Below are 54,414 nucleotides of genomic sequence, written 5' to 3'. Positions count from 1 at the left end.
AGCGCGCGCCAAGTCAAGATAGGCGATGCGCGGCTCGAGGCGCGGCCCGACGTTCTCCGCCTCGCCCGCAACCCACTTCCGCATCTCTCCCGCATCGAGCCATTTGGCGTCCGCGAAGCGGACCGAGTTGGTCATCGCGTAGAACGCGCGCGCCGCCCCGTCGTCCATCCCCATTTCGCGGTAATAGGCGAGATAGGGCGCATGGATCGGCGCGTCGGCGGCGAAGTCGCCCGCCTCGCGCCCGTCCTCGTCGATCCACGCATGGACCGCGAACTCGGCCCCGTCGTCGATCCGGCGGCTGGCGCCTGCGAGGAACAGTTCGACCGCCCCCGAACGGACCGAGCCGCCCGCGGGGACGTGCGTCGCGACCCCCGCCGCGCGAATCATCCGCCCGACCGCGAGATTTGCGCGATCGTCCTCGGTGCCCGGGCATTCCACCATCTCCAGCGTCGCGAGCGCCGGATAGTCGCGCAGCATCGCGGCGAAATGCGCCGGGCTCGCCGTATCGGTCACGTCGACCAGCGCGGCGCGCTGCCCGTCGAGCACGCGGAACGGGCCGTAGCTGGCGATCGCCTGCCGCTCGGCCGCCCCCTGCGCCGCGACGAAGCGGGACGAACCTGCCTCGACCCATTCCTCCACCGTCACCGTCACCGTCACCATCTCGCGCGCGTGCAGCGGTGCCGATACCGTGGCGGCCAGTGCGGCGAGAGCGAGAAGGAACCTGCGCATCGCCGCATTGTGGCCCCGCGCCCGTTGCCCGAATGCGAAGCACTATGCTTGCGATCGGGTTACCGGCCTTCCTGTCCGGCCTCGACAGGAGCATGCATTGCCGCCACAAACGCGCGGGGGAACAGGGGGAAATCGGTTTGGTCGCACTGGTGAGGACGGTCGCCTACCTCGGGCTGGAAGCGCGCGCGGTGGAGGTCCAGTGCTCGGTCGCGCCGGGGCTGCCCAAGTTCAACATCGTCGGGCTGGCGGACAAGGCGGTGGGCGAGAGCAAGGAACGGGTGCGCGCCGCGCTCTCCTCCATGGGCCTCGCGCTGCCGCCCAAGCGCATCACGATCAATCTCTCGCCGGCCGACCTGCCCAAGGAAGGCTCGCACTACGATCTGCCGATCGCGCTCGCGCTGCTCGCGGTGATGGGCGTGACCGACGCCGAACAGCTCGCCGATTTCGTGGCGGTGGGCGAACTCGCGCTCGACGGACGCGTGGTGCCGTCGCCCGGCGTGCTGCTCGCCGCGCTCCACGCCAGCGAGCAGGAGGCGGGGCTGGTGTGCCCGGCCGCGCAAGGATCGGAAGCGCGCTGGGCGAGCGAGGTGCCGGTGGTCGCCGCGCCCGATCTCGTCAGCCTGCTCAACCACCTGAAAGGCACGCAGCAGCTCGCCGCACCGTCGCCCGGCGAGGTCGAGGCGGCGGCGCACGGCCCGGATCTGAAGCAGGTGAAGGGACAGGAAACCGCCAAGCGCGCGCTGGAGATCGCCGCGGCCGGCGCGCACAACCTGCTGATGGTCGGCCCGCCGGGCGCGGGCAAGAGCCTGCTCGCTTCGTGCCTGCCCGGCATCCTGCCTGCGCTGAGCAGCGGCGAAGCGCTCGAGGTTTCAATGGTTCAGTCGGTCGCGGGCACGCTGGAGGGCGGACGGATCAGCCGCGCGCGACCCTTTCGCGCGCCGCACCATTCGGCGAGCATGGCGGCGCTGACAGGCGGCGGATTGAAGGTCAAACCTGGCGAGGTCAGCCTCGCGCATATGGGCGTGCTGTTCCTCGACGAACTGCCCGAATTCCAGCGCGCGGTGCTCGATTCGCTGCGCCAGCCCTTGGAGACCGGCAAGGTCGACGTCGCGCGGGCCAATGCCCACGTCAGCTATCCCGCGCGGGTGCAACTCGTCGCGGCGATGAACCCGTGCCGCTGCGGACATCTGGGCGATCCGGCGCTCGCATGCAGCCGCGCGCCGCGCTGCGCCGCCGATTACCAGAGCAAAGTTTCGGGCCCGATGCTCGACCGTATCGACCTGCATGTCGAGGTCGATCCGGTCAGCGCCGCCGACCTCGCGCTGCCGCCCCCCGCCGAAGGTTCGGCCGAAGTCGCCGCACGCGTCGCCCGCGCCCGCGCGATCCAGACCGCGCGTGCTGCGGAAACCGGCGCACGCACCAATGCCGAACTGGACGGCGACGCGCTGGAACGCTTCGCCGGGCCCGACGAACCGGGCCGCAAGCTGCTGATGCAGGCGGCCGAAGCGATGCGCCTCTCCGCGCGCGGCTACACCCGCATGCTGCGCGTCGCGCGCACGATCGCGGACCTGGCGGGCGCGGATACGGTGGGCCGCATACACGTCGCCGAGGCGCTCAGCTACCGCCGGCAGCCGCCGAGAGCGTAACCGGCAGCCCCGAACGTCAATACATGTGCTGTCCGCCGTTGATGCTCATCGTCGAGCCGGTGACGAACCCCCCCTCCTCGCTGGTGAGGAAGGCCACGCCGCGCGCGATCTCGTCCGCCTGGCCCAGCCTGCCGACCGGAATCTTGGCGACGATCTTCTCCAGCACCGGCTCGGGCACGGCTGCGACCATGTCGGTGTCGATATAACCGGGCGCGATCGCGTTGACCGTCACCCCGGTACGCGCGCCTTCCTGCGCCAGCGCCTTGGTGAAGCCGTGGATGCCGCTCTTCGCCGCCGCGTAGTTGACCTGGCCGTATTGGCCCGCCTGCCCGTTGATCGAACCGATGTTGACGATCCGGCCCCAGCCGCGTTCGCGCATGCCGGGAAAGCACGCCTTGGCCATGTTGAAGCAGCCGCCGAGATTGATTCGCATCACCTCGTTCCAGTCGTCGAAACTCATCTTGTGCAGCGTACCGTCGCGCGTGATGCCCGCGTTGTTGACCACGATGTCGACCGGACCGACCTCCTCAGTCACCTGCGCGCAGCCGTCGAGGCAGGCCTGGTGGTCGCCCACGTCCCACTTGTAGACTGCAATTTCGTGCTTGTCGGCGAACCGCTTCGCCTTCTCGTCGTTACCGCCGTAGTTCGCGACGACGGTGCGGCCCTGCGCCTTCAATGCGAGGCTGATCGCCTCGCCGATGCCGCGGGTTCCGCCGGTGACGATTGCAACACGTGCCATAGAATCTCTCCCGATTGCCTGCTTATCGTTATGCAACGGCAGCTTATGCCGAACGTGCCGCGATACAACGAAAAACCCCGCCGATGGCGGGGTTCTGCAGACGAATTCAGGAGAGACGCGAGCGTTTAGAAGCGGAACTGGGTGCCGACGTAGACCGCCTGGCTGTCCTCTTCCATGTCGGTGAGCGGAGCGATGCGGTCGCGTTCCTGCGACAGGCGCACACCGGCGGTAACGTCGAGATTGCGGGTGACGCGATAGGCACCGCCGAGATCGACCGATTGCTCTCCGAGCCCTTCGAGCGTGCGCGGCGAGCTGCCGGGCGCGCGATCGTGTTCCAGTGCGATGCGCGGCTGGAAGCGGCTGGGCTTTTCGCGGACGCCCTCGGCCGGCTTGTAGCTGGCGAGATCGGGCACGTTCAGATCGCGCACGCCCTCCGGCAGCGTCGGCGCGGACTTGGCGAAACTCTGGAAGCCGCGTGCGACCCCGAGGTTGTAGCGGGTCGCGGCGATCGCACCGGCGCCCTGGCCCGGCTCGCCACCCGTCGCGGCGAGTGCGGAGCGGAACGAAATGGCGCGCGCGGTATCGCCGTCGACACGAACCGCGACGGTCACCGTGCGGTCGAGTTCCTTGGCCGAACCGGCGGGCGTGAAACGCAGCGCCTGCCCGCGTGCCGCGATCCGTTCGGCAACGCGCTGCGCGAGCGCGGGATCGACCGATGCGGGCGTGAACGGCGCGAACTGGGCGAGGGATGCGGCCGGAAGCTCGCCATCGAGCCCGGCGAGCGCGAGACTGGCGGAAGGAACGGCGAGGGCAAGGCACGCAGCCGAAAACAGCACGGGCGCAAACCCGCCCTTGCCGACCTTGGCAGAGCCAGACCTTCCACGGCCAGACCTGTCGTGCGAACGCGCCATTGAGCCCTTTTTCCGCTCCTGCTTCCCCGCTCAAACCAGAACTGGCCTAAACTGTTCCTGACCGCGACGACTCGCCGATCGAACAGGTAAAAAGCTAGAATCAAATCAGGCCCCTGGCCAGCTTTTCCACAAGCCGGATTCCGAGATTCGGAGGCGAGTGTTGCACCATGCACACAGCCGGTCGCCCGATTAAGGCCCCATTCAAGCGCTCCCGCGCCAATCCGGCGCCCGGCGCGGGCAATTCCACGCTGTGCTTGCCGCCCGCGCCGCGCGGGCTATAGAGGCGGGCGAGCTTATAGACAGGACACGATCGGACCACATGAACGCCAACCGCCTTGCATCGACCGTTTCCCGCGGACTTCTCGTGACGCTGGCGCTGGCCGGCCTCGCGGCCTGTGGCGGGCGCGAGCGCCCGACGGCGGATCTCGCCGCGAGCCAGGTCACCACGATCGGCGTCAATTCCTACCTCTGGCGCGCCGCGCTGGAGACGGTGAGCTTCGCGCCGCTGCTTCAGGCCGACAGCGCGGGCGGCGTGATCGTGACCGACTGGTACGCCAACCCGCAAAACCCGGGCGAGCGCGTCAAGCTGACCGTCTCGATCCTCGACCAGGATCTGCGCGCCGACGCCGTGCGCGTCGCCGCCAGCCGTCAGGTGAACCAGGGCGGCGGCTGGGTCGATGCGCCGGTACAGGCCGCGACGGTCCAGCAGCTCGAAGGCATCATTCTGACCAAGGCGCGCGATTTGCGCCGCCAGGCCGTCTCCTGACGACGCCGGTTTCCTAACCCCATCGCTTTGCCTATCGGGGGCGAATGACTGATTCCCGTTTCGATGCTCGGTTCGACCCCGGGCAGGCCGATGGCCGCTGGCAGCGTGCATGGGACGAAGCCCGCTGCTTCGAGGCCGACAGCGCGTCGGCCAAGCCCAAGAGCTACGTGCTCGAGATGTTCCCCTATCCCAGCGGGCGCATCCACATCGGCCACGTGCGCAACTACACGATGGGCGACGTGCTCGCGCGCTACAAGCGGATGACCGGGCACGAGGTGCTGCACCCGATGGGGTGGGACGCGTTCGGCATGCCGGCCGAGAACGCGGCGATGGAAAAGGGCGTCCACCCGGGCGGCTGGACCCGCGAAAACATCGCCAACATGAAGGCGCAGCTGAAGCGCATCGGCTTCGCGCTCGACTGGAGCCGCGAGCTGGCGACCTGCGAGCCCGACTATTACGGACACGAACAGGCGCTGTTCCTCGACCTTTACGAAGCGGGGCTCGTCTATCGCCGGCAGGCGGAGGTCAACTGGGACCCGGTCGACATGACCGTCCTCGCCAACGAACAGGTGATCGACGGCAAGGGCTGGCGCTCGGGCGCGGAAGTCGAGAAGCGCAAGCTCAACCAGTGGTTTCTCAAGATCACGCAGTTTGCCGAAGACCTGCTGGCGGGTCTGGGCGAGCTCGACGGCTGGCCCGACAAGGTGCGGCTGATGCAGGAAAACTGGATCGGCAAGTCGCAGGGGCTGGAGTTTTCGTTCGGGCTGTCGAACGGCGACACGCTGCCCGTCTACACCACGCGGCCCGACACGATTTTCGGGGCGAGTTTCGTGGCGGTCGCGCCCGATCATCCGGTGGCGCAGGCCGTCGCGGCGCAAAACTGCGATGCGGCGAAGTTCATCGAGCGGTGCAAGCGCGGCGGCACCACCGCGGCCGAGCTGGAAACGGCGGAAAAGCTCGGCTTCGACACCGGGATCGGGGCGCAGCATCCGTTCACCGGGGAGCACCTGCCGGTCTACATCGCGAACTTTGTGCTGATGGACTACGGCACCGGCGCGATCATGGCGGTGCCAGGCCACGACCAGCGTGATTTCGAATTCGCGACCAAATATGCGCTGCCGATCCCTCGCGTCGTGGCGTCGAGCGCGGAAGAGGCTGGCAAGCCGTTCAATGGCGAGGCCGAGGCGGGCGAGGGCGTGCTGGTCAATTCGGAGTTTCTCGACGGAATGGAAGTCGAGGCCGCCAAGCGCGAGGTCATCGCGCGCGCCGAGAGCGGCGGCTGGGGCAAGGGTCAGACCGTCTGGCGCCTGCGCGACTGGGGCGTTTCGCGCCAGCGCTACTGGGGTACGCCAATCCCGTTCATCCACTGCGAGACATGTGGCGTGGTTCCGGTGCCAAAGAACCAGCTTCCGGTGGTGCTGCCCGAGGATGTCGATTTCCAGACGCCGGGCAACCCGCTGGTGCGCCATCCGACCTGGAAGCACGTCGATTGCCCGACCTGCGGCGGCAAGGCGGAGCGCGAGACCGACACGCTCGATACGTTCGTCGATTCCAGCTGGTACTTCCTGCGCTTCGCCAGCCAGCCTGCCGACAGGCCGTTCGACCGCGAGGAAGTGGCGAAGTGGCTGCCGGTCGAGCAGTACATCGGCGGGATCGAGCACGCGATCCTGCACCTTCTCTACGCCCGCTTCTGGACCCGCGCCTTGCAGCACATCGGCCAGCTCGATTTCGCCGAGCCGTTCGCGAGCCTGTTCACGCAGGGGATGGTGACGCACGAGACCTACAGCCGCTCGCAAGGCGGCAAGACGGTCTATTACGCGCCCGACGAGATCAGCCGCGAGGCCAGCCGCGCTCTGCTTTCCGCCGATGGCGGCGAGGTCGAGATCGGCCGCGTCATCAAGATGTCGAAGTCGAAGAAGAACACCGTCGACCCCGACACGATCGTCGCTAAGTACGGCGCGGACGCGGTGCGCTGGTTCATGCTGTCCGACAGCCCGCCCGAGCGCGACCTGCCGTGGTCCGAAGCCGGGATCGAGGGCTGCTGGCGCTTCGTCCAGCGGCTGTGGCGGCTGTTCGGGCAATACGATGCGGCTGCAAGCGGCGAGGACAAGGCGCTGCTGCGCAAGACGCATCAGACGATCGCCGCGGTCGCCGAGGACATCGAGGCGCTGGGCTTCAACAAGGCGGTCGCGCGGCTCTACGAGCTGACCGGCGCGGTCGAGAAGGCGCAAGCATCGGCCACCCGCAACGAAGCGATCCGCACGATTCTGCTGCTCGCCAGCCCGATGATGCCGCATCTCGCCGAAGAAGGCTGGGCGGCGATGGGTGGAGAGGGCCTGATCGCCAACGCGCCGTGGCCCGAAGTCGACCCGGCGCTGCTGGTCGAGGACGAGGTGACGATCGCCGTGCAGCACATGGGCAAGCTGCGCGACACGCTGACCGCGCTCAAGGGCGCGTCGAAGGACGATCTCGAGGCGCTTGCCCTCGCGAGCGAGAAGGTCCAGCGGTCGATCGACGGGGCAGAAATCCGCAAGGTCATTGTCGTGCCCGACAGATTGGTGAATATCGTCACGTGATGCGCGCGCTCCTCGCCTCCGCCATGCTGCTCATGCTCGCCGCCTGCGGCCTCCAGCCGATGTACGCCGGCGGCGGCAGCGGCGAAGTCGCGCGCGGGCTCGCCGCGATCGAGGTCCCGGCGATCGAAGGGCGCGCCGGGTGGCTGGTGCGCAATGCACTCACCGATCGGCTCGGCGCGGCGGGCGAGGCGAACCCGCGCTACCGGCTCGACGTGCGGCTCGACGACCGGCTCGAAGGGCTCGGCGTGCTGAGCGACGACACCATCGGCCGCGAGCGCCGCATGCTGCGCGCGCGCTATCAGCTGGTCGACACCGCAAGCGACGAGATCCTGCTCGACGCCACTGCGGGCGCGGACGCGGGCATCGACGTCGTGTCCAGCGAATACGCGGTGATCGCCGCCGAGCAGACCGCGCTCGAAAACCTCTCGGAAGAAGTCGCCGACCGGATCGTCACGCAGCTCGCGCTCACGCTGCGCCAGCAGCGGTGAAGGCGACCCAGCGCGATTTCGCCGGTGCCGCGAAGCGCGCGGCGGCGCAGTGCCGCGTGTTCTTCTTCTGCGGGCCGGACGAGGCGGGAGCGGCCGCGGCGGCCAGCCGAATCGTCGAACTGCTCGACGATCCCGGCGAACGCGTGGAAATGTCGGGCGCGATGCTGCGGCGCGATCCGGTGCTGCTGGGGGACGAGGCGCGTTCGGGTTCGCTGTTCGGCGATGCGCGCCACATCTACGTGCGCGCGAACGGCGACGAGGTGCTCGACGCGGTCGGCAACCTGCTCGTGGGCAGCGGCGACGCCTGCCCGGTGCTGATCGTCGCGACCTCCGCCACCGACAAGTCGCGCACCGCCAAGCTGCTGGAAAAGCGCGACGACGCGCTGGTGGCGATGTTCTGGCCGCCCGATCTCGCCTCGGTCACCGCCAGCGTGCGCACGATGGCCGACGCGGCGGGCCTGCGCCTCAACGGCGATATCGCCGAGCGGATCGCGCGCGCCGCCGGGCTCGACGTGCGGCTCGCGCAATCCGAAGTCGACAAGCTCGCGCTCTACCTCGACGCTTCGCCCGCCGCGCCGCGCAATGCCGGGGCCGAAGCGCTCGAGGCGATCGGCGCCGCGACCGAGGAAGACGGGTTCATGCCGCTGGTCAACGCGGTGCTCGCCGGGGACACGCGCCGCATTCCCGCCGAGCTGCACCGGCTGCGCGAGTTGTCGCTCAACCCCGTCGGCGTGCTGCTGGCGATGGAGCGGCGCGCCGCGCAACTGGCGCAGCTTTCGGCGAGGCTCGGCGCGCGGCGGCTTGGCGACCTCGACCGCGGCGCCAAGGCGCGGCTCGGCATATTCTGGAAGGACGAGCGCGACATCGCCGCGCAGATGCGCCACTGGCGCGGGCGCGAGCTGGATCGGCTGGTAGCGAAGCTCGTCGCGCTGCACCGCGCGCTGCTCGCCAACAGCCAGGCGGCCGAATTGCTGCTGTCGCAGGGCCTCGCCGAAATCGCCCGCCGCGCCGCGCGGCGGTAAGGCCAGCCTCAGTCCTCCGGGACCTGAAAGGTGCCCGAGACGCGGCCGCTCGAACTGCCGGTCGTCTCGCCCGTTACCGAGGAAGAGCCCGCGGCGCTGCCGTCGACGCTGGAGATTCCGGTCCGCAAATCGATCACCAGCCGCCCGCCGTTTAGCGTATCGCTGCCACGGCGCAGGCGCACATTGCCCGCCATGGTGATGACCCGGCGGCCGAAATCGTAGACCGCCACATCGCCGGTCGCCGATTCGTTGGCGCGCGTCACCTGCACCCCGCCGGTCGCCGTGATCCGCTGGATCGAAAGCGATCCCGCGTCGGAATAGTTCACCAGCGTTCGCGCCGCGCGCACGCGCAGGTCGGCCTGGGTAATGTCGACGTTGCCCGACAGCACCACGCGGTTCTGCCGGTCCTGCAGTTCGATCCGGTCGGCGGCGTAGTTCACCGGCGCGTTGGAATTGTGCCCGGCGATCGCCTGCGCGTTGAGCTGCATCCCGGCGAACACCGCCATCGTGCCGACGAAGCCGGCGAGCGCCCAGCGCGGTGCGGTGGCAATATGCTTCGTCATCAGGGCATCCTCAACTTGCCGGGAACCATGCGCATGCGGGCGTTGCCGTCAAGCGTGACCGTGCGGGCTTCGAGATCGGCCATCAGCCGGTCGGCGGAAAAGGTGCCGGCGGGGATCTCGCCTTCGACACCGCCGCGGCCGATCATCTGCTTGGCCGCAAGATCGATCGAGACGCCGCGCGCGACCATGCGATAACCGTCCGCCGCGGTCAGCCGGACAGGCCCGCCTACCGAAACGACCTCCTCGTCGATGTCGTAGGCGCCTGCCTGCGCGATAAGCCGCGCGGGGCCTTCGGGCATCGCCAGACGGGCGACGAGATCGTCCAGCCGCACGATGCCTTCCGCACTCGATCGCTGCACCGCCTCGCCCGCGGTGAGCGAGAACGGGCGGCCCTTGTTGTCCTGCCCGCGGTACATCGCATTGTCGACGCGCAGCCGCTCGTTGATCACCGCGACCTTGTTGCGATCGAGCAGGAAGCTGATCTCGCCGCGCGGGCTGAGCGGCGTGATGATCATCAGCGCGGCGACCACGCCCACCCCCATCGGCAGCGCCTTGGCGAGGAAGCCCACCAGCCGGTCGTGCGACCCGCCGGGCGCGGCGAAATGCTGGCGCTTGCTGCGCAACTGGGCCGCTTCCTGCGTTTCTATGCGCCTGTGGGTCACCATATCGTCGCGCCTGTCGCCCGCGCCTGCTTACGCGTGGCTGAAGATGTCGTGCTCGGCCCATCCGGCAAGGTCGAGCCGTGCGCGGGTGGGAAGGAAATCGAAGCAGGCCTGCGCGATCGCCGTGCGCCCTTCGCGTTCGAGGCGACCGACGAAGACTTCGTGCAGCCGGTGGAGGAAGCGCACGTCGGACGCGGCGTAGTCGCGCTGCGCCTCGCTGATCTCGGGCGCGCCCCAGTCGGAGCTTTGCTGCTGCTTGGAGATCGTCGCGCCCAGCAGTTCCTCGACGAGATTCTTGAGCCCGTGGCGGTCGGTGTAGGTGCGCGTCAACTTGCTCGCGATCTTGGTGCAGAACACCGGCGCGGCGGTGACGCCGAGGTAATGCTCGACCGCGGCGAGGTCGAAGCGCGCGAAGTGATAGAGCTTCAGCCGTGCCGGATCGGCCAGCACCGCCTTGAGATTGGGCGCATCGAAGTTGCTGTCCACGCCGAAGCGCACCAGATGCTCGTCGCCCTGTCCGTCGCTGATCTGGACGAGGCACAGCCGGTCGCGCGGCGTGACGAGGCCCATGGTCTCGGTATCGACCGCGACCGGGCCATCGGCCAGCACGCCTGCGGGAAGGTCTTCTTCGTGGAAATGGACAGCCATAGGCTTCGGGCCTTAGGCCGATTGGGGATGGAGGGAAAGGGCCGCTGGCGATAGCGCCGATCGGCCCCTATCGTCGCGGCGATGAGCGACGTGATCCCCGAAAGCTGGCGCCCCGCGCTCGATCCGGTTCTGGTCACGCCCGAAGCGCGTCGGCTGGGCGGCTGGCTGCGTGCGGAGGAGGATGCCGGGCGGACCATCTACCCGCTGCGCGGATGCCGCCTGCGCGCACTCGAACTCACCCCGCTCGACGCCGTCAAGGTCGTGATCCTGGGACAGGACCCCTATCACGGGCCGGGTCAGGCGATGGGCCTGTGCTTCGCGGTCCCGGAAGGGGAGCGGGTGCCGCCCAGCCTCGTGAACATCTACAAGGAGATGGAGAGCGACCTCGGCCTGCCCCGGCCCGATCACGGCGACCTGTCGAAATGGGCGCGGCAAGGCGTGCTGCTGCTCAACAATTCGCTGACCGTGGAGGCGGGGCGCGCGGGCAGCCATGCGGGCCGTGGATGGGAAGCGATCACCGACGCCTGCGTCGCGGCGGTCGCGGCGCGCCCGGAGCCGAGCGTGTTCATCCTCTGGGGCAGCCATGCGCAGGGCAAGGCGGCGCGCATCCCCGAACTGGCGCAGGCCGACCGCCATCTCGTGCTGCGTTCGCCCCATCCCAGCCCGTTGTCGGCGCATCGCGGTTTCTTCGGTTCGCGGCCGTTCAGCCGGGCCAACGCCTTTCTCGAGGCCGAGCGGCGCGGGGCGATCGACTGGCGGCTCTAGCCGAGCACCATCGCGAGTTTTGTATAGCCTTCCTCGGTGAGAGCCACCGAACCCTCGAGATCGCCGGCTTGCTCGGCATCGGGATCGACCAGATCGGCGTGCCGGAGATCTTCCACGACCCGCCAAGTGGCGTCGTCGGAAAGCTGCAATTGGGTCGCCAATTGCCCCAGCGCGGTATCCTCCCCGCGATCGCGCGCGGCGGCCAGCACCAGCAGCGCATCCCACGCGGGTTCGCCGAACAGCGCACCGCCCAGCACCTGATCGCGCATCCGGCGCAGCTTGAAGGCCCACTCGGCGCAGGCGACGCGCGTAGGAAGGTTCTCGACAGGCACCTGCGGCGTTGTTCCGCGCGCGGTTCGCGTCGGTCGATCTTCGGACATGGTTTGTGTGCGACCCGTAAGGGCTTTTGATTATCTTGCTGGTGAGCCTAGCGACCGCGGCGCCGCGGCACATGTCCCCCAACTGGGGGGCAAGAAACCGGTTTCATCGCGACTCTTTCGGATAGTCGCCCGAGACGATCAGCCCGAGTGCGAGCCCGCGAAGCGAAGCGCTGATCCGGTCCGACACGCCGAGCTTGGCGAACAAGCGCTGGACGTAACTGTCGACCGAGGAGCGCGAGATTTCCAGGATATCCGCGATCACCGCGTTGCTCTTGCCCTCGCCGATCCAGCGCAGCACCTCCATCTCGCGCGGGGAAAGCGCGGGAGGATTTTCGATGTAGGGCCGCGCGAACGCTGCGTAGCGCTGGAACACGACGCGGGCGCAGACTTCGACCTTGAGCCGGTTCTCCGACGTGAACCGATCGGGCGAACGCGCACGGCCGATGCCGAAGAAAGCATGACGGGCGAACGGCCCGAAGCAGGGCACGGCATAACCTTCGGCCATCCCGAAGGCGGCGAGGCCGTCGAGGTATTCGCTCTGTTCTCCGGTGAGCATCTGGCGGTCGACATCCTCGCGCCAGTTGAAGGCGGACTGGCGGTTGAGCGCGATCAGCGGCAGCGGGTCGATGCGCTGGAACCGCTCGCGGTAGAGCGCTTCCCATGCCGGATCGAACCCGAGGTTGGTCAGCACGCGGCCGACCGACGGGTCCGCGGCGACGGGGGCGAGGACATAGACCGCCTCGAAGCCGATCTCGTGCAACGCGGCGAGCATCGCCGAACGCAAGGCGTAGATGTCCGCCGCGCGGCCGATCCGCTCGAGCAGTTTCCAGAATTCGAGATTCGATCCGGCCATAACCGCCGGCACTCCCGGACAAGTAGACCCGCTGCACATTTCTCGCAGGTGTCGCTTTTGTGCAAGGGGCTGCGCGGCAACTTGCGGCGAACCGAAACGGCGCGGTTGCGCGCAAGCCGCGATCGGGCGCAGGAACAGCGGTGCGCGCACATTGCGGGGGGAAACTGAACCATGATTCGCACACTATCGGGATGGGCATCGCTAACGGCGGCGCTGGCGCTCGCCGCCTGTGCGCCCGCGGCCACCACGGCGGAAACGGCGCCGGCGAATGCGAGCGCACCGGCTTACGCCGAGTTCGATCTCGGCCCGCCCTATATCGGCGGCCCGCTGCCCGGCGGGCAGGCGCTGGTCGGCGCGCCGCCGGCCGAAGGTTCGCCCGAGCTGGCGCGCGACCGGGTGGCAAGCGCGGCCGGGCTGGCGTTGCAAGGCAGCGCGCGGTGGAATCTCGCCGCGCGCGACGCGGACCTCTCGACCGGCGCGGTGCCGCGCACGTTCTCGTGCGCCGCCGGGTTGGCGATCTCCGACGCGCAGACCCCCGCGATCGCGCACCTGCTGCGCCGCGCGGCGGGCGATTTCGCGATGTCGACCTCCGGCGTGAAAGCGATCTATCAGCGCCCGCGCCCGTTCATGGGCAACGGCGCGCCGACGTGCGATCCCGATTCGGAAGAGGCGCTGCGCACCAACGGCTCCTACCCCTCGGGCCACAGCGCGATCGGCTACGGCACCGGGCTGGTCCTCGCCGCCGTGCTCCCCGACCGCGCCGCCGCATTGGTCACGCGCGGCCGCGAATTCGGCGAAAGCCGCCGCGTATGCAACGTCCACTGGCTGAGCGACATCGAAGCCGGCCGCACCGTCGCCGCCGCGACCTTCGCCCGCCTGCAATCGAACCCGGCCTTCCGCGAAGACCTCCGCGCCGCGCAGGCGGAGGCGGCACGGATGGCGGGGAACAGGAGCGCAGGCGGGTGCGATGTGGAGACCGGCGCACTGGCGACGTCATAATCCAAATGGCCGAGCGCTACGATACGATCGGCGTCAATTACGCCGAGCTGCGTAAGCCGGACGATCGCATTGCCACTGCGATCGAACAGGCGCTCGGCCCGGCCCGCACGATATTGAATGTCGGTGCCGGCACCGGCTCTTACGAACCGGCGAACCGCCAGGTGACGGCGGTGGAGCCGTCGACCGAGATGATCTGCAAGCGCGGGCCCTCGGCGGCGCCCGTGGTTCAGGCGCCGGCGGGCGATCTTCCGTTCGACGATAATTCCTTCGATGCCGCCATGGCCATCCTCACGGTCCACCACTGGCCGAACAAGGCGGCTGGTCTGCGAGAAATCCGCCGAGTGACTCGCGGGCGCATCGTGCTGCTCACGTTCGACCCATCGCACAGGCCCTGGCTGACGGATTATTTTCCGCAGCTGGCTATTCTGGACGAAGCGCAGATGCCTGCGATTTCCGACTTTGCGCGGTGGCTCGGCCCGATCCGCGTCGAGACGCTGCCTGTGCCGCACGATTGCAGCGACGGGTTCCTCTACGCATACTGGCGCCGGCCTCGGGCCTATCTCGACCCGCGCCTTCGCTCGGGCAGTTCGTCGTTCTGGGCACTCGACGGCATAGAAGCAGGGCTGCAAGCGCTTTCCGACGATCTGCGCACGGGCGAATGGGATCGCCGCTACGGCCATCTTCGAGATTTGCCCGTTTACGATGCGGGCTATCGGCTCGTTATCGCAGAGTAGCCAAGCCGCTACCGCGGCAGCTCGCTGACTCCCATCAGCGCCTCGTCCACCGCTCTTGCGGCCTGACGGCCTTCGCGGATGGCCCAGACGACGAGGCTCTGGCCGCGGCGCATGTCACCGCAGGTGAAGACGTTCGGTTCGTTCGTCGTGTAATCCTGCGTGTTGGCAGCGACATTGCCGCGCTGGTCCAGTGCAACGCCCGCGCGGTCGAGCAGGCCGCGGCGCTTAGGGCCGGTGAAGCCCATCGCGAGCAGGATCAGGTCCGCGCGCAGGGTGAATTCGCTGCCCGCGACCTCCTCCATCCGCCCGCCCTGCCATTCGACGCGCACGCATTCGAGGCCCGCGATCTCGCCGCCTTCGGCCACGACGCGCTTCGCCAGCACCGCCCAGTCGCGCTCCGCCCCTTCCTCGTGGCTGGAGGACGTGCGCAGCTTCAGCGGCCAGTTCGGCCAAGTCAGCGCCTTGTCCTCGCGCGCGGGCGGCTTGGGCATGATCTCCAGCTGGGTCACGCTCGCCGCGCCCTGCCGGTTGCTGGTGCCCACGCAGTCGCTGCCGGTGTCGCCGCCGCCGATCACGATCACGTGCTTGCCCGTGGCCGAGAGCGTGCCGCGCGGCGCGGCGCGCACTTCGTCGTCGCCAGCGTTGCGCTTGTTCTGCTGGGTGAGGAATTCCATCGCCAGCCGCACGCCGGGCAGCTCCGCGCCGGGAATGTCGAGCGCGCGCGCTTCCTCCGCCCCGCCCGCGAGCACGACCGCGTCGAAATTCTCGCGCAGCGCGGAAAAGCTCACCTCGACCCCGACCTCGCTGCTGGTGCGGAACTGGACGCCTTCGGCCTCCATCTGCACCGCGCGGCGGTTGATCAGGTGCTTTTCCATCTTGAAGTCGGGGATGCCGTAGCGCAGCAGCCCGCCGATCCGGTCGGACTTCTCGAACACCGTGACCGCATGGCCCGCGCGGGCGAGCTGCTGTGCGCAGGCGAGGCCCGCCGGGCCGCTGCCGATCACCGCGACCGAGCGGCCGGTGCGCGCGGCGGGCACCTGCGGCTTGATCCAGCCCTCGTTCCACCCACGGTCGACGATCGCGCATTCGATCGACTTGATCGTCACCGGGCTGTCGACGAGGTTCAGCGTGCACGCCGCCTCGCACGGGGCGGGGCAGACGCGGCCGGTGAACTCGGGGAAGTTGTTGGTCGAATGCAGCGTGTCGAGCGCGCGCTTCCAGTCCGCCTCGTAGACCAGGTGGTTCCAGTCGGGGATCAGGTTGTTCACTGGGCAGCCGGTGTGACAGTAGGGAATCCCGCAATTCATGCACCGCGCGGCCTGGTTGCGCAGTTTCTCCTGCGGCAGCGCGCGGGTGAATTCCTTGTAGTGGCCCAGCCGCTCGGCCGGATCGTCGTAAGTGCGATCCTCGCGCTCGAATTCGAGAAAGCCTGTTTCCTTACCCATGCCCGTTACTCCGCCGCCACGCTGGCCGCTTCCTCGCGCTCGGCCTCAAGCAATTCGAGCGCACGGGCGTAGTCGCGCGGCATGACCTTGACGAAGCGCGCCAGCGCCGCATCCCAATCGTCCAGCAGCGCGGCGGCCTTGGCCGAGCCGGTGTGGAGCTTGTGCCGCTCTACCAGCACGCGCAGCCGCTCCGCATCGTGGCGCAGCATGTCGCCCATGCCCGCATCTTCGACCGAGCGCGCGCGCTGCTGCGGGCGGCCCGTTCCCTCTTCCGGCTCGGGGTCGACGGTGATCGGCACCACGTCCACTTGCGCCGGGTTGCACAGGCGGATGAAGTCGCCGCCCTCGTCGTAGACGTAAGCGACGCCGCCGCTCATCCCCGCGGCGAAGTTGCGCCCGGTCCGGCCGAGCACGCAGACGACGCCGCCGGTCATGTATTCGCAGCCGTGGTCGCCGGTGCCCTCGACCACCGCGACCGCGCCCGAATTGCGCACCGCGAAGCGCTCGCCCGCGACGCCCTCGAAATAGGCCTCGCCCGAGATCGCGCCGTAGAGCACGGTGTTGCCGACCACGATGTTCGCACCCGGATCGCGGCCTACGCCCTCCGGCTGACGCACGATGATCCGCCCACCGGACAGGCCCTTGCCGACATAGTCGTTGGCATCGCCCGACAGGTCGAGTGTGACTCCGTGCGCAAGCCAGGCGCCGAAGCTCTGCCCGGCGACGCCGGTCAGATTGATGCGGATCGTTTCAGGCTTGAGGCCCGCGTGGCCGTGGCGGCGGGCGATCTCGCCCGATAGCATCGCGCCGACCGTGCGGTTTACGTTGCGTACCGTGCGGTCGAGCTGGATCGGGGTGCCTGCGTCGATCGCCTCGCGGCAGGCGGCGATCAATTCGTTGTCCATCGCCGGGCCGAGGCCGTGGTCCTGTTGCTGCGTGTGGTGCAGCGCGCCGTCGTTCGGCGGGGTTACGGCTTGGAGCACGCGCGACAGGTCGATCCCGTGCGCCTTCCAGTGCCGCTCCACCCGGCGGGTATCGATCCGATCCACCCGGCCGACCATTTCCTCGACGGTGCGGAAGCCCATTTGCGCCATGATCGCGCGCAGTTCCTCGGCGACGAAGAAGAAGTAGTTGACGACGTGCTCGGGCGTGCCGGTGAAGCGCTTGCGCAGCACCGGGTCCTGCGTCGCGACGCCGACCGGGCAGGTGTTGAGATGACACTTGCGCATCATGATGCAGCCCGCTGCGATCAGCGGAGCGGTGGCGAAGCCGAACTCGTCCGCGCCGAGCAGCGCACCGATCGCAACGTCGCGCCCGGTGCGCAGGCCGCCGTCGACCTGCACCGCGATGCGGCTGCGCAGATCGTTGAGCAGCAGCGTCTGCTGGGTTTCGGCAAGGCCGATCTCCCAGGGACTGCCCGCATGGGTAAGGCTGGTCAGCGGCGAAGCGCCCGTGCCACCCTCGTAGCCCGAAATGGTGACGTGGTCGGCCTTGCTCTTGGACACGCCCGCGGCGACCGTGCCGACGCCGACTTCGCTCACCAGCTTGACCGAGATGCGCGCCGAAGGCTGCACGTTCTTCAGGTCGTGGATCAGCTGCGCGAGATCCTCGATCGAATAGATGTCGTGGTGCGGCGGCGGGCTGATGAGGCCGACGCCCGGCGTCGAGTGACGCACCGCGCCGATCACCTTGTCGACCTTGTGGCCGGGCAATTGCCCGCCTTCGCCGGGCTTCGCGCCCTGCGCCATCTTGATCTGGATATCGTCCGAATTGACGAGGTATTCGGTGGTCACGCCGAAACGGCCGCTCGCGACCTGCTTGATCCGGCTGCGCATCGAATCGCCGTTCGCCAGCGCGGTGAAGCGGTCGGGCTCCTCCCCGCCTTCGCCGGTGTTCGAGCGGCCGCCGATGCGGTTCATCGCGATCGCCAGCGTGGTGTGCGCCTCGCGGCTGATCGAGCCGTAGCTCATCGCCCCGCTGCTGAAGCGCTTGACGATCTCGGTGGCCGGCTCGACCTCGTCCAGCGGCACCGGGCTCTCCGCCACCTTGAACTCCATGAGGCCGCGGATCGTCAGCAGGCGTTCGGACTGCTCGTTGATCTCGCGCGCGTAATCCTCGTAACGGTCCTGCGAATTGCCGCGCACCGCGTGCTGCAGGCTGGCGACGCTGCCCGGCGTCCAGGCGTGGTCCTCGCCGCGCAGGCGGTACTGGTAGATGCCGCCCGCATCGAGCATCCCGCGATAGAGCGGATCGTCGCCGTGGGCGAGCGTGTGGCGGCGCACCGCCTCGTCTGCCACTTCGGCCAGCCCCACGCCCTCGATCGTGGTCGCGGTGCCGGTGAAATACTTCTCGATGAACGCGCTCGACAGACCGACCGCATCGAAGATCTGCGCCCCGCAATACGACTGGTAGGTCGAGATGCCCATCTTGGACATGACCTTGAGAATGCCCTTGCCGACCGCCTTCACGTAATTCCGGCGCGCGTCCTTCTCGTCGATTTCGGGAAAACGCTCGGCGCGGATCGCCTCGATCGTCTCGAACGCCACATAGGGATTGATCGCTTCCGCGCCGTAGCCCGCGAGCACGCAGAAGTGGTGGACCTCGCGCGCTTCGCCGGTCTCGACCACCAGCCCGGTCTGCATCCGAAGGCCCTGCCGCACGAGGTGGTGATGCACCGCGGCCGTGGCGAGCGCGGCGGGGATCGGGATGCGATCGGGCCCCTGCGCGCGGTCCGACAGGATCAGGATGTTGTGATCGAGCAGCACCGCCTCGGTCGCGGCCCAGCACAGCTCCTTCAGTGCCATTTCGAGCCCGTCGGTGCCGGTGCTGGCATCCCACGTCACGTCGAGCGTGTGCGTGCGAAATGCCCCGTCCAGCGCGACCTCGACCGAGCGGATCTTGGCGAGATCGGCGTTGGTCAGGATCGGCTGTTCCACTTCCAGCCGCTTGTGCGTCCCCGCGTCGCGCCCCAGCAGATTGGGGCGCGGGCCGATCATGGAAAGCAGGCTCATCACCAGTTCCTCGCGGATCGGGTCGATCGGCGGATTGGTGACCTGCGCGAAGTTCTGCTTGAAATAGTCGTAGAGCAGGCGCGGCCTGGCGCTCAGCACCGCGAGCGGGGTATCGGTGCCCATCGACCCGATCGGATCATCACCCGTCAGCGCCATCGGCTCGAGGAAGCGCGCGACGTCTTCCTGTGTGTAGCCGAAGGCCTGCTGGCGTTCGAGCAGGGTGGTGGTGTGCTCGGGGATCGCGGCCAGTTCGGGCTCGATCGTGTCGAGATCGCCGAGCTTGTACTGCGTCTGCGCCAGCCAGGTTTCGTAAGGATGCGCGGCGGCGAGGTCCGCCTTCAGCTCGGCATCCTCGACGATGCGGCCTTCCTCCAAGTCGATCAGCAGCATCTTGCCAGGCTGGAGGCGCCACTTGCGCACGATATCTTCCTCGGCGAACGGCAGCACGCCGCTTTCCGACGCGAGGCAAACGAGATCGTCCTTCGTCACGCAATAGCGTGCGGGGCGCAGGCCGTTGCGGTCGAGCGTGGCGCCGATCTGCCGGCCATCGGTGAAGGCGACCGCGGCCGGGCCGTCCCACGGCTCCATCAGCGCGGCATGATATTCGTAGAACGCGCGGCGGGCCTGATCCATCAGCGGGTTCTTCGCCCACGCCTCCGGCATCAGCATCATCATCGCGTGGGCGAGGCTGTATCCGCCCGCGAGTAACAGTTCGAGCGCGTTGTCGAGGCACGCGGTGTCGGACTGGCCGTGCGGGATCAGCGGCCACATCTTGTCGAGATCGGCGCCGAGCAGTTCGCTTTCCATCGTCCGGCGGCGCGCTTCCATCCAGTTCACGTTGCCGCGCACGGTGTTGATCTCGCCGTTGTGCGCCATGAAGCGATAGGGGTGGGCGAGCCGCCAGCTCGGGAAAGTGTTGGTGGAGAACCGCTGGTGGACGAGGCCGAGCGCCGAGGTGCAGCGCGGATCGCGCAGATCGTCGTAAAAGCTGCCCACCTGCGTCGCCAGCAGCAGACCCTTGTAGACGATCGTGCGGCTGGAGAAGCTCGGGATATAGCTCTGGGTCAGCGCGGGCAGACCGTGCTTTTCGGCGAGCTTGGCAAGCGGGTTCAGCGTCTGCTTGCGGATCACGATCAGCTTGCGCTCGAACGCGTCGCGGTCGGCGCAATCGGGCCCGCGCGCGACGATGCACTGGCGCATGACCGGCATCGATTCGATCACCGCTTCGCCCAGCCCGTCGAGCGTGGTCGGCACGTCGCGCCACCCGACCAGCCGCTGACCCTCCTTGGCGATGAACTTCTCCATCTGCCCGGCGACGAAAGCGCGCGCCGCCTCGTCCTGCGGCAGGAAGCACTGCGCGACGGCGTAATCGCCAGCGGGCGGCAAGTCATACCCTTCGCCATCCGCCCAGGCGCGGATCAGCGGATCGGGGATCTGGATCAGGATGCCCGCGCCGTCGCCCAGCAGCGGATCGGCGCCGACCGCGCCGCGATGGTCGAGGTTGGCGAGGATCTCGAGCGCCTGGCCGACGATGGCGTGGCTCTTTTCACCCTTGATGTGCGCAACCAGCCCGACACCGCACGAATCGTGTTCGTTGCGTGGATCGTAGAGACCGGTCGGCGGCGGAAATCCCATTCGAAAGCCTTCGTCATGCCGTGCGGCGAGACAGGCGCCATCGGGGCCGCTCCGGCAATGAAGCGCGTCCCGTGGCGCACGATCGCGCACGAAAATTATCGCGAAGGGGCTTCATGACGACAGGTTGGGCGTTTTGCAACTGCGAAGGCAGTGCATAGGTATTAGTAATTCTTGCTTCCGCAAAAGGGCTCCACGCCTGTTCTGCGAGCCGATTTCCGGTCAGGCGGCGCCGCTCAGCCGTTGCAGCTTGTGCAGGGCTTCGCGCAGCGCGCGCTCGGTCTGCATCGGATCGGACCCGCTCGCGCCGGCATGCGCAGGCGCGGCAAAGGGTCGCTGGACATCGGCCATTTCCGGCACGCTCGTCTCGGGCGACCGCTCGGCCCGCGACACGTGGCGCTGCTCGTGACCGGGAAATACCACCACCGGTTCGATTGCCGCATCCACCGGCGCATCGCTCGTCGGAAGTTCGTCGTCGATCCGCACGAATTCCCGGTTCGTTGCCTGCTTCCGCATGCTCAGCAGCGAACTGTAGCCACCATCGGTCTCGGCATCCCCAGCTTCCTTGGCGGATTCGGCTGCCGGCGCGGGATCGGCCGGGCGATCGAACGGTCTCGGCTGGGGTGCGAGCGACAGCGTCAGCGCGAAATCCTCGGCTTCGTCCTCATCTTCGGCCACCTCGCCTTCGAACGCGACAGGACGAAGCGCCTCGGGCACTGTCGCCACCGGCTCTTCCTCAACCTCGCTCAACGGCTCGTCGGCAGGTTCGGCCGGGGAGGCGGCAACGGGCTCGTCCGGTGCTGCGAAGCGCGGAGCCTCGACCGCTTCTACCCCGAGATCGGGCACGTAGCGCGGCGGCTGCACAGCCTCGGCTTCGGTGGCCCGTTCGGCCGCTCGCTGAAGCGAAAGCGCGAAGCGTTCGACCAGTTCGGCTATCGAAAGGTCGCCCAACGCATGGTCCTCGTCCGCTGGCACGGGCGGTTCCTGCTCGGGCTGCGCCGATACCTCCGATGCAACTTCGGTATGGTCATCGTCGTAAACAACGGCCTCCTCCGTCAGCGGCGGCACGAATTCGGGAGCCGGCTCGGCGACGAACTCGCTGTGCAACCGGTCTGCCGGACTTGCAGCGGCAGGCCCGTCGAACGGACGCGCGGCGTCGAGCGATATCGAGGGTCCGGGGATCACGAGCCCGGTGACAACGGCAGGCACGTCTTCGTCCGGCGCTTCCGCGGCAATGGGCGGCGCATGGTCGAACGAAGCCTCGAACGGCTCGCCATCGGCGAAGACGGCGAGTTCGAGCGTATCGTCCTCGATCGGCTCTGCAGCAGGCATCTCGATCGGCGGCGGCGCGACTTGCGGGTCGTCCATCACGATCTCGGTGTCCTCGGCCGGCAACTCGCCGTTGCCGAGAAATTCGCTCGGTCCGCCTTCGTCGGTAACCGACAGCGCGCGGCGGCGGCCGGGGATCAGCGCAGCGGGCGCATCGGCAACAGGTTCGTCGAAACCTTCGGACCACAGTTCGTCATGAGCCGATATCGGACGCTTTGCCTCGGGCGCCGCGCTGGGAGCGCGGTGGGGCACGCGCGTATCCTGTTGCGCTGCCGCGACCTTGCGCGCGAGGACGAAGCCCAGGATCACCCCGATCGCCGCGGCGACCAGCGCAATCAGTATCCGTGCGGTCACGCCGAGCGGCGGTTCGGCCACGGGCAGTACGGCGGAAATACCGCTGGCCTCGATCGCGGCTTCGAACAGATGCGCGGGCAGCACCAGCGTGCCGATCCCCAGAAGCGCCGCGAACCACAGCGCGACGATGGCCGGAAAGGCCGGATGCCTGCTGATCGGAACCTGGCCTGCCCTGCCGTCATGCTTGGTCGCCACGTCGTTCATCCCCGTTGCGGGCCGCCGCGCACTTCAGGCGGCGGCGGAAATTGCCCCATTCGCCTCATCGGCTAGCAGACGATGGTAAACGACTTGATAACGACTGACGTTGCGCCCCCAGTCGTGGTGTGCGGCGACATGCGCGCGGGCGCGCTCGCGCATGGCATCCCATCCGGCGCGATCGGCCAGCAGGCCCGCGAGCGCGGCGGCGCAAGCGATGGGATCGTCGGGGGCGAACAGCGTTCCGGTTTCGCCGTCGGCGATCAGTTCGCGATGCCCGCCGACGTCGGACGCGGCGACGAGGCGGCGCTGCGCCATCGCCTCCAGCGGCTTCAATGGCGTGACGAGGTCGGTCAGCCGGCTGCGCTTGCGCGGATAGGCGAGCACGTCGATCAGCGAATAGTATCGCTCGACCGCGTGGTGCGGCACGCGCCCGGTGAAGTGGATCGCGTCCGCCGCCGGGCTCGCCGCGGCCTGCGCGCGCAGGGCATGGTCCATCGGCCCGCCGCCGACAAGCAGCAATTGCGCGCCGGGCGCACGCTCGCGCAACGACGGCAGCGCGGCGATCAGGTCGTCCAGCCCCTCGTAGTCGTAGAAGCTGCCGATGAAGCCGATCACCGGGCCGTCGCCCAGCCCCAGTTCGGCGGCGAGCGCGTGGTCGCGCGGCGGCGGATCGCCGAACAGCGAAAGGTCGACGCCGTTGGGCGACAAGGCGACTTTTTCGGGCGAAACGCCGCGCGCCAGCAGATCGTCGCGCAGTCCCGCGCAGATCGTGAATACTGCGTCGGCGCCTGCCACGGCGCGGTTCTCCAGCGCGCGCGTCAGGCGATACTTGAGCGATCCTTCGCGCCCGGTGCCGTTGCCGACCGCGGCGTCTTCCCAGAATGCGCGAATCTCGTACACCAGCGGAATGCCATGCCGCCGCGCGACCTTGAGTGCGGCCAGCCCGCACAGCGCGGGCGAATGCGCATGGAGCACGTCGGGCCGCCATTCGCGCACGGCGCGCTCGATACCATCGGCGAAGCGCGCGATCTCGCGCCATTCGCGAAGGCCCGGCGGGCCGGACGCTGCGCCGGACGTGCGGTGGAAGGTCAGGCTGTCCACCGTTTCCACGCTCTCGTCGCCACCCGCATGGCGCAATCCGGTAACGCCGCGCACGTCCAGCCCCGCCGCCTGCTGCGCCTTGAGGATCGCGCGCGTGCGGAAGGTGTAGCCGCTGTGGAGCGGCAGCGAGTGATCGAGGATGTGGAGCACCCGGGTCATGCCCGCGCGTCGTGCCACGACAAGCTTAACGGCGCGTCAACCGGCCGCTGCTAGGCCCGCCCGGCGCGCCCTTTGGAAAGCATCGCCGGTTGATCGACTATTTCGCCCTCGCCCTGGTCCACGCGCTGCTCGCGCTCGCGCTGCTGCGGCTGGCGGGCAGCGACGCGACCGACCGCGATCCGGCGTTCGACGACGCGCACAACGGCACACAAGAGAACCAAGCGGACCAGCGCGATGCTTGATCTCGCGCTGTTCGGCTTCGTCATGGCGTTCCTCGCCATCGGCTTTCGCCGCCCGTTCGTGTGGGTGCTGGCCTATCTCTACATCGATATCCTCGCCCCGCAGAAGATCGGCTGGTCGATCACTTCCGCGCTGCCGATCTCGCTGATCGCGTTCTGCGCGGCGTTCGCGGGGTGGCTGCTGACCGACGACAAGAAAAGCATGCGGGTGACGTTCCGGCAGGTGCTAATGGCGCTGCTGCTCGCCTATTGCTTCTGGACCACGCAGACCGCCGATTTCCCGCTGATGGCGCAGGAAAAATGGGATTGGGTGTGGAAGGCGCTGGTGTTCGCGATCTTCCTGCCGATGACGCTCACCACCCGCCTGCGGCTCGAGGGTGCGGCGCTGATCATGGTGCTGACCGTGGGCGCGATCATCATCAGCGCGGGGATGAAGACCGCGACCGGTGGGGGCGGCTACGCTTCGCTCTATTTCTTCGTCAACGACAACTCGGGGATGTACGAAAGCTCGACGCTGGCGACGGTCTCGATCGCGATCATTCCGCTGATCGTGTGGTTCACCCGCCACGGCACGGTGTTCCCGCCCGACTGGCGGGTGAAGACCTTCGCCTACGCGCTGATCTTCGCCTGCCTGCTGATCCCGATCGGCACCGAGGCGCGCACCGGCCTGCTGTGCATCGGCGTGCTCGCGGTGATCGCGCTGCGCGACGTGAAGCGGCGGATGACCTTCATCGTCGCGGGCGCAGCGCTCGGGCTGCTGGCGCTGCCTTTCGTGCCGCAGAGCTACTACCAGCGGATGGCGACGATCGGCAGCCACGATCAGGACCAGTCCGCCTCCACCCGCGTGGCGGTATGGCAATGGACGTTCGACTACGTGGCGGACAATCCCTTCGGCGGCGGGTTCGACGCCTATCGCGGCAACACCTTCACCTATCGCCTGCCGGTGGTGGTGGAGCAGGGCAACACCACCGCGATCGAATATCGCCAGGTGGAAGACAAGGCGCGCGCCTACCACTCGGCGATCTTCGAGATGCTGGGCGAGCAGGGCTGGCCGGGGCTCGGCCTGTGGCTGTGGATCCACGCGCTCGGGCTGTGGCAGATGGAGCGCATCCGGCGCCGCTGGCGCGAACGCGGCGGCACAGGCGAACAGTGGCAGGCGCCGCTCGCCAGCGCGCTGCAGGTCGGACAGGCGATCTATCTCGTGGGTTCGGTGTTCCAGGGGATCGCCTACCAGCCTTTCGTGCTGATGCTGATCGGCTTGCAGATCGGGCTGTGGAGCTATTGCAAGCGGCTCGATTCGCGCGGTCGGGATGCACGGGTGGCCGCGCGGCGGCGCCAGTCGGCCGCAGGCCGCCGCGATGCCGTAGCGGCAGGAGCGGGCGCGTTGCGCTAGGCCATTTCATGCGCCATGAAGCCGCCGTTTCGTAGGCATATCGCGGCGAAGGAGAGAGGCGCATGACCCCGCAGGAATTGGCAGGCAAGGTCGGGCAGAACATCGGCACCAGCGAGTGGGTCGAGATGGACCAGGATCGCATCAATCTGTTCGCCGACGCTACCGGCGATCACCAGTTCATTCACGTCGACGAGGAAAAAGCGAAGATGACGCCGTTCGGCGGGACGATCGCGCACGGTTTCCTCACGCTGTCGATGATCCCCTATCTCAGCGCCAATTCGGACCTGCCGAAGGTCGACGGCGTGAAGATGGGCGTCAATTACGGCGGCAACAAAACCCGCTTCATCAATCCCGTCAAAAGCGGCAAGCGCATCCGCGGCCACTGGAAGCTGCTCGAACTCGTCGAGAAGCGCCCCGGCCAGTGGCAGCAGACGCACGAAGTCACGATCGAGATCGAAGGCGAGGACAAGCCCGCGCTGATCGCCGAGTGGATCGCGCAGTTCTTCGTGTAACTCCTCTCCCCTGAAGGGGAGAGGACTTTTGTCCTTCAAAGGAGCATTCCTATGTCCCGCGACGCAGTCATCGTTTCCACCGCCCGCACCGCCATCGGCCGCGCCTACAAGGGCGGGTTCAACGCCACCCCCGGCGCCACGCTGGGCGCCCATTCGCTGAAGCCCGCGATCGAGCGCGCCGGGATCGATCCGGCCGAGATCGACGACGTGCTGTGGGGCTCCGCGCTGCAGCAGGGCGCGCAGGCGGGCAACCTCGCCCGCCAGGTCGCCTTGCGCGCCGGTTGCCCGACTTCGGTTTCGGGCATGACGATCGACCGCCAGTGTTCGTCCGGCCTGATGTCGATCGCCACCGCGGCGAAGCAGATCATGATCGACAATATGGACGTGGTCGCCGCGGGCGGGCAGGAATCGATCTCGCTCGTGCAGACGAAAGAAATGCGCGTGCAGCCTGACCCCGAGCTGCTGGCGATGCACGGTGCGATCTACATGCCGATGCTCCAGACCGCCGAGACGGTCGCCCAGCGCTACGGCATCAGCCGCGAGGCGCAGGACGAATACGCGCTGCAATCGCAGCAGCGCACCGCCGCCGCGCAGGCCGAAGGCAAGTTCGACGACGAGATCGTGGCGGTCAGCACCACGATGAAAGTCCAGAACAAGGAAACCGGCGAGATTTCCGACAAGGAGGTCACGATCGCCAAGGACGAGGGCAACCGCCCCGAAACCACGTTGGAAGGCCTTTCCGCGCTCCAGCCGGTGATGGGCCCCGGCACCACGATCACCGCGGGCAATGCTTCGCAGCTTTCGGACGGCTCCTCGGCCAGCGTGCTGATGGAAGCCAAGGTCGCCGAGAAGAAGGGCCTGACGCCGCTCGGCCGCTATGTCGGCATGGCGGTCGCGGGCACCGAGCCCGACGAGATGGGCATCGGCCCGGTCTTCGCGATTCCCAAGCTGCTCGAGCGCACCGGCGTGAAGCTGGAAGACGTCGGCCTGTGGGAGTTGAACGAAGCGTTCGCGGTGCAGGTGCTCTATTGCCGCGACAAGCTGGGCATCCCCAACGAGCTGCTCAACGTCAACGGCGGCTCGATCTCGATCGGCCACCCCTACGGCATGACCGGCGCGCGCTGCACCGGCCACGCGCTGATCGAAGGCAAGCGCCGCGGCGCGAAATACGTCGTCGTGACGATGTGCGTCGGCGGCGGCATGGGCGCGGCGGGAATGTTCGAAGTCCTCTGACCGACACCCGGAAATGAACGCCGGAAAATGAACGGGCGGGCGGCTCGTGCGTTCTTCTCGCCAGAGGAGAATGCCATGCGCCGCCCGTTCGCTTTTGCCGCCTGCACCGCCGCCCTCGGGCTCGCCGCCTGTTCGCAGGACCCGCCGGAGCAGGCACCCAAAACCGAGACGCCCGAGCCTGCGACACCAGTGAAACGGGCTACGCCCGCAGTCGGGGCAACCGATACTCCGGCGGAAACCGGCGGCTACGCCTCGGTCTATTCCGATTTCGACCTCGCCGCCTGCCGGGTGACGGCGGAGCAGCCCGAGGGAACCGGCGTCGACTACGCCTGCCCGGGCCGGGAAGGCATCCCGCTGTTCGCCCACCACGGCGACGGGCGCTTCGACCTCGACGCCGGGGTGGACGGCGAGGAATTCATGACCATCGGCGCATTCAACGAGATCGCCGATCGCATCGAATGGCGCACGAACGACGGCACGCCGTTCGCGGTGATCTTCCGTTATCGCGATGTCGCGCCGGGCAGCGCAGGGCGCACCGTGCTCGCGATCGAGAAGATCGGCCGCGCGGGCGCACCCGGTTGCCGCGTGGCCCAGATCGCGGGGGACACGGCGGACGCCAACCGCGTCGCGCGCGAGATCGCCGACACCCGCGCCGCCGCCTTCCGCTGCGGCACGGACGAAGCCCGCATCGTCGGCGACGCCCGCTAGACCTTGCCCACCCGGCCATGCGGGCGCATTCTCGTGCGTCGAGGAGATGAGCCATGGGCGTGATGGAAATCATCGGGATCGCGGGCAGCGTCAGCCTGCTCGCCGGATGGCGGCTCTATCTGTGCCTATTCGCGACCGGGCTGGCGATGCGGCTTGGCGCGCTGCCCCTGCCTGAATATCTCGCCGCGCTGGACGTGCTGGCGAACCCTTGGGTGATGGGCGTGGCCGCGCTCGCGGCGCTGGCCGAATTTCTCGCCGACAAGGTGATGTGGCTCGATTCGGTGTGGGATGCGGTGCACACGTTCGTGCGGCCCGTGGGCGGCGCGCTGCTGGCGCTGGCGATCGTCGACCCGTCCGATCCGGCGGCGCAGGTGATCGCCTTCCTGCTCGGCGGCGGCGCGGCCTTCGCGGCCCATGCGGGCAAGGCGAGCGCGCGCGGCGTGGTCAACGCCAGCCCCGAGCCGGTGAGCAACGTGGCGGTATCGAGCGCGGAGGACATCGCGACCGCCGGGCTGCTGTGGGCGGCCTACGAATACCCGTACGTCGCAGGCGGGATCGCGCTTGTTTTGCTGGCGATCACCGTGTGGCTGCTGCTGACCGCGCGGCGGGTGCTGCGGCGAATCTTCAGGCGAGAGCGCGAGCGGCAGTCGTAGATTTGGGTTCACGCGGAGACGCGAAGACGCGCCGCAGGCGATCATCCATGCCGGTCGCGATCGACACGGGGTTGCAGATAGAAGGCGGCTTCGCCGTGAGCGTAACTTCCTCCCCGTCTCTGCGTCTCCGCGTGAACCAATTCTCTCAGGCCGCAGCCTTGAGCTTCACTTTGCCGTGTTTCGCGAGGAATTCCTCGACCGCGGGAGCGATTCTGTCGCGCCACTTGCTGCCGTTGAAGATGCCGTAATGGCCCGCATCCTTCGCCAGCAGGTATTGCTTCTTGCTCTCCGCCAGCCCGGTCGCGAGCTTGAGCGCGGCCTTCGTCTGCCCGATGCCGGAGATGTCGTCGCGCTCGCCTTCGATGGCGAGGATCGCGGTGTCGCGGATCGCGCCGAGATCGATCGCCTCGCCGCGGTGGACGAAAGTGCCGTTGGTCAGCGAATGCTTCTGGAACACCTCCTCCACGGTCTGGAGGTAGAATTCGGCCGTCATGTCGCAGACCGAGCGGTATTCGTCGTAGAAGTCCTTGGTTGCCTGCGCGCTGTCGTCGTCGCCTGCGGTCAGATGCTTGAACATCTCGAAGTGGCTCTGCAGGTGCTGGCCGAGGTTCATGCTCATGAACCCCGCGAGCTGGAGGAAGCCGGGATAGACCTTCCGCCCCGCGCCCCCATGCTGCATCGGCACGGTGGCGATCACCGTGTGGCGGAACCATTCGATCGGCCGGTCCATCGCCACGTCGTTGACCGTGGTCGGGCTCTCGCGCGTGTCGATCGGCCCACCCATCATGGTCAGCGTCACCGGACGGCAGGGGTGCTTTTCGGCGTTCATCAGCGCCGTCGCCGCCAATGCGGGGACCGAAGGCTGGCACACCGCCATCACGTGCGCATCCGGCCCGATATGCTCCAGGAAGCCGATCAGGTAATCGATGTAGTCGTCGAGGTCGAAGCGCCCGTCCGACAGCGGCACCGTCTTCGCATCGGCCCAGTCGGTGATATAGACCTCGCAGCTTTCCACCATCCGTTGCACGGTGCCGCGCAGCAGCGTGGCGTAGTGTCCGCTCATCGGCGCGACGATCAGCAGCTTCGGCGCATCGTCGGGCAACCCTTCGCGCACGAAGCGCTTGAGATCGCCGAACGGCTTGTTGACCACGGTCGCTTCTTCAACCGGCCAGCTCTTCCCGCCCGCCTCCACCGTTTCGATTCCGAACGCGGGCTTGCCGCGCGGCGCGGCGGCATGGGCGAACACCTCGAGCGCCGAAGCCGCGGCGGGCCCTAGCCCGGTATAGCCCATCGGCAGGTACGGATTGGTCAGCATCTCGGCTCCCATGGAGGCCCAGGTGCTCGCGCCGTTGAGCCAGGCGCGCTGAAGTTCGTAGGCATGGTAAAGCAAGATCGCGTTCCCCTGCTGGGCGCCTCGAAAGGCGCCTTCCGTTATCTTTGTGCAGTGCACAGTGACGATAACGGTTCGTTTGTGCAACGCATCATTTGGGCGTTTGTGCCGAAATTGCCAGCCTCGAGTGGATTTTGCCCGCCGTCGTCGCTACCTGCGGCTGCGATGAACGCGGACACCCCCGAACTCGAGGAAAATCCCCGGCGCGGCTGGTTTCGCCGCAGCGCGGCGGTCGAAGGCGAGGCTCGGCCCGCGCGCACGCTCGGCCCGCTGCGGATGATCGTCCGCGAGGCGGCGAACTACCCCGGCCGCGTCGCATTGGCGCTGCTGGCGCTGATCGTGACCGCGGCGGCGACACTGGCGATCCCCAACGGTTTCAAGCTCATCATCGACCGCGGTTTCGCCGATGGCGGCGGATCGGGCGATATCGCGCGCTGGTTCCAGTATCTGTTGCTGATCGTCGGCGTGCTCGCGATCGGCACCGCCTTGCGGTTCTACTTCGTCTCCTGGCTCGGCGAGCGAGTGGTCGCCGACATCCGGCTGAAGGTGCAGACCAACCTCCTGCGCCTCGCCCCCGGCTTCTACGAGGAGAACAGCCCGAAGGAGATCGCCAGCCGGATGACGGCGGACACCGCGCAGATCGAGACGGTCGTGGGGACGACGATCTCGGTTGCGCTGCGCAACGCGTTGATGGCCATCGGGGGCACCGCCTATCTGTTCTGGCTCGCCCCGCAGCTGACTATCGGGCTGATTATCGGCATTCCGCTGGTGGTCCTGCCGATCGTAATCTTCGGGCGGCGCATCCGCAACGTCTCGCGATCGAGCCAGGACCGGATCGCGGACGTCGGCGCGATGGTCTCCGAAGTGCTCGCGGGGATGAAGATCGTCCAGGCGTTCAATCAGGAACGGCGCGAAGGCGCGCGCTTCGCCGAGGCGGTCGAGCGCACGTTCGACACCGCCAAGCGCCGCATCCTGCTGCGCGCGCTGATGACCGCGACGATCATCTTCGTGGTGTTCGGCGCGATCACGCTGGTCATGTGGCGCGGGGCGATCGCGGTCACCAGCGGCGAGATCAGCGGCGGGACGATCGCCGCCTTCGTCATCACCGGGGTCATCGTGGCCGGATCGTTCGGCGCGCTGACCGAGGTCTACGGCGAGCTTTTGCGCGGCGCGGGCGCGGCCAGCCGGCTGGAGGAACTGCTCGAAGAAAAGCCCGACATCGCCCCCCCGGCGCGCCCGCTGGCGCTGCCCGAGCCGCCGCGCGGTTCGCTCAGCTTCCGGGGCGTCAGCTTCCGTTATCCGACACGGCTCGATGCGCCCGCGCTCAAGGAATTCACGCTCGAGGTGGAGCCGGGCGAGACGGTCGCTCTGGTCGGCCCGTCGGGCGCGGGAAAGAGCACCGTGTTCCAGCTTGCCGAGCGGTTCTACGATCCGCAGGCGGGTACGATCCGGCTTGACGGCATTCCGCTGACCAGCGCCGACCCTGCAGACATCCGCCGCCGCATCGCGCTCGTCCCGCAGGACGGGCTGCTGTTTTCCGCCAACGCGCGCGACAACCTGCGCTACGGCGCGTGGAACGCGAGCGACGACGACATTTGGGAAGCCGCGCGCGCGGCCAATGCCGAACGATTCCTGCGCGAACTCCCCGAAGGCCTCGACACTTATCTCGGCGAGAGCGGCACGCGGCTTTCGGGCGGGCAGCAGCAACGGCTCGCGATCGCCCGCGCCTTGCTGCGCGATGCGCCGATCCTGCTGCTCGACGAGGCGACCAGCGCGCTCGATGCGGAAAGCGAACAGCTCGTCCAGCAGGCACTCGACCGGCTGATGGCGCAGCGCACCACGCTGGTGATCGCGCACCGCCTCGCTACCGTGCGCGCGGCCGACCGGATCGTGGTGCTGGACGAAGGGCGGATCGTCGAGCAGGGCACGCACGCGCAACTGGCGGATGCAGGGGGTCTCTACGCGCGACTCGCCGCGCTCCAGTTTGCCAGCGTCGAGGCCGCCTGAGCTGCCGTTCAGGCGAGGCACAGCCGCCCAATTCTATGAAGTTGCAATTGAAACCGACGAACGGCTACGCCGGTCGCGCGCGAGCGCCTATGCTCGCAGCCGAGGATCGTCCGCATCCTCGGGGCTGATTGAAATTTCCGGGAGATTACACCGATGATCCGCACTCTGCTGTCCGCAGGCGCCAGCGCGCTTGCCCTTACCCTCGCCGCGCCTTCGCTGGCGCAGGATACACCCGCCGCGCCTGCCGAAGAGACGCCGATGCCGACCATGAGCTTCGGTGAATGGGGCTACGATCCTTCGGGCATCGACCAGAGCGTCGACCCCGGCGACGACTTCTTCGCCTATGCCAACGAGAAGTGGCTGGAGGCGAACCCGTTGCCGCCCGAATTCAGCCGCTTCGGCGCGTTCAACCTGCTGCGCGAGAAATCGACCAGCGACGTGAAGACGCTGGTCGACGAACTGGTGGCGAAAGATCCGGCGAGCCTCTCGTCCGACGAGAAGCGCATCGTCGATGCCTACAACGCCTTCCTCGACACGCAGGCGATCGACGCCGCGGGCCTTGCCCCCGCCAAGCCGTACCTCGATGCGATCGCCGGAGCGGACGATCTCTCCGCGCTCGCCACGCTGTGGGGCACGCCGGGCTATTCCTCGCCGCTGGGCGGGTTCGTGACGGTCGATGCGAAGGAGCCGACGCGCTACTCGGTCTATGTCGCTTCGGGCGGGCTCGGCCTGCCCGACCGCGACTATTACCTCGACGAGAGCGAGAAGGGCCGGGATATCCAGGCCAAGTATCGCGAATATCTCGCCTTCCTGTTCGGGCAGGCCGGCTATGCCGATCCCGCCGCGACCGCGCAGCAGGTGTACGATCTGGAGGATTCGATCGCGCGCACGGTTAGCTGGGACCGCGCGACCAGCCGCAATCGCGACCTGACCTACAATGCCGTTAGCCCACAGGAACTGACCGGCCTTTCCGGCCAGTTTCCGTTGTCCGCGATGCTGACCGCGAGCGGCCTCGGCGATACCGACAAGTACGTCGTCTACGATCTGCCGCCGACCGAGGCCGAAGTGGCCGAACTGGGCCTGAGCGCAGACACGGTTGCCAAGATCGGCGGCGGCACGCCCGCGATGATGGCGCTGCTGGCGAAAACGCCGCTCGACGTGCTCAAGGCCTGGACCACCAAGGAATTCCTCGAGAGCAACGCCGCCGTCTTGCCGAGTGCGATCGATAACGCCGATTTCGCTTTCTACGGCCAGACGCTGACCGGCACGCCCGAGCAACGGGCGCGGTGGAAGCGCGCGATCTCCGAATCCGAAGGCCTGCTGGGCGAACTGGTCGGCGCGTCCTATGTCGAGCGCTATTTCCCGCCCGAGAACAAGGCGGCGATGGAAGAGCTGGTCGCGAACCTGCGCAAGGCGCTCGCCGCCAGCATCGCCGACAACGACTGGATGAGCGATGCGACCAAGCAGGAAGCCGTCGCCAAGCTCGACAAGTTCGATCCCAAGATCGGCTACCGCGACAATCTAGAAACCTACGCCGGCCTCGCGATCGATGCCGACGATCCGCTGGCGAACCGCGTGGCTGCGGCGAAGTGGCAATGGCAGGACATGCTCTCGAAGCTGGGCGGCCCGATCGACCGCACCGAGTGGGGCATGCTGCCGCAGACGGTCAACGCCTATTACAACCCGACCAAGAACGAGATCGTGTTTCCCGCCGCGATCCTGCAGCAGCCGTTCTACGGCATCTCGGCGGACGACGCGGTCAACTACGGCGGCATCGGCGCTGTGATCGGGCACGAGATGGGCCACGGGTTCGACGATCAGGGATCGAAGTCCGACGGTACCGGCATGCTGCGCGACTGGTGGACCGATGCCGACCGCGCCGCGTTCGACAAGCTGGGCGACGCGCTGGTCGAGCAGTACAACGGCTTCTGCCCGCTCGACGACGGCGAGACCTGCGTCAACGGCCGGCTCACGCTGGGCGAGAACATCGGCGACGTGGGCGGCCTCAGCCTTGCGTACCGCGCCTACAAGCTCTCGCTGAACGGCGAGGAGGACGAGGTGATCGACGGTCTGACGGGCGATCAGCGCTTCTTCCTCGCCTGGGCGCAGGTCTGGCGCTCGCAACAGCGCGAGGACAACGCCCGTCAGCGTCTGCGGACCGATCCGCACAGCCCGGAGGAATATCGCACCAATGGGGTCGTGCGCCAGATGGACGCGTGGTACGACGCGTTCGACGTGACGTCCGACGACGCGCTCTACCTGCCGCCCGAAGAGCGCGTGCATATCTGGTAGGATCGATCGGCGATCATCGAAGACGCTCCCGGCTCCGGTCGGGGGCGTTTTTCGTGGGTTCGCCCGATTTGGATTTGACACGCCGCGCTCCATCGCCATGACCCGACCGCAATGAGCCTCACCCTTACCGCGATCCTGCTCGGCATTCTCGAAGGCCTGACCGAGTTCCTGCCCGTCTCCTCGACCGGCCACCTGATCCTCGCCCAGGCGTTCTTTGGCTACGACCCGGCGCAGTGGCGGCAGTTCAACATCGTCATCCAGCTCGGCGCGATCCTGGCGGTCGTGGTGACCTATTGGAAGACCTTCTGGTCGATGGGCATGGGCTTCCTGCGCCGCGAGCCCGAGGCGCTGCGCTTCGTGCGCAACATCCTGCTCGGCTTTCTGCCCGCGGCGTTCATCGGCCTCCTGGCGAAGGACGCGATCGACGTGATGCTCGGCGCGCCGATGGTGGTTGCGGTGGCGCTGGTCGTCGGCGGCATCGCGATCCTGGTGCTCGAGAAGACGATCCCAGCGCGGGAGGACACGGGCGTTGCCGGGCTTTCGTGGAAGACCGCGATCGCCGTCGGCTTCGCGCAATGCCTGGCGATGATCCCGGGCACCAGCCGCTCGGCGGCGACCATCCTGGGGGCGCTGGCGATGGGCGTCGGACGCAAGACCGCGGCCGAATTCTCGTTCTTCCTCGCGGTGCCGACGATGCTCGGCGCGGCGACGGTCAAGCTTCTCGACGAGCCCGCCCTCTTCCACGGCACCGCGACCGTGGGCTGGGGCGAGATCGCGCTCGGTTTCATCGCCGCGTTCCTCGTCGCGCTGGCCGTGATCCGCGTCTTCGTCGCCTATGTCAGCCGACACGGCTTCGCGCCGTTCGGATGGTATCGGATCGTGCTGGGCGCGATTGCCATCGGCTGGTTCGCGCTCCCCTGACGTGGCTGCGGCCGCCGTTGCCGAGTCGCAACAACCCGGCTCGGGTCGTCGCAAAAGCCGGAACGACCGCCCCGGCCTCGGGTTCTACCGGGCAACATGGCTCACAAGCATTAGCAGACGATGGGTTTGATCATCTTTCTCGTAACGGGCGCGCTTCTCGGCTGGCTGGCCGCGATCGTCCAGCGGATCGAGAATGGCAGGGGCATCATGGCCAATGTCGGCGCAGGTGCCCTGGGCGCGGTGGCGGGCGGACTGATCGCCAATCAGGGCTCGATCCTTTCCGGCGTGAGCCCGATTTCCATCCCGATCGCGATCATTGCGGCGCTGGCGGTGCTCGGAATTCTGGGACTTTTCAGGAACCGGCTGTCCGACAGGCATTTTTAGGTAAACACTATTCACGACCGGGTGGCACGTGTGTATGTGTCGCCCACCCAACAAGCAAAGGGGAAAGACTGAGATGAAGAGCATTTACAAGAGCGCGATGATCGCTTCGGTCGCCGCCATGGGCCTCAGCCTCGCGGCCTGCGACAGCGCCCAGGAAAACGCTGCCGAAGACGCCGGCGAGCAGAACGCCGAAATGGTGAACGATCAGGCCGAGGCGATGGAAGCCACCGGCGAGATCACCGACGCCGAAGCCGATGCCATGACCGACGCCGCCGAAGATCAGGCGGACGCGATGGAAGAGAGCGCCGAAGCTGCTGCCGAAGGCGACACCGCCGCTACGACCGAAGGCATGTAAGCCTTTCGGATCTTATGCGGAAACAGGCCGGCTCGGAGAAATCCGGGCCGGCCTTTTTCTTTGGCCTCAAACCGGCTTTGCGCCGCTGCCGCGTCCGCCGCGAAGCAGGTATTCCTGCGTGCCCCGGTGGACGAGATTGTCGACGTCGATCACGGCCGAATTGGCATAGGTGAACGCGGGCGAGAGGTTGCGGTAGAGCCGGTCGAAATCACGCTCCACCGTCTGGCGGTAGAGATCCTCGAAGCTCTCGATCACGAAATAGGTCGGCTGCAGGTCGCTGATGACGTAATCGGTGCGCATCACCCGGTCGACGTTGAGCATGATCCGGTTCGGGCTCTGCGCCTCGACCGCGTAGACCACCTCGGTTGGGCCCGAGAGGATGCCCGCGCCATAGGCCCGCACCTCGCCCCGCTCCAGCATCAGCCCGAATTCGACCGTGTACCAGTAAAGCGCGCCCAGCGCCTTCAGCCGGTTGGCGCGCATCGCCTTCCACCCGGCCTTGCCGTATTCCTGCATATAGTCGGCGAACGTCGGATCGGTGAGCATTGGCACGTGGCCGAACACGTCGTGGAAGACGTCGGGTTCCTGGATGTAGTCGAACGTCTCGCGCGTGCGGATGAAGTTGCCCGCCGGGAAGCGCCGGTTGGCGAGATGCCAGAAGAACACGTGATCGGGGATCAGCATCGGCACCGGCACCACGCTCCAGCCGGTCAGCTTGCCCAGCTCCTCGGACAGGCGGCCGAATTCGGGCACGCCGCCTTGGCCGAGGTCGAGCTTGTCGAGCCCTTCCATGAACGCGCTCGCGGCGCGGCCGGGGAGCACCTCCATCTGCCGCGCGAACAGATCGTTCCAGATCGCGTCGTCGTCGCCGTCGTAATCGGTCTGCTGCGGCTCGAGCCAGTCCTCCCCCACGTGCGCGGGGCGTTGGAGCGGCGCGGTGAACACGTCCGCCGGCATGTCGGGCAGAAGCGTGAAATCCTGATCGTGTGGTGCGATGATGGACATGGTTTCTCCTGCAACCAATAGCACCGCGCCCGCTCGCTGACAAATCGCCCGCGCGGCGCGGGGCGGCGCCGGTTTCGCTTGCCCGCGCAGCGCGGCGGGCGCATTTCCTTGCGATGCAGACGCTGATCCTCCTGACGCTCTCCAACCTGTTCATGACCGCCGCCTGGTACTGGCACCTGAAGGGCGGGCCCGAGGTCGCCAATGCGCGGCCGCTGGGATGGGTGATCCTGATCTCGTGGCTGCTCGCGGGCGTCGAATACTCGCTCGCGGTGCCCGCCAACCGGATCGGCTACCTCTCGGGCTGGACCCCGGGCCAGCTCAAGATCGCGCAGGAGGCCATCGCGCTGACGGTGTTCGGCGCGTTCATGGTGCTCGTGCTGGGCGAGGCGCTGACCTGGCGGCATGCGGGGGCATTCGGCTGCATCATGGCCGCCTGCGCGTTCCTGTTCGTCGGGAAATAGCCCTCAGTCGAACAGTTCCTCGAAGAAGCTCTTCCGCCGCTTGTGCGGCTTGCCGTAGCCATGGCCGTAACCCGAATGGCCCCTGCCGCCGTGCTGGGCATAGCTGGGCGCCGCGCGCTGTGGGGCGGCCTGCGGGGCGCTGCGCTCCACGATCTTGTCGAGCTCGCCGCGATCGAGCCACACGCCGCGGCACTGGGGGCAATAGTCGATCTCGATCCCCTGCCGGTCGCTCATCGCGAGCGGGACGCGGCAGACGGGGCATTGCATGGCGGCGACTTCGGCTTCGGTGCGCATCGGCGGTATGATCCTCGTTTCGTGAACCGGCGAGATGGCAACGCGCTTCGGGCGATCAAGTGCCCGCCCGCCCGATACCGGCCCGCATTGCCAGCGGATTGCCCGGCTGGCAGGGTCCGGGGATGAACAGGATCGCCGCGCTCGCCGCCCTCGCCCTTCCGCTCGCCGCCTGCACCGCCGAGCCCGAGCCTGCCGCCGCCGAAGCTGCCCCGCAGGACGCGTTCTGGCAGGCGCTGTCGGGCCATTGCGGCAAGGCCTACGCCGGGCGGATGACGAGCGACGAGGAAGCCGACGCCGAAATGCGCGGGGCCGAGATGGCGATGCACGTGCGCGAATGCTCGGACGAGCGGATCGCGATCCCCTTCCACGTCCGCAATGCCGACGGCAGCTGGGACCGCAGCCGCACCTGGCTCATCACCCGCACCGCAGAAGGCCTGCGCCTCAAGCACGACCACCGGTACGAGGACGGCAGCGAGGACGCGGTAACGATGTACGGCGGCGATACCGCTGGCGACGGCACGGCGCAGGCGCAGGATTTCCCGGTCGACGCCGAAAGCGTGGCACTGTTCGAGCGCGAGGGGCTGGGCGTCTCGACCACCAACGTCTGGCAGGTCGCGGTCGACCCGGCCGATGCGGAGGCGCCGGTGTTCGCCTATCGCCTGATGCGCGCGCCGCCCAACGCGCGGAACTTCCGCGTCGAGTTCGACCTGTCGCGCCCGATCGACCCGCCGCCAGCGCCATGGGGCCACGGCGAAGCGGGCACCTGAAACGCACCCAAGGCCACATCCGGGGCGTGACACTCTCGCCGGATGGAAAAAGTGCGACTTTCACCCCTGCCGCTCCAGTCCGCGGGTCGCGCGATCGAGCTGGGCGAGGTGCTGGAGCAGGGCATTGTTGTCGTCTTTACAGCGGGTTCCGGCGTAGCGCCCGGCCTGCATCACGACCTGGAGCAACCCTTCGGCGAAACGGTAGCTGGCGAGCAGACCTGTGGACTTCGCCGAAGCCAGGTCCACAGGCGCGTGTGGCTTTCCCAGCGCCGCGTCCCACGCCGCCGCGAAGCCCGCCGCACCGTGGCGCTTGCGCAGGCGATAGGCCGATTCGCGCCCCATCGAGACCTTGCGGCACGCCGCGAGCACCGAGCGCGTCTCCGCCAGATAGCCGATGAACGCCGCTTGCCGCGCAGGCGTCCACCCGTCGGCACGCGGCACGAGCGGCACCGGGTGGAACGCGGGGATACGACGCGGGCGCGGGCGGCGCGGCGGGGGAGGGGGCGGATAGCGCTTCATCGGAGAGGATGGAGCAAATTTCGGCCGTGTAGGAAAATGGAAAGTGAAGTGGGGTTCACGCAGAGGCGCAGAGGGGAATTCGGCGAGCCTGCGCTTCGGTGGCTTCGTGGCTTCGTGGTTTGGCGGGAAGAAAGTTGGGTTCACGCGAAGGCGCAAAGGCGCGAAGATGTCGTGCTCGATGGCAGCCCGTTGCCAACCCGCGAATGCGGGATATCTACCATGCGTCGGTGGAGGTCGGGGCTCGCGTTCGCGGGGAGCGTGGGAGAAGGGCTTTGGCGCGTCATCTTCGCGCCTTTGCGTGAACCGATTCAAAAAGTGTGCCAGTGGAACTCAACCACGGCGGCCTAATCCAGCGCCCAGTCCCACCCGCGCAGGCGCTCGAAGGCGAAGCGGTCGCGAATCGCGCGGTTGAAATAGCCGCCCCGCGATCCCGCGCCCGCCCGGCCGCCCGCCACCGCTTCGGGCACCGCGAAATAGCGATAGACCCGCCCGCTCACGACCTGCACGTCGGACGCCGCCAGCACAGGCCGAAAGGCGAAACGGGCGATTGCGGTGGAGGGCATGCACGAGCAACGCGCGAGGGTGCGCGGTGGAGCCCCGGGAATGACAATTGGCTTAGGCGGACAAATCGACGATCGAGGGCGGTAAACCGATCAGAAGAAGCGGGCACGGATTGCCTACGCCGCGCCGGACCCGCGCCTGCAACTTGTCCCAGTGCGTCGTCGCCATGCCGTACTTGTCGTTGCAGAACATAGCCGACCAAGCTTGAGGGAAGGTGTCGCCACGCTCCTCCCAACGAGCAACGATCTCCTCTTGCCGCTCGGTTGGGCGCTTAAAACCCAAGCCCTTAAGATCGGCGAACGAGGCGATCCGTTCGCGCTCCGCCCAACCGCGCACCATGTCTTTGAGCGAAGCCTGCAATTCACTGCCTCGCGTCAAGATAGCGCCAACGCCGACCACGCCTTCGCTATGGAGGCGTTTGAAGTTTTCCAGATCGCGATCGAAGAACGGATCCTTGTTGTTCCATTCGATCTCAAGTGCGAAATTGCCCAAATCGGTCATAAAAAAGTGATCGATCTCATGGGTCTTGGTGGCCGTGTCGTCGAGCACGCCATCGACCATTTTCTCGATCTTGATATTGCGCTTAGCCCAACCGAGTTGGTGAAATGCACGACGCAAACGCTGCGTAAGCTGCGCTTCGCCGCCCCCACTGCCCACGATCTCGGTGATCGGCAGAGATACGGTCAGCAGTGCTGCTTCGAGGTCCTTCACTATGTCAGGAAAATCGACCGACAGGATCGCCCTGGCGTGACTCGCAAACTGAATCTCGAAACCAGCGTCTAACAGTCGGTCGAACATCATTCCGCCGGAACGGCCGCCGTGCTGTTGTAGCTGTAGGTTTTCCAGCCGGGCTTGTAGCTATCGTCGGCCTGATTGCCCCAGACGGTCCAGCCTTTGCGCGCGCCGCGGCTGAACAGTTCGATGCGCGGGCCCCAGCTGCAATCCTCGATGAGCTTGTACTGCTCGTCGGGCTTGCGGCTGTGTTCGCGCTTGCGGCTCTGGATCATGTTGACCTGGCTGCGACCGGGGGCGAGCGTGCGGGCGTTCTTGCCGCGCACGCCGAACAGCAGGACTTCGGTGACGTTGCGGAAATAGAAACCCACCCCGCGCCCGTCGCTGCCGCCATCCTTGCGGATTTTGTGCCAGACGATGTTGGAGACGTAGCGGAAGCCCCAGGCGTTCATCACCTGCAAGCCTTCGGGCAGCAGCGCATTGGGCACCCAGAGATAGAGATGCGCCGGATCGTCGGCGATATCCTCGACCGGCAGCGCGCAGATTTCCGCCAGTTCCATCGTGCCATAGCGGCTGAGCCGCTTGTGCTCGGGCGCGACCTTGCCGGTGCGGTTCTGGAACTGCCAAGGCGGATCGGCGAGAATCGTGCCGAACTTCTTTCCCCGCGCCGTGCGGATCAGATCGAGATGTGCTGCAAGGGGGCTGACTTGCTGCGGCTCATCAGCCTTCATTGTCCAGGCTCCCTTATTGCTACTTCTTTTTCGGTGGAGGTGGAGGCGGCATTGACGGCGCGGCTGATTTCGCTGCTCCGCCCCTGCTGTCTCCAAAGTTGCCCTGGTGCGACGGTCGGGGCGGCGGTGCCGGAGGCGGAGGAGGAGGAGGAGGTGGTGGTGGCGGCGGTGGCGGCGGATTCGACATCGGAAACTCCTGCTTTCACAATCGCTATCACACCGAGAAGCGTCAAGGCCGCCAAAAAACTGCCGAATGCGGCTAATTGCGCCATGCGAACTCGAGCGTTTTCATTCGGCTCTGAAAAACTTGAGATCTGCTTAGTGAAATACTGCTCAACCAGATTCTGTTGGGAAAGGTAGGCCTTCGATGAATAGTAGTGTTCGGTCAAGCCGGCGGTAATCGCAATTGCCAAAAGGATGATGGCACCAACGAATAACGCGTACAAAAACCCCTCCAAAACAACCTCTGACTGAACTGCAAACCCAGCCATGAGGACAACAAGACCAGATGATAACTGAATGATCGTTTTGACTAAATTATCTTCCGCTTCACGCCGAGCTTTAACTAGCTCATTTCGCTCAGACATCATTGTCTGGTAGCAATCGCTCGGATCGCAATCATCAAGCGGGTGGTTAGGCACCTCGGGCTGCGCTTATCTCAACCTTTAGTCTTCTCTGGGTCGTAGCCGTATGTGTTCCGTTCTCTGATCTGGCCGTTACGACCGGTTAGATACGCTTCGCCCTTGGTTTCTATAGCTCGACTTCTGGTCTCAGCCCACGCTTCCGCTTGGGTTGAATGAATCGAGGTCGCACGCGAGTTACCAGCGCCTTTGACCTGCCAGCCGTCCGGGTGCTTTGTAGTCCAATAGTCCTTCGCCATCACACCACTCCTTGCCCCAATGTTCTTGCCTTGTTTACCATATCACCCGCTGCTGTTCAACCTCACTCCGCCGCCACACTCCCGGCCCCGGCATCATCCCCGAACAACCCCGGCCCCTCGTCCCCGGCGTCGTTCGCTTCCTCGCCCTTCTTCGCCTTCTGGCGCTGGTCGAAGCTCGACCAGACGTCCTGCCAGTTGCCCTTGGTCGCGCCTTTCGAATATTCGGTCGCGCGGGTTTCGAAGAAGTTGGCGTGCTCCACGCCGTTCAGCAGCGGGGCGAGCCAGGGGAGCGGGTGGTCCTCCACCATGTAGATCGGCTTGAGGTTGAGCTGGCCCAGCCGCCAGTCGGCGATGTAGCGGATGTAGCGCTTGATCTCGTTCGCGGTCATGCCGGGCACCGGGCCCTGCTCGAACGCGAGGTCGATGAAGGCGTCCTCCAGCCGCACCGTCTTCTGGCACATGTCCATGATGTCTTCCCTGACCGACTTGGTCAGGCAATCGCGCTCGCGCACGAATTCGTGGAACAGGCGGGTGATGCCTTCGCAGTGCAGGCTCTCGTCGCGCACCGACCAGCTGACGATCTGGCCCATGCCCTTCATCTTGTTGAAACGCGGGAAGTTCATCAGCATGGCGAAGCTGGCGAAGAGCTGGAGCCCTTCGGTGAAGCCGCCGAACATCGCCAGCGTGCGGGCGATGTCCTCGTCCGAATCGACGCCGAACTGCTGCAGGTAATCGTGCTTGGCCTTCATCTCCTCGTATTCGAGGAACATGCCGTATTCGCTTTCGGGCATGCCGATCGTGTCGAGCAGGTGCGAATAGGCGGCGATGTGCACCGTCTCCATGTTGGAGAAGGCGGCGAGCATCATCTTCACCTCGGTCGGCTTGAACACGCGGCCGTATTTCTCGTGGTAGCAATCCTGCACCTCGACGTCGGCCTGGGTGAAGAAGCGGAAAATCTGGGTGAGCAGGTTGCGCTCGTGCTCGGAGATTTTCTGCGCCCAGTCGCGGCAGTCCTCGCCCAGCGGCACTTCCTCGGGCATCCAGTGGATCTGCTGCTGCCGCTTCCAGAAGTCGTAGGCCCACGGATATTCGAACGGCTTGTAGGTCTTGCGGGCTTCGAGAAGGGACATCTGGCGTCTCCGGTTGGCGTGAACCCCTACATATAGCGTGCGGGGGCCGAATTGGGAATCGGTTTGCGGCGGCAGGCCGGGTTCGGGCGAAGGGTGAGTCCGCCGGGCAACATACCGCCCCCGTTCGCGAATCGCCCCCGCGCGCCGCCTCGTCGAGCCAAGTCTATGCCCGCCGCGATGCGCACCAAAACGCGCGGCGGCGATGGGGTGGGGATAACCGGCAGGAGCGGCGCGACCGAGCCGTTTCGCGCGTGCGGCAAACTGCGGAACGATCGGGCCGCTTCGGCCATTGGTAAGGTGTATACCAGATCGAAAGGGCTTACCTCGTGTTCGAGAAACTGCGCATCAAGGAACACATGGAAGTGGCCGACGCGAACGGCCGGCACGTCGGCACGGTCGACGAAGTCAACGACGACAAGATTAAGCTGACCAAGTCGGACAGCGCCGACGAAATTCATCACTTCCTGTCGCTCGACGATGTCGAGAAGATCGACGACAACCGCATCTACCTCAAGGCAGAAGCGCGTATTCCGGCGGGGCTCGGCACCAACGCCGCGACCTGACGGTTCGTCGATCCGCCGCGCCCAAGGGGCAGCGGCAGCAAGCCCCGGCTCGCCACCACGGCGCGGCCGGGGCTTTTGCTATCCGGCGCTTATTTGCACGATCTAGAGGAGAACCACGAGCCTCCGCCGAGCACGGTCACGCCGAGGAAGAACCCGAAATCGTACCATCCGCCACGGTTGGGCACCGCATAGACCGCGATATCCGGATCGAACAACGATCCGATGAACGCGAACGGAAACACGAAACCGTGCCACAGGCCCCAGAGGAAACCGGGTGCCGACGCTTCCTGCGATACGCCGGCATCGACCTGCGAAGCGCAGGCGCTCAGCGTCACCAGCAGCAACGCCGCTGCTACGGCCCGTCCCCGCGAGGGGCGGGATCGCTTCACTGGCAGGCCAGGCATTCCTCGTAGTCGGTCTGGTCGCCGCCCGCGCTCAGTTCGTACTTCGCGGCGTCGGGGGTGTTGTCGGTCTCCACCCCGCCGGCGAAGCCCGCGCGCTGCACGGACTTGGAGCGCAGGTAGTAGAGCGACTTGATGCCCTTCTCCCATGCCTGGAAGTGCAGCATCATCAGGTCCCACTTGTCGACGTCGGCCGGGATGAACAGGTTCAGCGACTGCGCCTGGTCGATGTAGGGCGTGCGGTCGGCGGCGAATTCGAGCAGCCAGCGCTGGTCGATCTCGAAGCTGGTCTTGAAGGTCGCCTTTTCCTCCGGCGTCAGGAAGTCGAGGTGCTGGACCGAACCGCCGCGCTCGAGGATCGAGTTCCACACGTTGGTCGAATCCTTCGACTTCGCGCGCAGGATCTTCTCCAGATACGGATTCTTGACCACGAACGAGCCGCTGAGCGTTTTGTGCGTGTAGATGTTCGCCGGGATCGGCTCGATGCAGGCGCTGGTGCCGCCGCAGATGATCGAGATCGAGGCGGTCGGCGCGATCGCCATCTTGCAGGAAAAGCGCTCCATCGCGCCCATTTCCTCGGCGTCGGGGCACGGGCCCCGCTCCTTGGCGAGCATCATGCTCGCTTCCTCGGCCTTGGCGGCGATGTGCTTGAACATCTTGAGGTTCCACACCTTGGCCATCGGGCTTTCGAAGCCGATGTTCTTCGATTGCAGGAACGAGTGGAAGCCCATCACGCCCATGCCGACCGAGCGCTCGCGCATCGCCGAATACTTGGCGCGCGCCATCTCGTCGGGCGCGCGGTCGATATAGTCCTGCAGCACGTTGTCGAGGAAGCGCATCACGTCTTCCACGAACAACTTGTCGCCTTCCCACTCTTCCCACTTTTCGAGGTTGAGCGAGGACAGGCAACAGACCGCGGTGCGATCGTTGCCCAAGTGGTCGCGGCCCGTGGGTAGAGTGATTTCCGAGCACAGGTTCGAGGTCGAGACCTTGAGGCCCAGTTCGCGGTGATGCTTGGGCATCATCCGGTTCACCGTGTCGGAGAAGACGATATAGGGCTCGCCGGTCGCGAGGCGGGTCTCTACGAGCTTCTGAAACAGGCTGCGCGCATCGACCGTCTTGCGCACCGATCCGTCGCGCGGGGAAACGAGGTCGAATTCGGCCCCGTCGCGCACCGCTTCCATGAACTCGTCGGTCAGCAGCACGCCGTGGTGCAGGTTGAGCGCCTTGCGGTTGAAATCGCCCGAAGGTTTGCGAATTTCGAGGAATTCCTCGATCTCCGGGTGCGAGACGTCGATGTAGCACGCGGCCGATCCGCGCCGCAGCGAACCCTGCGAGATGGCGAGGGTCAGGCTGTCCATCACCCGCACGAAGGGGATGATGCCGCTGGTCTTGCCATTGAGGCCGACCGGCTCGCCGATCCCGCGCACATTGCCCCAATAGGTGCCGATCCCGCCGCCCTTGCTGGCCAGCCAGACGTTCTCGTTCCAGGTGTCGACGATGCCTTCGAGGCTGTCGTCCACCGAGTTGAGATAGCAGGAAATCGGCAGGCCGCGGTTGGTGCCGCCGTTCGACAGCACCGGGGTCGCGGGCATGAACCACAGCTTCGACACGTAGTCGTAGAGCCGCTGGGCGTGGTCCTGATCGTCGGCATAGGCATCGGCGACGCGCGCGAACAGATCCTGGAATTTCTCGCCCGGCAGCAGGTAGCGGTCGATCAGCGTTTCCTTGCCGAACTCGGTCAGCAGCGCATCGCGCGCTTCGTCGGTGACGACGTCGAACCGGCGGTCGAGGATTTTCTTGCTGTCGGGCTTCTCGGCGTTGGCTTTCGCCGCCTCGGCGACGGCCTGCGCGAGCGCTTCGCCGGCCTTCTGCGAGATCGCGGCATCCGCGACCAGTTCGTCGCTGCCCTTGTCCGCCGTTTCCATCGCTACCGCCTTATCCATGCGGGGCTTGGCCTCGACCGGATCGACCGCGCGATCGATCGTGGTGTCTTCTGCCTGGTCGAGTCCCATTGCCGCTTCGTCCCCGGTCCTGAAATCCATCTGTCGCCCGCCCCATTCCTGTGCCGTGTCGAACACCCGCGCCATGCGCCCGATGTTCCACTTCCGTTCGATTCGGCGGAGCAGCTCTCCACCTAGCATTTCTCCATCGCGGTTCGGGCAATTAGTTTTCCCCCGATCCGCCCACATCCAGTCTTTGCACGCGGGTTCGCCATGGTTCGAATCGTCGCGCGCGCTCCCGGCGCATCCCTCGCGACAACACTATCCTGTGGCCCCCTTGCGAACCGAACCACTAGATACTGAATCAGCGGCGAGTCCGGCGCAAGGGGGTAAATCGTCGGTAACCATCGTGCGGGGCGGTGTATTATCCGGCTGCATCGCCGCGACGCGCCGGAAATCCGCGGGTCGTTTCGCGCGCAACCCCGAAAATGAATCAGCGAAAAAATTTATATGCGGAAAGTGGGGATGGCGGGGATTTGAATCAATCGAATCGGGCGGCGCAATTTGGTTATGCGGTTTGAGCGGGAAAGGGATGATCTTTGCTGGCGTGGCGCCATGGATTCCCGCATTCACGGGAATGACATAGAAGAAGCGCACGCTGGTCGCGCAGCCAGTCGCGTTTACGGCACCAGCACGGTGTCGCGCGCGACCGGATCGGTTTCGGGATAGTCGAGCGTGAAATGCAGCCCGCGGCTTTCGTGGCGCTTGAGCGCGCTCTTCACGATCAGGTCGGCACACTGGTGGAGGTTGCGCAGCTCGATCAGGTCGGTGGTGACGCGGAAGCTGCCGTAGTAATCCTCGATTTCCCGCGCCAGCGTGGCGATGCGATGCGCGGCGCGTTCGAGCCGCTTGGTGGTGCGCACGATGCCAACGTAGTTCCACATGAAGCGGCGGATCTCGGTCCAGTTCTGCTTGATGACGACCTCTTCGTCCGAATCGGTCACCCGGCTCGCGTCCCACTCGCGGATCGGCGGCGGCGGGGGCAGGTCGTCCCACCCGGCGAGAATATCGCGCGCCGCCGCCTCGCCGAACACGAAGCATTCGAGCAGGCTGTTGGAAGCGAGGCGGTTGGCGCCGTGCAGGCCGCTTTCGGTGCATTCGCCCGCCGCCCACAGCCCCGGCAGGTCGGTGCGCGCATCGAGCCCCACGAGCACCCCGCCGCAGGTGTAGTGCTGCGCGGGCACGACCGGGATCGGCTCCTTCGTCATGTCGATGCCGAGGCCGAGCAGCTTCTCGTGGATGGTCGGGAAATGCTGGCGCACGAATTCGGGCGGTTGGTGGCTGATATCGAGGTGAACGTAGTCGAGCCCGTAGCGCTTGATCTGGTCGTCATTCGCGCGTGCGACGATGTCGCGGGGCGCCAGTTCCATCCGCTCCGGGTCGTAATCGGCCATGTAGCGGTGGCCAGTTTCGGGATGGAGCAGTCGCCCGCCCTCGCCGCGCACCGCCTCGGTGATCAGGAAGTTCTTGACCTCGAGGTTGTAGAGGCAGGTCGGGTGGAACTGCATCATCTCCATGTTGGAGACGCGCGCGCCGGCGCGCCAGGCCATCGCGATCCCGTCCCCCGTCGCGCCGCGCGGCGCGGTCGAGAACTGGTATACCCGCCCCGCACCGCCCGCCGCGAGCACGGTGGCGCGCGCGACGTGCCGTTCGACCCGCCCGCTCGCCTGATCGAGCGCATAGGCGCCCCAAACGTGCCCGTCGCCGGAGAACTTCTCGCCATGACGCCCGGTGATGAGGTCGATGCAACTCCGCCCCGGCAGCAGGGTGACGTTCGGGTGCGCCTCGGCCGCCTTCAGCAGCGCTTCCTGCACCGCCCAGCCGGTCGCATCGTCGACGTGGACGATGCGGCGGTGCGAATGCCCGCCTTCGCGGGTGAGATGGAGATCGGCGCCGTCCGTGTTGAACGGCACCCCGAGTTCGACCAGCCGGTCGATCGCGTGCGGCGCGCGTTCGATCACGAACTCGACCGTCTCGCGCCGGTTCAGCCCCGCCCCGGCGACCATCGTGTCGCGGATATGCTCGTCGAACGTGTCCCCGGCATCGAGCACCGCGGCGATCCCGCCCTGCGCCCAAGCGGTGCTGCCGCCGGTGAGCGAGCCCTTGGCCAGCACGGTCACCTTTTTCGTTTCGGCCAGCGCCAGCGCCGCGGTGAGCCCGGCCGCGCCCGATCCGATGATCAAGACATCGTATTCATTCATTCTTCCTCTTTTGCACAGCGCCGCGGTGCGCGACAGTGGGAGACACGATCGGGCCAGCGAGGAAATGATGCGGATGTTCGAAGCTGAGATTGGCCGGCGCGCGATGCTGGCGGGGATGGCGGCGCTGCCGCTCGCCGGATGTGCACGGGGGCTCGCGGGCGGCGCGGGAAGCGGCCTCTCGCTCGCAACGTTCAACATCTGGCATGACGCCGGCGGTCACTGGCCCAGGCGGCTCGAATTGCTGACCACCGCTCTGCGCGCGGCGAACGCCGACGTGATCGCGCTGCAGGAAGTGCTGGAGGATGCGGGCAAGGGCCTGCCCAACCAGGCCGAGACGCTCGCCGCCGCGCTCGGTTATCCCGAGGTCCATTTCGTCGCGGTCGAGCCCGAAGGTGCGCCCAAGCGTTACGGCAACGCGATCTTCACCCGCCTGCCGGTGATCGAGGTCGAGCGGCGTAAGCTCGACCCGCTCGACGACTATCGCACCGCGATCCGCGTGCGCGTGCGGACTGATGCGGGACCGGTCGACGTGGTCGGGACGCATCTGGCGTGGAAACCCGAGCAGGGGCCGGTCCGCGCACAGCAACTCGCCGATCTGCTCGCCTGGCTGCCGCAGGACGGCACGCCGCTGGTGGTGATGGGCGATTTCAATGCGCCGCTCGACGATCCCGGGCTCGCCGCGATGGGCCCGCCGCGGTTCGCAACCGCGCTGCCGCGCGACGCGGTGGAGACCACGCTCGTTACCGCGCGGGGCCACGATCCACGGGTGATCGACCACATCTTCGCCGAGCGCGAACACTTTACGGTGCTGGGCGCCGAGGTGATCGGCGATCGGCCGGTGGGCGGCGAATATCCCTCCGACCATTTCGGGGTTTCGGCCCAGCTGGCGCGGCGGTGAGGCGATGACGATCCACCGCATGCTCGCCCGCCTCGCCGCGCTGGCCGCTCTCGCACTCTTCGCGCAGCCGGCATTCGCGGCGGAATGCCTGCTTGGCGCGCCGGGCACGACGCAGCGTGTCGAAGTTTCCGACACCGGCCGGGCGATGACGGTCCACGTTCCCGGGGGCGTGGACCGCATTCGCAACCTGCCGCTGGTGTTCCTGCTGCACGGCAGCGGCGGCACCGGGGCGGCGATGCTCGAAAGCTCGGGCCTCGCCGCGACGTCGGACCATCACGGCTTCCTGCTCGTCGCGCCCGATGCGGGCATTCCGGTCGAGCGCGGCTTCGTGTGGAATATCCCCGGCGTGCCGACGATCACCGGAGAAATCCCGACCGAAGATGATGCCGACGACGTCGCCTTCCTGGCGGGCACGATCGACTGGCTGGCGGAACGGGGCTGCATCGACCCGGACCGGGTCTACGCCACGGGGCTTTCGGGCGGTGGGCGGATGACCTCGTGGCTCGGCTGCGTCGCCGCCGACCGCTTCGCCGCGATCGCGCCGGTGGTCGGGCTGCGCGCCGGAAACCCGCTGCCGGACGATCCGCAGCGCCCGGACCCGGCGACTTGCACGCCGAGCCGCGCGATGCCGGTCTATGCCTTTGCCGGGGCGGACGACACGGTCAATCCGGTGGCCGGCGGCGGCGCGGGCTACTGGCAGTATCCGATGGACGCCGCCCTCGCCCGCTGGGCCGAAATCGATGGCTGCCGCGAGGAGCCGGAAACCGTCGCGGTATCGGATACCATCGAGGAACGGCGCTATGCCCGCTGCGACGGGCAGGCTCGCGTGGTCGGACGGGTGGTCGCGGGGCGCGGCCACGAATGGGTCGCCGACAACGAAGCGATGTGGATGTTCTTCTGGCGCTATCGCCACTGAACGCCCGCGTATGTATCGGCTTGCCAAGCGCGGGGCCACGGATAGAATCGCGGCGAAGGGGTCTGTCATGGACGAATCGAAGAGCGAAGTGGAGCGGCTGCGCCACGAGCGCGACAATGCCGAACACGAAAAATCGATCGCCAAGCGCCTGCTCGACCGCGCGGCGAGCGAGATCGAGGAACTGGCCGACGCCGACTGCGAGGAGGCCGCGAAGGACCGCGCGCTCGAAGCCGCGCGCCGTTTTCGCCGCGCCGCCGCGCCCTAGTGTCGCGACCCTAGCCCGCGCTGGTCAGCGACACGAACACGTCTTCCAGATCGGCCTCGCGCGTGGTCACGTCCTCGATCGCGTAGCCGTGCGCCTGGACCTGCGCGAGCACCTGCCCGGCGCTCGCCTTGTCGCGGTCGTAAGTGATCTCGAGCGTGCGTGGATCGACCACTTCGGCCTTGACGAAGCCTTCCTCCATCGGCGGGCCCGCCAGATCCTTGTCCACCGTGACGCGCACGATCTTCTCGCGCGCCATGCCGACCAGTTCGCGGGTCGGCTTGTTCGCGATCAGCTTGCCATGGTTGATGATCGCGATCCGGTCGCAGAGCTGCTCGGCTTCCTCGAGGTAATGCGTGGTGAGCACCACGGTGACGCCCTGCGAATTGAGATCGGTCACCAGTTCCCACAGCTGCCGCCGCAGCTCGACGTCCACCCCCGCGGTCGGCTCATCGAGCACGAGGATCGGCGGCGAGTGGACCATCGCCTTGGCAATCAGCAGCCGCCGCTTCATGCCGCCTGAAAGCGTGCGGGCATAGGCATCGCGCTTGTCGGCGAGGTGCACCGCGGCGAGCAATTCCTCGCTGCGCCGCTCAGCCTTGGGAATGCCGTAAAATCCACCTTGGTTCTCCAGCACCTCGAACGGGGTGAAGAACGGGTCGAACACGATTTCCTGCGGCACGATGCCGATCATCCGCTTGGCGTTGCGCGGGTTCGCGTCGATGTCGAAGCCCCAGATTTCCGCGCTGCCCGCGGTCTTGGTGACCAGCCCGGCCAAGGTGTTGATCAGCGTGGACTTGCCCGCGCCGTTGGGGCCGAGCAGGCCGAAAATCTGGCCCTGCGGCACGTCGAAGCTGACTCCGTCGAGCGCCAGCTTGCCTGCTTCGCCCTTCTCCCCCGCATAGCGCTTGGTCAGGTTGCGGATCGCGATGGCGGGTTCGGGGGCGTCGGTCATGGCCGCTCACTTGGGCGCGTCGGCCTGATCCGTAAAGGGCCAGTTGCACGGGCAAGCGCTTGGCATTATCGGCAGCGGCATGGAGATTCCGCCACCCGAAGTCACTGTGGTCGACCACCACCGCGTCAAATGCGACGGCGCCGAAGCGATCCGCGGCGGCGACCGTTATCAGCCGTCGGCGCTCGGGCATCCGCGCGTGTGGCTCGAAATCGACGAGCACGGCTATGTCGATTGCGGCTATTGCGACCGGCGCTTCGTGCTGCGCGGCGGCCCGGCCGACGGCGCGAACCAGGCCGCGCTGGAAGACATTTCCGCCGGGAGCGACCCGGGCCACGCCTGACCGCGGCGCATCGGGGCTGGCGCGCCCGCTCATGCGCTATTCAGCCGGTTATGGTATGCAAGTGGCCATGAAACGCCACACGATCAGCCGACTCGCGGCCATTTCGGCATTTGTCGCAGCCTGCGCGCCGTTCGCGGCAGCCGCGGACGAGCAGAGCGCGGGCGAGCGGGAACTCGCCGAAATCCTCGAAGGCCGCGTCGCGGGCGAGCCCGTCAAATGTTTGCGCAGCAGCGAAAGCGACCGGATGCAGGTGATCGACGATACCGCGTTCGTGTTTCGCGACGGCGCGACGATCTACGTCAACCGTCCGCGCGGGGCCGAAATCCTCGACGACAGCGACCTGCCGGTGTTCCGCCAGTTCGGATCGCAGCTTTGCCGGCTCGACCAGGTCGAATTGCGCGACCGGATCAGCGGCATGCCGGGACCCGTGATCGTGCTCGATACGTTTACGCCTTATACCAAAGCTGCCGGCGCCGATGCCGGCGAAGGAGGCTGACATGAAGACAGTGACCCTCTTATCCGCCCTTGTCGCCGGCACGATGCTCGCAGCCCCGGTGACCGCGAGCGCGCAGGATGATGCGCAGACCAAGGGCCAGGCCGAGCTCGCCGAGCTGCTCGAAGGCCGCGTCGCGGGCGAACCGCAATCGTGCGTACGCACGCTTCCCAGCACGCCCGTCAACATCATCGACGGAACCGCGCTGGTGGTCGATCGCGGCAGCACGATCTACGTCAACATCCCCGATCACCCCGATTCGCTCGACGACAACGATGCGCTGAAGATCAGGAAATTCGGCAGCGGCACGCAGCTCTGCCGGACGGATATCATCACGACCTTCGATCGCACCGGCGGGTTCTATACCGGCAATGTCTCGCTCGGCGATTTCGTGCCGTACGAGCGCGTCGGCGGCTAGGGTTTCGACAGCCCCGACCGCGACATGACCGCCGCCCCGCGCCGCTGGGCGGCGGAACTGCTGTATGTCTGGTTTCACCGGCTGGGGCCGGAGGACTGGTATCGCGGCGGCGCTGCGGTCGATGCGCTGCTGCGCCGCCGCTTCGCGCGCGAGTGGCACGCGCTCCGGCATCGTCCTGCGCGCACGTTCCTGCTCGACCGGCGCACGGCGCAGGCGGCGGTGCTGCTGTTCGACCAGGTGCCGCGCAACCTGTTTCGCGACGATCCGCGCGCCTTCGCCACCGATCCGCTCGCGCGCCGGATCGCGAAGGGAATGATCGCGCGCGGCTGGCACCATCGCTTGCCCCGGCGCGAGCGCGCCTTCGTCGGCATGCCGCTGATGCACAGCGAGGCGATCGCGGACCAGCGCGCCTCGCTCGCCTTCTTCGCCCGCCAGCCCGAACAGCGCCCCTTCGCGCAGAGCCACTGGCGCATGATAGCCCGCTTCGGCCGCTTCCCCCACCGCAACCCGGTGCTCGACCGCCGCTCGACCGCCGCCGAGCGGCGCGCGGTTGACGCCGGAATGGCGTGGTGACCTCCTAGCCGGCAGGGTCCGCTGCCGGCTTCAGCCCCTTGCCCGTGAGGCGATGGCGCAGCGCCATCAGCAGGCCGAAGACCGGGCCCAGCCAGCAGAACACCGCCCACGGGGCGTAGGCGAGCGTGGCGACGCCCAGCGTCGAGGCCATGAACAACGCGGAAACGGTCCACGGCATCAGCGGCTCGGTGACGGTGACCGAATCGGCCAGCGCGCGGCTGAGGTTTTCCGGCGCAAGGTCGCGTTCGGCGTACGACGGGCGGAACAGCCCGCCGACCACCAGCGCGGTCACTCCGCCGTGGCTGGTGATCCCGACCATCGTTGCGCCCGCCGCCATCGTCGCGGCGACGAGGCCGAACGCGCCGCGCACCGCCGCCAGGAGCCGCGCGAGCAGCGCGTCGAGCGCGCCCGAAACTTCCATCCCCGCAGCGAGCAGGAACGCGGCGAGGATGAACACCAGCGTCGGCGCCATCGCGTTCAGCCCGCCGCGCTCGACCAGCCCGGCGAACTGCTCGCTCGCCGCGAAGCCGGGCGCGACCTGGTCGAGCGCGAAGCCGCCGACGAAAGCATGGACCGCGCCCGCGGCGGGAAAACCGTTGACCGCGACGCCCACCACCAGCGCGACCACCGCCGAGCCGACGATCACCGGCGCGGGCGGCCAGCGCATGCCGATCCCGACCAGCGCGACGAGCAGCGGCAGCGCGGCCCACCAGCCCGGCGCGAACAGCGCGACCAGCTCGGCGCGGATCGCGCCGGCGGGGCTCGCGCCTGCCAGCGACGCGCCGGGGACAAGCAGCGCGTAGGCGGCGAGCGCGATCAGCGCAGGCGGCAGGCTGGTTGCCATCATGTGCCGGATATGCGCGTAAAGCTCCGCCCCCGCGCCGATCGCGGTGATGTTGGTCATGTCGGAAATCGGCGAGAGCTTGTCGCCGAAGTAGGCGCCCGAGACGACCGCGCCCGCGACCGGTGCGAGCGGCAGGCCCATCGCCTCGGCCGCGCCCATCGTCGCGACGCCGATCGTGCCCGCCGAGCCCCACGAGGTGCCCGAGACGACCGACATGAGCGCGGTGGCGAGGAAGGCGGTGAGCGCCATCCATTGCGGGCTGACGAGGTCGATCCCGAGCACCACCAGCAGCGGGATCGTCCCCGCGAACATCCACGAACCGAGCAGTGCGCCGATCGCGAGCAGGATCAGGATCGCCGGCAGCGCATCGGCGAACAGCCGCCCGGCGGCGGCCTGCACCTCGGCCCAGCCGTGCCCGCGCGATCGGGCGACGATCGCGGCCACCGCGGCGGCGAGCAGCAGCGCGAGCAGGAGCGATTCGCCGCCGAACCCGAACGCCGCTGCGCCGCCGGCTATTCCCGCGAACAGCGTCGCCACCGGGAGGAGCGCGAGGCTTAGCGGAAGGGGCGCGCGGGTCTCGGTGCCGGTCATGCTGGTATCGGTCATGCGAGGGCCTGTTCGAGATCGGCGATCAACGCGTCGGCGCCTTCCAGCCCGACGGACAAGCGCA

The 54,414-nt window shown here is 67.3% G+C and carries 57 protein-coding genes (2 of these 57 running past the window's edge); 29 read left to right on the top strand and 28 right to left on the bottom strand.

Annotated elements, in window-relative coordinates:
- On the bottom strand, nucleotides 1-729 hold the 5' portion of the coding sequence (locus tag ACE3QC_RS10275; protein ID WP_374407852.1) for an alpha/beta hydrolase. Its footprint begins 9 nt before the window's first position; the window shows 729 of its 738 coding nt (coding positions 1-729); it begins with the start codon at nucleotides 727-729; the stop codon falls past the left edge of the window.
- Between the two features lie 137 nt (nucleotides 730-866).
- On the opposite strand from ACE3QC_RS10275, the gene ACE3QC_RS10270 reads away from it, so the two are divergent.
- Entirely contained in the window at nucleotides 867-2,375 is a 1,509-nt protein-coding gene (locus ACE3QC_RS10270; protein WP_374407850.1) for a YifB family Mg chelatase-like AAA ATPase, read from the top strand.
- Nucleotides 2,376-2,391: 16 nt separating this feature from the next.
- On the opposite strand, the gene phbB is transcribed toward ACE3QC_RS10270, so the two are convergent.
- Together phbB and ACE3QC_RS10260 are read right to left on the bottom strand one after the other, a co-directional pair.
- A complete protein-coding gene (gene phbB / locus ACE3QC_RS10265) occupies nucleotides 2,392-3,114 on the bottom strand; it encodes an acetoacetyl-CoA reductase (RefSeq protein WP_374407848.1) in 723 nt (240 codons plus the stop codon).
- Between the two features lie 125 nt (nucleotides 3,115-3,239).
- On the bottom strand, nucleotides 3,240-4,025 hold the full coding sequence (locus ACE3QC_RS10260; RefSeq protein WP_374407846.1) for a hypothetical protein: 786 nt from the start codon (nucleotides 4,023-4,025) through the stop codon (nucleotides 3,240-3,242).
- 319 nt (nucleotides 4,026-4,344) lie between these two features.
- On the opposite strand from ACE3QC_RS10260, the gene ACE3QC_RS10255 reads away from it, so the two are divergent.
- From ACE3QC_RS10255 to holA, 4 genes are read left to right on the top strand one after another with little or no spacing between them, the layout of a single operon-like run.
- Nucleotides 4,345-4,791, top strand: coding sequence for a DUF3576 domain-containing protein (locus ACE3QC_RS10255; RefSeq protein WP_374407844.1), 447 nt, complete (start codon nucleotides 4,345-4,347; stop codon nucleotides 4,789-4,791).
- A 44-nt stretch (nucleotides 4,792-4,835) separates the two neighbouring features.
- Nucleotides 4,836-7,367 (top strand): leucine--tRNA ligase, encoded by a 2,532-nt coding sequence (gene leuS, locus ACE3QC_RS10250; protein WP_374407842.1) that lies wholly within the window; start codon nucleotides 4,836-4,838, stop codon nucleotides 7,365-7,367.
- Nucleotides 7,367-7,855 (top strand): LPS assembly lipoprotein LptE, encoded by a 489-nt coding sequence (gene lptE / locus ACE3QC_RS10245; RefSeq protein ID WP_374407840.1) that lies wholly within the window; start codon nucleotides 7,367-7,369, stop codon nucleotides 7,853-7,855. Before leuS ends, lptE begins: the two co-directional genes overlap by 1 nt.
- Nucleotides 7,852-8,877: a DNA polymerase III subunit delta gene (gene holA, locus ACE3QC_RS10240; RefSeq protein WP_374407838.1), complete on the top strand. Its 1,026-nt coding sequence runs from the start codon at nucleotides 7,852-7,854 to the stop codon at nucleotides 8,875-8,877. Before lptE ends, holA begins: the two co-directional genes overlap by 4 nt.
- Nucleotides 8,878-8,885: 8 nt before the next feature.
- On the opposite strand, the gene ACE3QC_RS10235 is transcribed toward holA, so the two are convergent.
- Genes ACE3QC_RS10235 through ACE3QC_RS10225 form a run of 3 tightly spaced genes read right to left on the bottom strand, consistent with a single transcriptional unit; the run spans nucleotide 8,886 to nucleotide 10,750 of the window.
- Complete coding sequence (locus ACE3QC_RS10235; RefSeq protein ID WP_374407837.1) at nucleotides 8,886-9,440, bottom strand: LptA/OstA family protein; 555 nt, start codon at nucleotides 9,438-9,440, stop codon at nucleotides 8,886-8,888.
- On the bottom strand, nucleotides 9,440-10,105 hold the full coding sequence (locus ACE3QC_RS10230) for an LPS export ABC transporter periplasmic protein LptC (protein ID WP_374407835.1): 666 nt from the start codon (nucleotides 10,103-10,105) through the stop codon (nucleotides 9,440-9,442). The genes ACE3QC_RS10235 and ACE3QC_RS10230 overlap by 1 nt, the downstream gene beginning before the upstream one ends.
- A gap of 27 nt (nucleotides 10,106-10,132) precedes the next feature.
- The gene (locus ACE3QC_RS10225; protein WP_374407833.1) at nucleotides 10,133-10,750 is read right to left on the bottom strand and encodes a ribonuclease D; all 618 of its coding nucleotides are present in this window, start codon (nucleotides 10,748-10,750) and stop codon (nucleotides 10,133-10,135) included.
- A gap of 81 nt (nucleotides 10,751-10,831) precedes the next feature.
- Between ACE3QC_RS10225 and ACE3QC_RS10220 the strand changes: the two genes are divergently transcribed.
- Nucleotides 10,832-11,515 carry a uracil-DNA glycosylase gene (locus ACE3QC_RS10220; RefSeq protein WP_374407831.1) on the top strand — a complete coding sequence of 228 codons (684 nt, stop codon included), beginning with the start codon at nucleotides 10,832-10,834 and terminating at the stop codon, nucleotides 11,513-11,515.
- On the opposite strand, the gene ACE3QC_RS10215 is transcribed toward ACE3QC_RS10220, so the two are convergent.
- Nucleotides 11,512-11,847 carry a hypothetical protein gene (locus ACE3QC_RS10215; protein ID WP_374407829.1) on the bottom strand — a complete coding sequence of 112 codons (336 nt, stop codon included), beginning with the start codon at nucleotides 11,845-11,847 and terminating at the stop codon, nucleotides 11,512-11,514. The genes ACE3QC_RS10220 and ACE3QC_RS10215 overlap by 4 nt on opposite strands.
- A 151-nt stretch (nucleotides 11,848-11,998) precedes the next feature.
- Nucleotides 11,999-12,748: an autoinducer binding domain-containing protein gene (locus ACE3QC_RS10210; RefSeq protein ID WP_374407827.1), complete on the bottom strand. Its 750-nt coding sequence runs from the start codon at nucleotides 12,746-12,748 to the stop codon at nucleotides 11,999-12,001.
- A gap of 171 nt (nucleotides 12,749-12,919) precedes the next feature.
- Here ACE3QC_RS10210 and ACE3QC_RS10205 point away from each other — a divergent pair, with 171 nt between their 5' ends.
- A complete protein-coding gene (locus ACE3QC_RS10205; RefSeq protein ID WP_374407825.1) occupies nucleotides 12,920-13,747 on the top strand; it encodes a phosphatase PAP2 family protein in 828 nt (275 codons plus the stop codon).
- A 5-nt stretch (nucleotides 13,748-13,752) separates the two neighbouring features.
- The gene (locus ACE3QC_RS10200) at nucleotides 13,753-14,481 is read left to right on the top strand and encodes a class I SAM-dependent methyltransferase (RefSeq protein WP_374407823.1); all 729 of its coding nucleotides are present in this window, start codon (nucleotides 13,753-13,755) and stop codon (nucleotides 14,479-14,481) included.
- 8 nt (nucleotides 14,482-14,489) lie between these two features.
- On the opposite strand, the gene ACE3QC_RS10195 is transcribed toward ACE3QC_RS10200, so the two are convergent.
- From ACE3QC_RS10195 to ACE3QC_RS10180, 4 genes are all read right to left on the bottom strand, one after another.
- Complete coding sequence (locus tag ACE3QC_RS10195) at nucleotides 14,490-15,926, bottom strand: glutamate synthase subunit beta (RefSeq protein WP_374407821.1); 1,437 nt, start codon at nucleotides 15,924-15,926, stop codon at nucleotides 14,490-14,492.
- A gap of 5 nt (nucleotides 15,927-15,931) precedes the next feature.
- Nucleotides 15,932-20,572: a glutamate synthase large subunit gene (gene gltB, locus ACE3QC_RS10190; RefSeq protein ID WP_374407819.1), complete on the bottom strand. Its 4,641-nt coding sequence runs from the start codon at nucleotides 20,570-20,572 to the stop codon at nucleotides 15,932-15,934.
- 219 nt (nucleotides 20,573-20,791) lie between these two features.
- Entirely contained in the window at nucleotides 20,792-22,447 is a 1,656-nt protein-coding gene (locus tag ACE3QC_RS10185; protein WP_374407817.1) for a hypothetical protein, read from the bottom strand.
- A gap of 33 nt (nucleotides 22,448-22,480) precedes the next feature.
- Nucleotides 22,481-23,710 (bottom strand): TIGR04063 family PEP-CTERM/XrtA system glycosyltransferase, encoded by a 1,230-nt coding sequence (locus tag ACE3QC_RS10180; RefSeq protein ID WP_374407815.1) that lies wholly within the window; start codon nucleotides 23,708-23,710, stop codon nucleotides 22,481-22,483.
- Between the two features lie 89 nt (nucleotides 23,711-23,799).
- On the opposite strand from ACE3QC_RS10180, the gene ACE3QC_RS10175 reads away from it, so the two are divergent.
- From ACE3QC_RS10175 to ACE3QC_RS10150, 6 genes are all read left to right on the top strand, one after another.
- Nucleotides 23,800-23,952, top strand: a complete 153-nt coding sequence (locus ACE3QC_RS10175) for a hypothetical protein (RefSeq protein ID WP_374407813.1) — start codon at nucleotides 23,800-23,802, stop codon at nucleotides 23,950-23,952.
- Nucleotides 23,945-25,342, top strand: a complete 1,398-nt coding sequence (locus tag ACE3QC_RS10170) for a DUF5935 domain-containing protein (protein WP_374407811.1) — start codon at nucleotides 23,945-23,947, stop codon at nucleotides 25,340-25,342. Before ACE3QC_RS10175 ends, ACE3QC_RS10170 begins: the two co-directional genes overlap by 8 nt.
- A 62-nt stretch (nucleotides 25,343-25,404) precedes the next feature.
- Nucleotides 25,405-25,854, top strand: coding sequence for a MaoC family dehydratase (locus ACE3QC_RS10165; RefSeq protein WP_374407810.1), 450 nt, complete (start codon nucleotides 25,405-25,407; stop codon nucleotides 25,852-25,854).
- Between the two features lie 51 nt (nucleotides 25,855-25,905).
- Nucleotides 25,906-27,087: an acetyl-CoA C-acyltransferase gene (locus ACE3QC_RS10160; protein ID WP_374407808.1), complete on the top strand. Its 1,182-nt coding sequence runs from the start codon at nucleotides 25,906-25,908 to the stop codon at nucleotides 27,085-27,087.
- A gap of 75 nt (nucleotides 27,088-27,162) precedes the next feature.
- Nucleotides 27,163-27,795: a hypothetical protein gene (locus ACE3QC_RS10155; RefSeq protein WP_374407807.1), complete on the top strand. Its 633-nt coding sequence runs from the start codon at nucleotides 27,163-27,165 to the stop codon at nucleotides 27,793-27,795.
- Between the two features lie 53 nt (nucleotides 27,796-27,848).
- Nucleotides 27,849-28,448, top strand: a complete 600-nt coding sequence (locus ACE3QC_RS10150) for a DUF4126 domain-containing protein (RefSeq protein WP_374407806.1) — start codon at nucleotides 27,849-27,851, stop codon at nucleotides 28,446-28,448.
- A gap of 145 nt (nucleotides 28,449-28,593) precedes the next feature.
- Here the strand turns inward: ACE3QC_RS10150 and ACE3QC_RS10145 are convergent, their stop codons facing one another.
- Nucleotides 28,594-29,838 (bottom strand): polyhydroxyalkanoate depolymerase, encoded by a 1,245-nt coding sequence (locus ACE3QC_RS10145; protein WP_374407805.1) that lies wholly within the window; start codon nucleotides 29,836-29,838, stop codon nucleotides 28,594-28,596.
- Nucleotides 29,839-30,003: 165 nt separating this feature from the next.
- Between ACE3QC_RS10145 and ACE3QC_RS10140 the strand changes: the two genes are divergently transcribed.
- The 5 genes from ACE3QC_RS10140 (at nucleotide 30,004) to ACE3QC_RS10120 (ending at nucleotide 35,797) form a co-directional block, all read left to right on the top strand.
- Entirely contained in the window at nucleotides 30,004-31,845 is a 1,842-nt protein-coding gene (locus ACE3QC_RS10140) for an ABC transporter transmembrane domain-containing protein (RefSeq protein ID WP_374407804.1), read from the top strand.
- Between the two features lie 153 nt (nucleotides 31,846-31,998).
- Nucleotides 31,999-34,137 carry a M13 family metallopeptidase gene (locus ACE3QC_RS10135; RefSeq protein WP_374407803.1) on the top strand — a complete coding sequence of 713 codons (2,139 nt, stop codon included), beginning with the start codon at nucleotides 31,999-32,001 and terminating at the stop codon, nucleotides 34,135-34,137.
- Nucleotides 34,138-34,248: 111 nt separating this feature from the next.
- Complete coding sequence (locus ACE3QC_RS10130; RefSeq protein WP_374407801.1) at nucleotides 34,249-35,058, top strand: undecaprenyl-diphosphate phosphatase; 810 nt, start codon at nucleotides 34,249-34,251, stop codon at nucleotides 35,056-35,058.
- A gap of 120 nt (nucleotides 35,059-35,178) precedes the next feature.
- Entirely contained in the window at nucleotides 35,179-35,442 is a 264-nt protein-coding gene (locus ACE3QC_RS10125; RefSeq protein ID WP_374407799.1) for a GlsB/YeaQ/YmgE family stress response membrane protein, read from the top strand.
- Nucleotides 35,443-35,515: 73 nt separating this feature from the next.
- Entirely contained in the window at nucleotides 35,516-35,797 is a 282-nt protein-coding gene (locus ACE3QC_RS10120; RefSeq protein WP_374407797.1) for a hypothetical protein, read from the top strand.
- 66 nt (nucleotides 35,798-35,863) lie between these two features.
- Here the strand turns inward: ACE3QC_RS10120 and phhA are convergent, their stop codons facing one another.
- The gene (phhA, locus tag ACE3QC_RS10115) at nucleotides 35,864-36,754 is read right to left on the bottom strand and encodes a phenylalanine 4-monooxygenase (RefSeq protein ID WP_374408057.1); all 891 of its coding nucleotides are present in this window, start codon (nucleotides 36,752-36,754) and stop codon (nucleotides 35,864-35,866) included.
- Between the two features lie 161 nt (nucleotides 36,755-36,915).
- On the opposite strand from phhA, the gene ACE3QC_RS10110 reads away from it, so the two are divergent.
- Nucleotides 36,916-37,263 (top strand): DMT family protein, encoded by a 348-nt coding sequence (locus ACE3QC_RS10110; RefSeq protein WP_374407795.1) that lies wholly within the window; start codon nucleotides 36,916-36,918, stop codon nucleotides 37,261-37,263.
- A 3-nt stretch (nucleotides 37,264-37,266) separates the two neighbouring features.
- Here the strand turns inward: ACE3QC_RS10110 and ACE3QC_RS10105 are convergent, their stop codons facing one another.
- Nucleotides 37,267-37,557, bottom strand: a complete 291-nt coding sequence (locus ACE3QC_RS10105; RefSeq protein ID WP_374407794.1) for a zf-TFIIB domain-containing protein — start codon at nucleotides 37,555-37,557, stop codon at nucleotides 37,267-37,269.
- A 122-nt stretch (nucleotides 37,558-37,679) separates the two neighbouring features.
- On the opposite strand from ACE3QC_RS10105, the gene ACE3QC_RS10100 reads away from it, so the two are divergent.
- A complete protein-coding gene (locus ACE3QC_RS10100) occupies nucleotides 37,680-38,324 on the top strand; it encodes a hypothetical protein (protein ID WP_374407792.1) in 645 nt (214 codons plus the stop codon).
- A 60-nt stretch (nucleotides 38,325-38,384) separates the two neighbouring features.
- On the opposite strand, the gene ACE3QC_RS10095 is transcribed toward ACE3QC_RS10100, so the two are convergent.
- From ACE3QC_RS10095 to ACE3QC_RS10065, 7 genes are all read right to left on the bottom strand, one after another.
- On the bottom strand, nucleotides 38,385-38,843 hold the full coding sequence (locus ACE3QC_RS10095; protein ID WP_374407790.1) for a hypothetical protein: 459 nt from the start codon (nucleotides 38,841-38,843) through the stop codon (nucleotides 38,385-38,387).
- A gap of 344 nt (nucleotides 38,844-39,187) precedes the next feature.
- Nucleotides 39,188-39,406 carry a KTSC domain-containing protein gene (locus tag ACE3QC_RS10090; RefSeq protein ID WP_374407788.1) on the bottom strand — a complete coding sequence of 73 codons (219 nt, stop codon included), beginning with the start codon at nucleotides 39,404-39,406 and terminating at the stop codon, nucleotides 39,188-39,190.
- A gap of 52 nt (nucleotides 39,407-39,458) precedes the next feature.
- On the bottom strand, nucleotides 39,459-40,202 hold the full coding sequence (locus tag ACE3QC_RS10085) for a BglII/BstYI family type II restriction endonuclease (RefSeq protein ID WP_374407786.1): 744 nt from the start codon (nucleotides 40,200-40,202) through the stop codon (nucleotides 39,459-39,461).
- Nucleotides 40,202-40,867, bottom strand: coding sequence for an MT-A70 family methyltransferase (locus ACE3QC_RS10080; protein WP_374407784.1), 666 nt, complete (start codon nucleotides 40,865-40,867; stop codon nucleotides 40,202-40,204). Before ACE3QC_RS10080 ends, ACE3QC_RS10085 begins: the two co-directional genes overlap by 1 nt.
- Nucleotides 40,864-41,508: a hypothetical protein gene (locus ACE3QC_RS10075; RefSeq protein ID WP_374407782.1), complete on the bottom strand. Its 645-nt coding sequence runs from the start codon at nucleotides 41,506-41,508 to the stop codon at nucleotides 40,864-40,866. Before ACE3QC_RS10075 ends, ACE3QC_RS10080 begins: the two co-directional genes overlap by 4 nt.
- 17 nt (nucleotides 41,509-41,525) lie before the next feature.
- Nucleotides 41,526-41,747: a DUF2188 domain-containing protein gene (locus tag ACE3QC_RS10070; protein ID WP_374407780.1), complete on the bottom strand. Its 222-nt coding sequence runs from the start codon at nucleotides 41,745-41,747 to the stop codon at nucleotides 41,526-41,528.
- Between the two features lie 62 nt (nucleotides 41,748-41,809).
- Entirely contained in the window at nucleotides 41,810-42,877 is a 1,068-nt protein-coding gene (locus ACE3QC_RS10065) for a ribonucleotide-diphosphate reductase subunit beta (protein WP_374407779.1), read from the bottom strand.
- A 326-nt stretch (nucleotides 42,878-43,203) separates the two neighbouring features.
- Here ACE3QC_RS10065 and ACE3QC_RS10060 point away from each other — a divergent pair, with 326 nt between their 5' ends.
- Complete coding sequence (locus ACE3QC_RS10060; RefSeq protein WP_374407777.1) at nucleotides 43,204-43,440, top strand: DUF2171 domain-containing protein; 237 nt, start codon at nucleotides 43,204-43,206, stop codon at nucleotides 43,438-43,440.
- A gap of 89 nt (nucleotides 43,441-43,529) precedes the next feature.
- Here ACE3QC_RS10060 and ACE3QC_RS10055 read toward each other — a convergent pair whose 3' ends face one another.
- The 3 genes from ACE3QC_RS10055 to nadB form a co-directional block, all read right to left on the bottom strand.
- Nucleotides 43,530-43,829: a hypothetical protein gene (locus tag ACE3QC_RS10055; RefSeq protein WP_374407775.1), complete on the bottom strand. Its 300-nt coding sequence runs from the start codon at nucleotides 43,827-43,829 to the stop codon at nucleotides 43,530-43,532.
- Complete coding sequence (locus ACE3QC_RS10050; protein ID WP_374408055.1) at nucleotides 43,826-45,886, bottom strand: ribonucleoside-diphosphate reductase subunit alpha; 2,061 nt, start codon at nucleotides 45,884-45,886, stop codon at nucleotides 43,826-43,828. Before ACE3QC_RS10050 ends, ACE3QC_RS10055 begins: the two co-directional genes overlap by 4 nt.
- Nucleotides 45,887-46,464: 578 nt before the next feature.
- Nucleotides 46,465-48,045 carry an L-aspartate oxidase gene (nadB, locus tag ACE3QC_RS10045; protein WP_374407774.1) on the bottom strand — a complete coding sequence of 527 codons (1,581 nt, stop codon included), beginning with the start codon at nucleotides 48,043-48,045 and terminating at the stop codon, nucleotides 46,465-46,467.
- A gap of 73 nt (nucleotides 48,046-48,118) precedes the next feature.
- On the opposite strand from nadB, the gene ACE3QC_RS10040 reads away from it, so the two are divergent.
- The 3 genes from ACE3QC_RS10040 to ACE3QC_RS10030 all read left to right on the top strand — a co-directional run bounded on the left by ACE3QC_RS10040 (nucleotide 48,119) and on the right by ACE3QC_RS10030 (nucleotide 50,124).
- A complete protein-coding gene (locus ACE3QC_RS10040; protein WP_374407773.1) occupies nucleotides 48,119-48,943 on the top strand; it encodes an endonuclease/exonuclease/phosphatase family protein in 825 nt (274 codons plus the stop codon).
- Between the two features lie 4 nt (nucleotides 48,944-48,947).
- Nucleotides 48,948-49,859 (top strand): PHB depolymerase family esterase, encoded by a 912-nt coding sequence (locus tag ACE3QC_RS10035; protein ID WP_374407772.1) that lies wholly within the window; start codon nucleotides 48,948-48,950, stop codon nucleotides 49,857-49,859.
- Between the two features lie 67 nt (nucleotides 49,860-49,926).
- A complete protein-coding gene (locus tag ACE3QC_RS10030) occupies nucleotides 49,927-50,124 on the top strand; it encodes a hypothetical protein (protein WP_374407771.1) in 198 nt (65 codons plus the stop codon).
- Between the two features lie 10 nt (nucleotides 50,125-50,134).
- Here the strand turns inward: ACE3QC_RS10030 and ACE3QC_RS10025 are convergent, their stop codons facing one another.
- The gene (locus ACE3QC_RS10025; RefSeq protein WP_374407769.1) at nucleotides 50,135-51,076 is read right to left on the bottom strand and encodes an ABC transporter ATP-binding protein; all 942 of its coding nucleotides are present in this window, start codon (nucleotides 51,074-51,076) and stop codon (nucleotides 50,135-50,137) included.
- Between the two features lie 79 nt (nucleotides 51,077-51,155).
- On the opposite strand from ACE3QC_RS10025, the gene ACE3QC_RS10020 reads away from it, so the two are divergent.
- From ACE3QC_RS10020 to ACE3QC_RS10005, 4 genes are all read left to right on the top strand, one after another.
- A complete protein-coding gene (locus ACE3QC_RS10020) occupies nucleotides 51,156-51,416 on the top strand; it encodes a zinc-finger domain-containing protein (protein ID WP_374407768.1) in 261 nt (86 codons plus the stop codon).
- Between the two features lie 67 nt (nucleotides 51,417-51,483).
- On the top strand, nucleotides 51,484-51,912 hold the full coding sequence (locus ACE3QC_RS10015; RefSeq protein ID WP_374407767.1) for a hypothetical protein: 429 nt from the start codon (nucleotides 51,484-51,486) through the stop codon (nucleotides 51,910-51,912).
- A gap of 1 nt (nucleotide 51,913) precedes the next feature.
- Nucleotides 51,914-52,327, top strand: coding sequence for a hypothetical protein (locus ACE3QC_RS10010; protein ID WP_374407766.1), 414 nt, complete (start codon nucleotides 51,914-51,916; stop codon nucleotides 52,325-52,327).
- A 24-nt stretch (nucleotides 52,328-52,351) separates the two neighbouring features.
- Nucleotides 52,352-52,900 carry a DUF924 family protein gene (locus ACE3QC_RS10005; protein WP_374407765.1) on the top strand — a complete coding sequence of 183 codons (549 nt, stop codon included), beginning with the start codon at nucleotides 52,352-52,354 and terminating at the stop codon, nucleotides 52,898-52,900.
- Nucleotides 52,901-52,904: 4 nt separating this feature from the next.
- On the opposite strand, the gene ACE3QC_RS10000 is transcribed toward ACE3QC_RS10005, so the two are convergent.
- Together ACE3QC_RS10000 and ACE3QC_RS09995 are read right to left on the bottom strand one after the other, a co-directional pair.
- Nucleotides 52,905-54,350, bottom strand: a complete 1,446-nt coding sequence (locus ACE3QC_RS10000; protein WP_374407764.1) for a Na+/H+ antiporter NhaC family protein — start codon at nucleotides 54,348-54,350, stop codon at nucleotides 52,905-52,907.
- Nucleotides 54,347-54,414, bottom strand: the final stretch of a protein-coding gene (locus ACE3QC_RS09995) for a PLP-dependent aspartate aminotransferase family protein (RefSeq protein WP_374407763.1). 1,084 nt of this gene lie beyond the right edge of the window; only the last 68 of its 1,152 coding nucleotides appear in the window; its start codon lies off the right edge, out of view; the stop codon is at nucleotides 54,347-54,349. Before ACE3QC_RS09995 ends, ACE3QC_RS10000 begins: the two co-directional genes overlap by 4 nt.

The sequence above is a fragment of the Pelagerythrobacter sp. genome, from assembly GCF_041912895.1.
Lineage (GTDB): Bacteria > Pseudomonadota > Alphaproteobacteria > Sphingomonadales > Sphingomonadaceae > Pelagerythrobacter.
Note: the sequence above shows the minus strand (reverse complement) of the source record. Positions and strands in the feature narration are given on the sequence as shown.

Bases quoted from the DNA above. Each gene is read 5' to 3' on its own strand.
- phbB (WP_374407848.1), bottom strand. From the start codon at position 3,114: ATGGCACGTGTTGCAATCGTCACCGGCGGAACCCGCGGCATCGGCGAG.
- ACE3QC_RS10260 (WP_374407846.1), bottom strand. From the start codon at position 4,025: ATGGCGCGTTCGCACGACAGGTCTGGCCGTGGAAGGTCTGGCTCTGCC.
- ACE3QC_RS10255 (WP_374407844.1), top strand. From the start codon at position 4,345: ATGAACGCCAACCGCCTTGCATCGACCGTTTCCCGCGGACTTCTCGTG.
- leuS (WP_374407842.1), top strand. From the start codon at position 4,836: ATGACTGATTCCCGTTTCGATGCTCGGTTCGACCCCGGGCAGGCCGAT.
- lptE (WP_374407840.1), top strand. From the start codon at position 7,367: ATGCGCGCGCTCCTCGCCTCCGCCATGCTGCTCATGCTCGCCGCCTGC.
- ACE3QC_RS10235 (WP_374407837.1), bottom strand. From the start codon at position 9,440: ATGACGAAGCATATTGCCACCGCACCGCGCTGGGCGCTCGCCGGCTTC.
- ACE3QC_RS10230 (WP_374407835.1), bottom strand. From the start codon at position 10,105: ATGGTGACCCACAGGCGCATAGAAACGCAGGAAGCGGCCCAGTTGCGC.
- ACE3QC_RS10225 (WP_374407833.1), bottom strand. From the start codon at position 10,750: ATGGCTGTCCATTTCCACGAAGAAGACCTTCCCGCAGGCGTGCTGGCC.
- ACE3QC_RS10220 (WP_374407831.1), top strand. From the start codon at position 10,832: ATGAGCGACGTGATCCCCGAAAGCTGGCGCCCCGCGCTCGATCCGGTT.
- ACE3QC_RS10210 (WP_374407827.1), bottom strand. From the start codon at position 12,748: ATGGCCGGATCGAATCTCGAATTCTGGAAACTGCTCGAGCGGATCGGC.
- ACE3QC_RS10205 (WP_374407825.1), top strand. From the start codon at position 12,920: ATGATTCGCACACTATCGGGATGGGCATCGCTAACGGCGGCGCTGGCG.
- ACE3QC_RS10200 (WP_374407823.1), top strand. From the start codon at position 13,753: ATGGCCGAGCGCTACGATACGATCGGCGTCAATTACGCCGAGCTGCGT.
- ACE3QC_RS10195 (WP_374407821.1), bottom strand. From the start codon at position 15,926: ATGGGTAAGGAAACAGGCTTTCTCGAATTCGAGCGCGAGGATCGCACT.
- gltB (WP_374407819.1), bottom strand. From the start codon at position 20,572: ATGGGATTTCCGCCGCCGACCGGTCTCTACGATCCACGCAACGAACAC.
- ACE3QC_RS10180 (WP_374407815.1), bottom strand. From the start codon at position 23,710: ATGACCCGGGTGCTCCACATCCTCGATCACTCGCTGCCGCTCCACAGC.
- ACE3QC_RS10170 (WP_374407811.1), top strand. From the start codon at position 23,945: ATGCTTGATCTCGCGCTGTTCGGCTTCGTCATGGCGTTCCTCGCCATC.
- ACE3QC_RS10165 (WP_374407810.1), top strand. From the start codon at position 25,405: ATGACCCCGCAGGAATTGGCAGGCAAGGTCGGGCAGAACATCGGCACC.
- ACE3QC_RS10160 (WP_374407808.1), top strand. From the start codon at position 25,906: ATGTCCCGCGACGCAGTCATCGTTTCCACCGCCCGCACCGCCATCGGC.
- ACE3QC_RS10155 (WP_374407807.1), top strand. From the start codon at position 27,163: ATGCGCCGCCCGTTCGCTTTTGCCGCCTGCACCGCCGCCCTCGGGCTC.
- ACE3QC_RS10150 (WP_374407806.1), top strand. From the start codon at position 27,849: ATGGGCGTGATGGAAATCATCGGGATCGCGGGCAGCGTCAGCCTGCTC.
- ACE3QC_RS10140 (WP_374407804.1), top strand. From the start codon at position 30,004: ATGAACGCGGACACCCCCGAACTCGAGGAAAATCCCCGGCGCGGCTGG.
- ACE3QC_RS10135 (WP_374407803.1), top strand. From the start codon at position 31,999: ATGATCCGCACTCTGCTGTCCGCAGGCGCCAGCGCGCTTGCCCTTACC.
- ACE3QC_RS10130 (WP_374407801.1), top strand. From the start codon at position 34,249: ATGAGCCTCACCCTTACCGCGATCCTGCTCGGCATTCTCGAAGGCCTG.
- ACE3QC_RS10125 (WP_374407799.1), top strand. From the start codon at position 35,179: ATGGGTTTGATCATCTTTCTCGTAACGGGCGCGCTTCTCGGCTGGCTG.
- ACE3QC_RS10120 (WP_374407797.1), top strand. From the start codon at position 35,516: ATGAAGAGCATTTACAAGAGCGCGATGATCGCTTCGGTCGCCGCCATG.
- phhA (WP_374408057.1), bottom strand. From the start codon at position 36,754: ATGCCGGCGGACGTGTTCACCGCGCCGCTCCAACGCCCCGCGCACGTG.
- ACE3QC_RS10110 (WP_374407795.1), top strand. From the start codon at position 36,916: ATGCAGACGCTGATCCTCCTGACGCTCTCCAACCTGTTCATGACCGCC.
- ACE3QC_RS10105 (WP_374407794.1), bottom strand. From the start codon at position 37,557: ATGCGCACCGAAGCCGAAGTCGCCGCCATGCAATGCCCCGTCTGCCGC.
- ACE3QC_RS10100 (WP_374407792.1), top strand. From the start codon at position 37,680: ATGAACAGGATCGCCGCGCTCGCCGCCCTCGCCCTTCCGCTCGCCGCC.
- ACE3QC_RS10095 (WP_374407790.1), bottom strand. From the start codon at position 38,843: ATGAAGCGCTATCCGCCCCCTCCCCCGCCGCGCCGCCCGCGCCCGCGT.
- ACE3QC_RS10090 (WP_374407788.1), bottom strand. From the start codon at position 39,406: ATGCCCTCCACCGCAATCGCCCGTTTCGCCTTTCGGCCTGTGCTGGCG.
- ACE3QC_RS10085 (WP_374407786.1), bottom strand. From the start codon at position 40,202: ATGTTCGACCGACTGTTAGACGCTGGTTTCGAGATTCAGTTTGCGAGT.
- ACE3QC_RS10080 (WP_374407784.1), bottom strand. From the start codon at position 40,867: ATGAAGGCTGATGAGCCGCAGCAAGTCAGCCCCCTTGCAGCACATCTC.
- ACE3QC_RS10070 (WP_374407780.1), bottom strand. From the start codon at position 41,747: ATGGCGAAGGACTATTGGACTACAAAGCACCCGGACGGCTGGCAGGTC.
- ACE3QC_RS10065 (WP_374407779.1), bottom strand. From the start codon at position 42,877: ATGTCCCTTCTCGAAGCCCGCAAGACCTACAAGCCGTTCGAATATCCG.
- ACE3QC_RS10050 (WP_374408055.1), bottom strand. From the start codon at position 45,886: ATGGATTTCAGGACCGGGGACGAAGCGGCAATGGGACTCGACCAGGCA.
- nadB (WP_374407774.1), bottom strand. From the start codon at position 48,045: ATGAATGAATACGATGTCTTGATCATCGGATCGGGCGCGGCCGGGCTC.
- ACE3QC_RS10040 (WP_374407773.1), top strand. From the start codon at position 48,119: ATGTTCGAAGCTGAGATTGGCCGGCGCGCGATGCTGGCGGGGATGGCG.
- ACE3QC_RS10035 (WP_374407772.1), top strand. From the start codon at position 48,948: ATGACGATCCACCGCATGCTCGCCCGCCTCGCCGCGCTGGCCGCTCTC.
- ACE3QC_RS10030 (WP_374407771.1), top strand. From the start codon at position 49,927: ATGGACGAATCGAAGAGCGAAGTGGAGCGGCTGCGCCACGAGCGCGAC.
- ACE3QC_RS10025 (WP_374407769.1), bottom strand. From the start codon at position 51,076: ATGACCGACGCCCCCGAACCCGCCATCGCGATCCGCAACCTGACCAAG.
- ACE3QC_RS10020 (WP_374407768.1), top strand. From the start codon at position 51,156: ATGGAGATTCCGCCACCCGAAGTCACTGTGGTCGACCACCACCGCGTC.
- ACE3QC_RS10015 (WP_374407767.1), top strand. From the start codon at position 51,484: ATGAAACGCCACACGATCAGCCGACTCGCGGCCATTTCGGCATTTGTC.
- ACE3QC_RS10010 (WP_374407766.1), top strand. From the start codon at position 51,914: ATGAAGACAGTGACCCTCTTATCCGCCCTTGTCGCCGGCACGATGCTC.
- ACE3QC_RS10005 (WP_374407765.1), top strand. From the start codon at position 52,352: ATGACCGCCGCCCCGCGCCGCTGGGCGGCGGAACTGCTGTATGTCTGG.
- ACE3QC_RS10000 (WP_374407764.1), bottom strand. From the start codon at position 54,350: ATGACCGATACCAGCATGACCGGCACCGAGACCCGCGCGCCCCTTCCG.